This is a genomic window from Massilia haematophila (assembly GCF_042647645.1).
In the GTDB taxonomy this organism is placed as follows: domain Bacteria; phylum Pseudomonadota; class Gammaproteobacteria; order Burkholderiales; family Burkholderiaceae_D; genus Telluria; species Telluria haematophila.
In genome coordinates, this window is sequence record NZ_JBHRVV010000001.1 from 2,328,483 (window position 1) to 2,384,655 (window position 56,173).

Sequence of the window (56,173 nt, forward strand, 5' to 3'; positions counted from 1 at the left end):
GTCGAGGAACAGGACCTTGTCGCGCAGCAGCCAGCCGTGCTCCTCGTGCTGGACGTGGGCGGCGACGAAGCCGACCAGTTGTTCCAGGTCGGTGTCGAGGACCGGCTGGCCGCCCTGCTGCCAGAGCAGCTCGTAGCCGATGACGCGCTGCGCGGGATCGAGCAGCGGTTCGCGAACGATGTAGTTTTTGTGGTGCATGAAAAGCGGCGCGAATGGAACAGAAGGCCGGAACAGGCATCCGGACGGCGCGTCCAGCCCCCGGTCAGAACCCGAGGCTGTCGAGCAGGTCGTCGACCTGGCCCTGGTCGGCCACGACGTCGGTGTTGCCCTCGGGCTTGATCTGCGGCCCGTTCAGCAGGCCGCTGTCCAGCTCGCGCTTGATTTCGCTCGGCGCGAAGTCGATCAGCACCTGCACCAGCTGCTTTTCCAGGTCTTGCGCGATCGAGGTGATCTTGCCGATCACCTGGCCGGTCAGGTCCTGGAAGTCCTGGGCCATCATGATGTCCATCAGCTGGCCGCGGGTGGCGACGGCCGCCCGTTCGGATTCGGCGAGCGAGGCCATGGTGCGCTCGGCCAGGGCGCGCCAGCCGGCATCGCCCTCAGGCTGGCTGTCGAGCAGGGCCTGCCACTGGCCGCGCAGCTCGGCACTGCGGGTTTCGATGCCGTCCTGCAGGGGGCCGGCCGTATCGGTGGCGTCGAGCACGCGCTTGGCGGACTGCTCCGACAGGCGCGCCACGTAATCGAGGCGGTCGCGCGCGTCGGGAATGTCGCTGGCGGCCTTCTCGATCAGCTTGTCCAGGCCCAGGCCGCGCAGGCTGTCGTGCAGCGCGCGCGTCATGTGGCCGATGCGGCTTAGCATCTCTTCCTGGGAAGCCGCGTCCAGCGTCTGCTCCGACATGTCAGGCCTTTTCCATCTTCTCGAAGATCTTGTTCAGCTTCTCGTCGAGCGTGGCGGCCGTGAACGGCTTGACCACGTAGCCGCTGGCGCCCGCCTGGGCGGCGGCGATGATGTTTTCCTTCTTCGCTTCCGCGGTCACCATCAGCACCGGCAGCTTGGCCAGCGCGGGATCGGCGCGGATGTTCTGCAGCATGGTCAGCCCGTCCATGTTGGGCATGTTCCAGTCCGAGACCACGAAGTCGAACTGCTCGCTGCGCAGCTTGGCCAGGGCCATGACGCCGTCTTCCGCTTCGTCGACGTTGGCGTAACCCAGTTCTTTCAACAAGTTCCGGACGATGCGCCGCATCGTCGAGAAATCGTCAACAACTAGGAAACGCATCTTTGGATCAGCCATGAATTACTCCGTTGATTCTTTTACTATGGTTAGTGTGGCTTGAGGCGCTGCAACAAGCAGCCTCAAGGATAGCATTTTTGTTGCCGTACGGCGATAAAACCGGTGTAAAACGCAACGATCCGGATCAAACCCGCAACGCGCGTCCGCCCTGGGCCGCGAGGTGTCCCAGCACCAGTCCGGGCAAGGCTTGCAGGGGCGCCACTTCGTGGGCGGCGCCGATCGCGATCGCCTCGCGCGGCATGCCGAACACGACACAGGAGGCCTCGTCCTGGGCGAAGTTGTGCGCGCCGGCGTTTTTCATCTCCAGCATACCAGCAGCGCCGTCCTTACCCATGCCCGTCAGGATCACGCCGACCGCGTTCTTGCCCGCAGCCAAGGCCGCCGAACGGAACAGCACGTCGACCGACGGCCGGTGCCGGTTGACCGGATCGGTCTGTTCGATCCTGGTCATGTAGTTGGCGCCCGAGCGCGTGAGCAGCAGGTGCGAATGACCCGGCGCGATGTAGGCATGGCCCGGCAGGATACGCTCGTTGCCGGCCGCTTCGGTCACGCTGATCCGGCACAGCGAGTCGAGACGCCGCGCAAACGAACTGGTGAAGCCTTCCGGCATGTGCTGGGCGATCAGGATGCCCGGGCAGTCCGACGGCATCTGCATCAGGAATTCGCGGATCGCCTCGGTGCCGCCGGTGGAGGCGCCGATGATGATCAGCTTCTCCGACGAGATCAACGGACTGCGCAGCGCCTGCAGCGTACTCGGGGCCGGGGCCTGGTGCACGCTGCGCGCCCTGACACGGGCGCGCGCGGCGGCGCGGATCTTGTCGGTGATCAGTTCGGTGTACTCGCGCATGCCGGTCTGGATCGAGATCTTCGGCTTGGTCACGAAGTCGACCGCGCCCAGTTCCAGTGCGCGCATCGTGATCTCGGAACCGCGCTCGGTCAGCGAGGACACCATCAGCACCGGCATCGGGCGCAGGCGCATCAGCTTTTCCAGGAAGTCGAGGCCGTCCATCTTCGGCATCTCGACGTCGAGGGTGAGCACGTCGGGGTTGTGTTTCTTGATCAGTTCGCGCGCCACCAGGGGATCGGGCGCGGTCGCCACGACTTCCATGTCGGTTTGCGAATTGACGATCTCGCTCATCACGCTGCGGATCAGGGCCGAATCGTCGACGATCAGTACCTTGGTTTTCATCGTCTTTCCTTTCGGGGTCAGAACAGGTCGATTTCGCCGCCGACGGGCTCGACCTTGAGACGCTTGGCGTAGTCGAGCTCGCGCTTGGCCAGCGTATCGTTCTGGGTTTGCATCAATTTCTTTACTAACACCTTGCCCGTGCGCGGGAAGAAGTACACCTTGCGCGGGTAGATGTCGTTCAGGTCCTCGGCCAGCACCGGGATCCGCTCGGTCTTCAGGAACTGGGTCACGAAGGCGGCGTTGCGCTCGCCCACGTTCATGGCGGTGAAGCCGCGCAGCACGGCGCCGCCGCCGAACACCTTCGCTTCCAGGTTCTCGCGGCGCGCCCCCGCCTTGAGCAGGTCGTTGATCAGGACTTCCATCGCATAGCTGCCGTAGCGCATCGACGCCGACACCGGGCTGCCGGCGTCGCCGCCGCCGTCGGGCAGCATGAAGTGGTTCATGCCGCCCAGGCCGGTGATGCGGTCGCGGATGCAGGCCGACACGCAGGAGCCGAGCACGGTCACGATCAGCATGTTCTTGCCGGTGTAGTAGTACTCGCCCGGCAGGATCTTGGCCGCCTCGACGTCGAAAGTGCGGTCGTAATAGACGTTGGTGGCGAAGTGGCTGTTCGAATGCATGGTGGAGTACGCTTCAGGCGCCCTTGCCGTTGAGTTCATAGACCGTCTTGCCGCGCAGGCGCAGCGAGTCGGAAACGTAGAGGAAATTCTCGGAGTGGCCGGCGAACAGCAGCGCATGCGGCTTCATCAGCGGCACGAAGCGCGACAGGATCTTGCGCTGGGTGTTCTTGTCAAAATAAATCATGACGTTGCGGCAGAAAATCGCATCGAACTGGCCGCTCACCGGCCAGCTGTCGGCCAGCAGGTTCAGTTGCCGGAACGTGACCAGCTGGCGCAGTTCCGGGCGCACCCGCACCATGCCTTCATGGCGGCCCTTACCGCGCAGGAAGAAGCGCTTGAGCCGCTCCTGCGACATCTTCTCCACCCGCTCGACGCCGTACACGCCCTCGCTGGCCGTGGCCAGCACGTTGGTGTCGATGTCGGTGGCGACGATCTGCACGTTCGGCGTGAGCGTGTTGAAGGCTTCGCACACGGTCATGGCGATCGAGTACGGCTCCTCGCCGGTCGAGCTGGCCGAGCACCAGATCGTGAGCGGTTCGCCGGCACGGCCACGCAGGCGCAGCACGTGCTCGGCCAGCAGCGGGAAGTGGTGGGCTTCGCGGAAGAACGAGGTCAGGTTGGTGGTCAGCGCATTCGTGAAGGCTTCCCACTCCTGCTCCATGCGGCCGGCTTCCAGGCCGTCGAGGTAGGTCGCGAACGACTGGATGCCGGTGGCGCGCAGGCGCCGCGCCAGGCGGCTGTAGACCATTTCCTCCTTGCTGTCGGCCAGCGAGATGCCGGCCTGGCGGTAGATCAGGGCGCGCACCCGCTCGAAGTCGGCGCGCGTGAAGTCAAATTCCTTGACCGTGTCGGATTTATGTAGCGGCACTTTGCCTTACCTTCGTGTTCGTTGCGGGTGTCAGTACGAGCCCGCGATTGCCTTGCTCGGTGCCCTACCCTGCCCGCCGGTTAAGCGGCCAGCTTGTCGACCAGGCCCATCTCGGCCGACGACATCAGGCGGTCGATGTCGACCAGGATCAGCATGCGCTCGTCCACGGTGCCCAGGCCGATCAGGTAGTCGGTGCTGAAGGCGGTGCCCATGTCCGGCGCCGGCTTGATCTGGTCCGGGGTCAGGGTCGTGACGTCGGACACGCTGTCGACCACCATGCCCATCACGCGGCCGCCGATGTTCAGGATGATGACGACGGTGAACTGGTCGTAGGTCGGGGTGCCGAGATTGAACTTGATGCGCATGTCCACCACCGGGATGATGATGCCGCGCAGGTTGATCACGCCCTTGATGAATTCGGGGGCGTTGGCGATCCGGGTCACGGCTTCGTAGCCGCGGATTTCCTGCACTTTCAGGATGTCGATGCCGTACTCTTCCGAGCCGAGGGTGAAGGCCAGGTATTCGAGTCCGGCGTCGGCGCCCTGCGCCGGGTTATGTTGGGTAATGGACATGTTTTTCCTTTTGTTTTCAATTCATTGACGGGGCCAGCGCCTCGTCGGCCAGCTGGCGCGACGAGCGCACCAGGGCGGCCACGTCGAGGATCAGCGAGACGCCGCCATCGCCCAGGATGGTCGCGCCCGAGATGCCGGACACCTTGCGGTAATTCGCTTCCAGGTTCTTCACCACCACGTGCTGCTGGCCGACCAGGTCGTCGATCAGGAGCGCGGCGCGGCGGCCTTCGGACTCCAGGATCACGACGATGCCCTCGGCCGGGTCCATCGAACGCGGCGCGATGTCGAACACGCCGTACAGCGGGATCAGCGGCAGGTATTCGCCGCGCACCTTCAGCACCTGGCCGCGGCCGGCGATGTCGCGGATGTCCTCGCGGCGCGGCTGCAGCGACTCGACGACGAACCCAAGTGGAAGGATATAGATTTCCTCACCGCAACGGATTGTCATGCCATCCAAAATCGCCAAAGTCAGGGGCAAGGAGATGGAAATCGTGGTGCCAAAGCCACGCGCGGAGCGGATATCGACCGAACCGCCCATGGCCGTGATGTTACGTTTGACAACATCCATGCCGACGCCGCGCCCCGAGACATCGGTCACGATCTCGGCGGTCGAGAAGCCTGGCGCGAAGATCAGCTGCCACACGTCCGAGTCGCTCATGCTGTCGGACACGGCCAGGCCGCTCTGCGCGGCCTTGGCCAGGATCTTCTCGCGGTTCAGGCCGGCGCCGTCGTCGGCCACTTCGATCACGATGTTGCCGCCCTGGTGGCCGGCCGACAGGAACAGGCGTCCCGCCTCCGACTTGCCGGCCGCCGCGCGCGCATCGGGCATCTCGATGCCGTGGTCGATGCTGTTCCTCACCAGGTGGGTCAGCGGATCGACGATGCGCTCGATCAGGCCCTTGTCCAGTTCGGTCGCAGCGCCATGGGTGATGAAGTCGACCTTCTTGCCGAGCTTGCCGGCCAGGTCGCGCACCATGCGCGGGAAGCGCGAGAACACGAAGTCCATCGGCATCATGCGGATCGACATCACCGCTTCCTGCAGCTCGCGGGTATTGCGCGTCAGCTGGGACACCGAGGACAGCAGGCGCTCGTGCAGCATCGGGTCGAGCCCGCTGGAACGCTGCTCGATCATGGCCTGGGTGATGACCAGTTCGCCGATCAGGTTGATCAGCTGGTCGACCTTCTCCACCGAGACGCGGATCGAGGACGACTCGGCGCCCTTCTCGTCCTTCTTGACCGCTTTCTTCTCTTCGTGCTGCTCCACCACGGCTGCCGCCGCCACGACCGCCTTCGGCTGGGCCTCGGCGCCCGCCATCGCGCGGATCTGCTCGATCGGCTGGAAGAAGCCGTAGCCGCGCTCGTCGTCCGAGCGCTCGTCGGTGGCGGCCGGCGCCTCGTCGGCCGGGTCGAAGAAGCCGTAGCCCTGCTCGTCCTCGATGCGGGCCCGCTCGGCCGCTTCCAGCGCGCGCTGTTCCAGCGTGAGCGGCGGCGCCTCGAAGATCTTCAGGTCGTCCGGATCGAGGACAAACGAGCAGATGGCGACGATGTCGTCCAGGCTCTCGTGGGTGGTGATGATCAGCGCGCTACGGCCGCCCTCGAGCGGCGTGACCGAGACCCGGCCCATCAGGCCGAGTTCGTCCACCAGGGCGTTGATGTCGCGCTGGGCGACGCTGGGCAGCTCGATCTTGTAGCGGTGCGCGCCCTCGCCGGTCTGGGCTTTCGGCTCGGCGTGGAGAAACGAAGGCGCTACCAGCGAAGCGACCGGCACCAGGCCCTCGGACAGGTCGTGCAGCACCATGCGCACGTTGGCGACCGTGTCCTGGTCGACCGCGGCGCCGTTGCGGTGGCCGTCGAGCTGCATCTTGAGCGTGTCCTTGGCGGCCAGGAAGGCATCCACGTGCTGCGAGGTGAGCGCCATCTCGCCCTTGCGGATCCGGTCCAGCAAGGATTCCAGCACGTGGGTGACCTCGCTCATGTCGGTGATGCCGAAGGTCGAGGCGCCGCCCTTGACCGAGTGGGCGGTGCGGAAGATCGCGTTCAGGTCTTCGGCGTCGGGCGCGGCCAGGTCGACCGCCAGCAGCAGCCGCTCCATTTCGGCGAGCAGCTCTTCGGCTTCGTCGAAAAAGACCTGGTAAAACTGGCTGATGTCGATCGTCATGACAGATTCCGGTGCGGTGGGCGATGCATCCGCATCAGCCGATCACTTTTTTGACGACCTCGATCAGGCGCTGCGGGTCGAACGGCTTGACCAGCCAGCCGTTGGCGCCGGCCGCACGGCCCTTCGATTTCATTTCGTCCGAGGACTCGGTGGTCAGCATCAGGATCGGCACCTTCTGGTACTCGGGCAAGCCGCGCAGCTGCTTGATCAGCGCCAGGCCGTCCATGCGCGGCATGTTCTGGTCGGTCAGGACCAGGTCCACGGTCTGCTGGCGCGCCTTGTCCAGGCCGTCCTGGCCGTCGACCGCTTCCACCACCTGGTAACCGGCCGCCTTCAGGCTGAACGCCACCATCTGGCGCAGCGAGCTCGAATCGTCGACCGCGAGAATTGTTTTAGCCATGTTTTGCTCCTGCTGTTTTCTGTGCCCGGTACACTGCCGGGGATGGTTGTTGTGGTGGGCGAACCGTCAGAACAGTTCGATGTCCCCGCTTTCGAGGTGCCGCTGCTCGACCGACTTGCGCAGCACGCTGCGCAGTTCGAGCGACTGGATGGCCAGCGCCATGCTGACCTTGCCGAGGCGATCGACGATTTCCTCGCTGCCGGTCTCCGGCGCGATGTCCGAGCCATGCTCGTCCAGCGTGCCGAGGAATTCGCGCAGGCCGGTCACGCGCTTGAGGGTGCGGTCGATCAGCTGGCTGGTCATGTCCTGGAACTGCATGCTGGTGATCGCCGTGTTCACGTGGCCGCCGATCTCGCCGCTCATCGCCGCCAGCGCGGCGCTGTCCTCGGGAGTCGGCGTGCCGCCCGCCAGCAGGCGGTCGATCGCCTCCTGGCGCGCGCTGACCGCGCCATGGATGGCCATGAAGCTGCTGGTCAGCTTCTCGATCGCTTCTTCCAGCAGCAGCTCGGTCTGCAGCAGGTCGGTCTCGACCTCGCTGAGGTGGCGTCGCCCGTGCGCCGACACGCCGGAGAGCAGCCGCTTGACGTGCGAGCCCAAAATCTTTTTTCTTGTCATTATTGTCCTCCTGTCAGACGAGGCAGCTCATTGCGTGGCCGCGGTGACGGCCTTCGCCGCCGCCTCGCCGTCCTCGGCCGGCACGTCGAGCGTGGCGGCGTCGCGCATGACGGCGTCTTCGGTGCGCTTGTTCATCACGATGATGCTGATGCGGCGGTTGATCGGATTGAAGGGGTCGGCGCGGTCGAGCGGCGCGGCCGCGGCCAGCCCGACCACGCGCAGGATCTTCTCGTCGGCCAGGCCGCCCACCACCATCGCGCGGCGCGAGGCGTTGGCGCGGTCGGCGGACAGCTCCCAGTTGCTGTAGCCGGCGTCGCTGTAGTACGGCGTCGAATCGGTATGGCCCGACAGGCCGATCCGGTTCGGCACGTCGTTCAGCACCATGCCCAGCACTTCCAGGATGTCGCGGGTATAGGGCTGCAACTGGGCCTTGGCGAGCGCGAACATCGGGCGGTTCTGCTCGTCCACGATCTGGATGCGCAAGCCTTCGCTGGTGATGTCGAGCAGCAGCTGGTTCTTGTACTTCTTCAGCGTCGGATTGGCTTCGATGATCGATTCGATCTTGGTCTTGAGCGTGCGCAGGCGCTCGCCCTCGGCCCGTTCGAGCGCGGCCTTGGCAGCGTTCAGGTCATACGTCTTGTGCTCGGGCGGGGTCTCGCCGTGCTTGACCTGGCCATTGCGGCGCGTCAGGTCGGCGCCGCCGCCCTTGATCACCGAGGAGCTGTCGCCCGAGCCGGAACCGCCCGACATCGCCACCTTCAGCGGGTTCTTGAAGAAGTCGGAAATGCCCTCGAGGTCGCCCTTGGAGGTCGAGCCGAGCAGCCACATCAGCAGGAAGAAGGCCATCATCGCCGTCACGAAGTCGGCGTAGGCGATCTTCCAGGCGCCGCCATGGTGCCCGCCGGCGGTCTTCTTGATCCGCTTGACGATGATCGGGCGCATTCCTTCGTCGGCCATGGGTACTCGTGTAGGTCAGTGAATGGTGGGAACAGCGTGCGGCTTACTTGCCCTTGGACTTCTTGATGTGCTCTTCCAGCTCGGCGAAGCTCGGGCGCTCGGTCGAGTACAGCACCTTGCGGCCGAATTCGACCGCCAGCGCCGGCGCATAGCCGTTCAGGCTGGCCAGCAGCGTGACCTTCACGCACTGGAACATCTTCGAGGACTCGTCGAGCTTCTGCTCGAGCAGGTTGGCGAGCGGGCCGACGAAGCCGTAGGCCAGCAGGATGCCGAGGAAGGTGCCGACCAGCGCCTTGGCGATCAGGATGCCCAGCTCGGCCGGCGGCAGGCCCACCGATTCCATGGTGTGCACCACGCCCATCACCGCCGCCACGATACCGAAGGCCGGCAGGCCGTCGCCGAGCTTGGCGATCACGTGGGCCGGCACCGCGCCCTCGTGGTGGTGGGTCTCGATCTCGTTGTCCATCAGGTTCTCGATCTGGAAGGCGTCCATGTTGCCCGAGACCATGAGGCGCAGGTAGTCGGCCATGAATTCGACGATGTGGTGGTCGGCCAGCACCAGCGGGTACTTGGAGAACAGCGGGCTGGCCTCGGGCGCCTCGATGTCGCCTTCGATCGACATCAGGCCTTCCTTGCGCACCTTGGAGAGCACGTCGAACAGCAGCGCCATCAGCTCCATGTACATTTCCTTGGTGTACGCCGAGCCCTTGAACACCGAAGGCAGCGCCTTCATGGTGGCCTTGATGGCCTTGTTGTTATTACCGACAAAGAATGCGCCCACGGCCGCGCCGCCGATCATCAGCAGTTCGATCGGCTGGAACAGCACGGCCGCGTGACCGCCGGCCAGGATGAAGCCGCCGAACACCGAGGCACAGACAATGACGTAACCAATAATAACTAACAAGACACTGCTCCAGAGGAATAACCAGCGGGCGGACGCTTCGGATGTTCAGGGATTTCGCATCCCGAAAAAAACATTTACGCAGGGAACTACAATAGCTGGAACAATAGCGGGAGAATGGCCTGTGAGCAAGTAAAAGTGCCGGGAATGTCGCCTAAAAGTGCCATATATAGAGAGTTCGACCAGTCTCCGGCACGTCGACCGCGATGCTTGCTGTGCTTTCGGCAATGGCGAACTCGTAACTCATCAGCATGCTGCCGGGGCGCATCTCGCGCCGTGCCTTGTGCCACAGGGCCGTCATGGCGGCCGGCGACAGGTAGGCGAACACGGCGTCGTAGTCGGCGAAATCGAGCGACTCGTAGTCACCGCGCAGGAACACGGCGCGGCTGCCCGCGAAGCGCGCGCGCAGCCAGCTGGCCAGCCAGGGCAGCGGCGCCAGCTCGATGCCGGTCGCGCGCACGTCGGGCCGGCGCCGCGCCAGGTGCAGCACCAGGCCGCCCAGGCCGCTGCCGATATCGATCACCGCCAGCTCCCTCCCCTGCGGCAACTGCCGCGCCACCGCCTCCCAGGCTTCCCGCCCGGAGGGGTAGTAAGGCACCTGGGTGCGAAAGGTCGACCAGTACAGCACCAGCATGAACAGGAACACGGCCAGGAACAGCCAGGGCGGGACCTCGAACTGGCTGGCACCGAACACCGCCAGCGGAAACAGCAGCTGGATCGCCAGCCACCAGCGCGCCAGGCGCCGCCAACCGGCCAGCGCGGCAGCACACGCGCCCTGGACCAGGGCGGCGGTCAAATAGGAGGGGTGGGCGCCGGCGCGCGCCAGCAGGAACACGACCAGCAGGGTCAGCGGAAAGGCCGCCAGTTGGCACAGCAGGGCCTGGATGGCCGGCGCGCGCAGGATGCGCCGGAGACTCACGCCGCCCGTCCTGCCGCGAACTGCATCATATGAAATGGGTAACGTTCAGGCGTCGGGCTGCGCGTCCGCCTGCCGGGCGGCGGCGTCCCTCGCCTTGCGCGTCTTGCCGGCGCGCGAAGGCATGTGGCACAAACCACACAGGTAGTCGCTGTTGAGGTCGAGGCTATCGACCACGAACTTGCCCTTGCACTTGCCGCAGGGCGTCAATCTGAGCATGCCGCTCTGGAAAAAGCGGACCAGGGTCCAGGCGCGGGTCAGCGAGAGCAGCGGCTCTTCGCCGGGCTCGGCCGGCATCTGTTCGAGGTAGAGTTTATAGGCCTTCATCACGGCCTGGATGCCGGTGGCGCCGGCGTTCTCGGCCAGGAAGTTATGGATGTTGATGAACAGCGAGGAATGGATGTTCGGCTGCCAGGTCAGGAACCAGTCGGTGGAGAAAGGCAGCATGCCCTTCGGCGGCGAGACGCCGCGCAGTTCCTTGTACAGCTTGATGAGGCGCTCGCGTGACAGCGACACCTCGGTTTCGAGCAGCTGGAGGCGCGCGCCCAGCTGGATCAACTCGATGGCAAGCTGGATTTCTTGCGCTTCAGATACGACGCTTTTTTTGCTCATCCTGCAACTCCTGCTTCAGTCCGGCTATCCTACACTATCGAACCGAAGCGGAGGTGAGCTTTTAGGCTATTTCTTCGGCCGGCTGGCCAGCCATCAGGATCGCGGCGTGCGACTGGGCCAGGGCGCGGTCCTTGCTGTGGCTGGTGAGCATCGACAGGATGGCGGTGTCATCGAAGCGGAAACGGGCCAGCATCATGTTGCCGCCGGCAAGCTTCAGGATCTGGGCATTGCTCATGCCTTCGATCAAGTCGGCGATGTCGGCCGAGATGCCGAGGCGGAAAATCGCGGTGACCTTGTCGGCGCGGATCATCTGCTGCGCGAGCATCAGGTAGCTCAGGTTCGCATCGCGGATTTCAGCCATCATGTCGTTTGCAGTCATTTTCCACTCTCCGTTGTTTCGTTGTTCCTGGCGTGATTGTGTTGCCAGTGAGATAGATTCTGACTGTAGAGAAACATTTGCGGAATCGGACAGACACTGTATTTTGCGTCCGGCAAAGGCGAGATCATCCGTAGGAGTTTGTCTGACAAACCCTCTCGGATGGGGGAGGCGCTCCTATGAAAACGGAGGCGGATGCGGTGTTACGAGACTTGCCGTTTTGCAGCTTGAAGCAAACCCGGCAGAAGCATCATGTGTTGGTTTACGTCAACCAAATCGGAAACTTTAGGGTGGCTCTGAAATTTTTTTCAGTCCCGCCTTATACCCTTCTGCACCATTAACGGCAGCGTTCCGGACAACTTTAGGGTTTTTGAAAAATATTTTTGAAAATTTTTCGGCCGCCCTGTTGCTGCCTCTGTACCCTTTACGGCGGACTCGGCGGGAACTTTAGGGTTGATGGCAAAAATTGTTGAAAAAAGTCGAAAAAACTTCGCGCGCGCACCGAATCGGCCGAAAAAGATAGCAAAGCGACATTTTTCCACCGTCTCCGGATGCCCTTTTCTTGCTACACTGCCCGCCGAATGCCTGTCCGGCCTATACAACTGCTGACCGTCGGCCGGCCCGGCCATGTCGGCCATTACCCAACTAATCATCCATGAGCGAACTCACCACCACCCGCGCCGCCTGTCTCGCACGCGACGACCAGGACCCGCTGGCGCCGCTGCGCCAGCGCTTCGACCTGCCTGCCGGCGTTATCTACCTCGACGGCAACTCCCTCGGCGCCCGCCCGCGCGCCGCCCTGCAGCGCGCCCAGGAGGTGGTCGCGCGCGAATGGGGCCAGGACCTGATCAAGAGCTGGAACACGGCCGGCTGGTTCGACCTGCCCAAGCGCCTGGGCGCGCGCCTGGCGCCCCTGGTCGGCGCCGGCGCCGACGAAGTCGTCGTCACCGACAGCACCTCGCTCAACCTGTTCAAGGCCCTGGCCGCCGCCGTGCGCATCCAGGCCCAGGGAGAAACCGCGAACCGCCGCGTCATCGTCACCGAGCGCAGCAACTTCCCGACCGATATCTACATGGCCGAGGGTCTGACCAGCTGGCTCGAACGCGGCTACAGCGTGCGCCTGGTCGATTCAAGCGAGGAACTCCCGGCCGCGATCGACGCCGACTGCGCCGTCGTCATGCTGACCCATGTCAACTACCGCACCGGCCATCAGCACGACATGGCCGCCCTCACCCGCCACGCGCACCAGAACGGCGCGCTGGTCGTCTGGGACCTGGCCCACTCGGCCGGCGCGGTGCCGGTCGACCTGAACGGCGCCGAGGCCGACTTCGCCGTCGGCTGCACCTACAAGTACCTGAACGGCGGCCCCGGCGCCCCGGCCTTCATCTGGGTGCCGCGCCGCCACCAGGCCCGGTTCGCGCACCCGCTGTCGGGCTGGTGGGGCCACGCCCAGCCGTTCGCGATGGCGCACGGCTTCGCGCCCGCCGACGGCATCGGCCGCGCACTGTGCGGCACCCCGCCGGTGGTGTCGCTGGCGATGGTCGAGTGCGGCCTGGAAGTGTTCGAGGAAACGACGATGGACGCGATCCGCGCCAAGTCGCTGCAGCTGACCGACCTCTTCATCGAACTGGTCGAGTCGCGCTGCGCCGCCCATCCGCTGGGCCTGGTGACGCCGCGCGAGCACGCGCGCCGCGGCAGCCAGGTCAGCTTCACCCACCCGCACGGCTACGCGGTGATGCAGGCCCTGATCGCGCGCGGCGTGATCGGCGACTACCGCGAACCGGAGATCATGCGCTTCGGCTTCACCCCGCTGTACACCAGCTTCGCGGACGTGTGGGACGCCGTCGAGATCCTGAAGGACATCCTCGACCGCGAAGACTACGATGTGGGCGCCGAGCGCGGCGCCGTGACCTGAAGGCCAGCATGAGCGACCAAGCAAACAAGCCGGCCGAGTGGCACGGCGCGAAGATGGAGTTCAAGGAGTCGATGAGCTACGGCGACTACCTGGGCCTGGACCAGATCCTGTCGGCCCAGCACCCGCTCTCGCCCAACCACAACGAGATGCTGTTCATCATCCAGCACCAGACCAGCGAATTGTGGGTCAAGCTGATGCTGCACGAGCTGCAGGCCGTGCGCGGGCAACTGCGCGCGGGCGAACTGGATCCGGCCTTCAAGATGCTGGCGCGTGTCGCCCGCATCATGGACCAGCTGGTGCACGCCTGGGACGTGCTGGCGACCATGACGCCCTCGGAATACACGGCGATCCGGCCCTACCTCGGCGCCTCTTCCGGCTTCCAGTCGCACCAGTACCGCGCGCTCGAGTTCATCCTCGGTAACAAGAACCCGCAGCTGCTCGCCGTGCACGAGAAGAACCCGCCGGCGCATGCGATCCTGGAGCGCGAACTGCATACACCCTCGGTCTACGACGAATCGGTGATGCTGCTCGCGCGCAGCGGTTTCGCGATCGCGCCCGGACGCCTGGAGCGCGACTGGACCCTGCCGACCGAAGCCGACGAATCGGTCAAGGCGGCCTGGCTGGTGGTCTACCAGGAACCCGACAAGCACTGGGGCCTGTACGAACTGGCCGAAAAGCTGGTCGACCTCGAGACCGCCTTCCGCTTCTGGCGCTTCCGCCACGTGACGACGGTCGAGCGCATCATCGGCTTCAAGACCGGCACCGGCGGTACGGCCGGCGTGAGCTACCTGCGCAAGATGCTCGACGTGGTGCTGTTCCCCGAGTTGTTCGCGCTGCGCACGGCGCTCTAGCCAGGCTGCACGCCCCCGCTGCACGGCGCCGAGCCGTCAGGCGCGCGCGTAGAATGGCCGGAACGACAACGGAACGAACCGAGGAAGCGCCATGGATTGCGACGTCCTGACTCTCGCCGGCCTGTGGAACTCCGGGCCGCAGCACTGGCAGACCCTGTGGGAAGCGCGCTATCCGCGCCTGCGGCGCGTCGAGCACCGCGACTGGAACAATCCGCAGCGCGACGAATGGGTGGCCGAACTCGATGCTGCCGTCGCCGCCTGCCGGGGCGCGCCGGTGCTGCTCGCGCACAGCCTGGGCTGCATGCTGGCGGCGCACTGGGCCGCATCGGGTTCGCCCCTGCGCGCGGCCGGCGCCCTGCTGGTCGCCCCGGCCGACGTCGAGGCCCCGTCCTACCCGATCGACAGCAACCGCTTCGCCCCGGTGCCGATGGCACCGCTGCCCTTCCCCTGCCTGGTCGTGGCCAGCACCGACGACCCCTTCGTCAGCCGCGAACGGGCGCGCGCGTTCGCCGAGGCCTGGGGCGCGCGCTTCATCGAGATCGGCGCAGCCGGCCACGTGAACGCCGACAGCGGCTACGGCGACTGGCCGGACGGCGAGCGCATGCTGCTGGACTTCTGCGCGGGACTGCGCGGCGGCTGAAGCCCCACGGCGCCCAGGCGCGCGTTGTGTGCGCTGCAACATGGGGTATGATGCCCTCACTGGCGTACACAACCGTAAGCTTATGGCAGCTTCCTCTCCGCCCCTCGCCCGCCCGCTGTCCCTCTACCTCGACTGCTGCCGCCTGCTGGCGGCGCTGCTGGTGGTCGTCAGCCACTACGGGCCTTTCGGCGTGATCACGCGCGGCGCCGACGCCTGGGTGCCGGACCTCGGGCGCGAGGCGGTGATGGTCTTCTTCGTCCTTTCCGGCTTCGTGATCGCCTATACCACCGAGCAGAAGAACCAGTCGCTGCGCGCCTACTGCCTGGCGCGCTGCACGCGCATCTACTCGGTCGCCCTGCCGGTCCTGCTGCTGTCCTTCCTCGGCGCCGGCCTGCTGGTGGCGCTCGGGGAAGCGGATACCGAGCGCTTCTACCAGCTCGCCAAGCCCTGGCTGTACCTGCCGCTGCACCTGCTGTTCATGGGCGAACTGTGGACCATCAGCGAGACCCCGCCCCTGCTCGCGCCCTACTGGTCGCTCGGCTTCGAAGTCTGGTACTACGTGCTGTTCGGCGCCCTGTTCTACCTGCGCGGCAGGCGCCGGCTGGTGGTCGGCGGCTCGCTGTTTCTGCTGCTCGGCCCGAAGCTGTGGCTGTTGCTGCCTGTCTGGGCCAGCGGGGTGCTGCTCTACCGCTGGCAGAAAACCCACACCCTCGCACGCCGCCCGGCCCTGCTGGGCTGGCTGGCGACGCTGGTGCTGCTGGCCGCCTTCAAGCTGTCCGGCCTGGACACCGGACTGCGCGAACTGGCGCGCGCGACCTGGCCCTTCCCCGCGGTGCCCCTGAAGAGCGCCGACCGCTACCTGGCCGACTACCTGGTCTGCCTGCTGGTGCTCGCCAACTTCTGGTGCGCCAGGCACGCCGGATTCACGAGGCTGCTGCGCTTCGAACGGCCGATCCGGGCGCTGTCCGCGTACACCTTCACCCTCTACCTGGTGCACGCGCTGGTGATCGGCCTGTGGCTGGGGCTGTACGCGCACGACCCGGCCAGCGGCGCCGACGTTGCGCTGCTGAGCGTGCTGATCGTGCTGGCGACCTGGGGTCTCGGACAGTTGACCGAGCACCGCAGGCACTGGTTCCAGGCGGGGTTCGAGCGGCTGGCGGCGCGCGTGCGGCCGGCGCCGGCGCGGTGGTGAGATCTTGCAGCCTGTTCGACAGGCAGTATCCGGGAATTCGTAGGGTGGGCACGCATAAAAAAAGCCGGGCACGCGGCCCGGCTTGGTCAGGATGGTGCCTGCTTACTTGGTCGCCAGCAGCATCTCGTTGAGACGCTTCACGAACGCCGCCGGATCCGTCAGGCTGCCGCCTTCGGCCAGCATGGCCTGATCGAACAGGATGTGCGACCAGTCGGCAAAGCGCGTGCTTTCCGCGTCCTCGTACTTCAGGCGCGTGACCAGCGGGTGGTTCGGGTTGATCTCGAGGATGGGCTTGGATTCCGGCGCGTTCTGGCCGGCGGCCTTGAGCATGCGCACCAGGTTGGCCGACAGCTCGTGCTCGTCCGCCACCAGGCAGGCCGGCGAATCGGTCAGGCGGAAGGTGACGCGCACGTCCTTGGCCTTGTCCGCCAGGGCGCCCTTCATCTTCTCGACCAGTTCCTTGTACTGGGTCTCGGTCTCTTCGTGTTCCTTCTTCTCGGCTTCGTCTTCCAGCTTGCCCAGGTCCAGGCCGCCCTTGGCCACCGACACCAGTTCCTTGCCCTCGAATTCGGTCAGGAAGGACAGCATCCATTCGTCGACGCGGTCGGTCAGCAGCAGCACTTCGACGCCCTTCTTGCGGAAGATTTCCAGGTGCGGGCTGTTCTTCGCGGCGTTGTAGCTGTCGGCGGTGACGTAGTAGATCTTGTCCTGGCCTTCCTTCATGCGGCCCACGTAGTCTTCGAACGAGACGGTCTGCTCGGCGGAGTCGTTCTGGGTCGAGGCGAAGCGCAGCAGCTTGGCGATGCGGTCCTTGTTGGTCGCGTCCTCGCCGATGCCTTCCTTGAGCACCTGGCCGAATTCGGTCCAGAAGGTCGCATACTTGTCCTTGCCTTCCTGCTCCTCGCTGTTCGCCATTTCCTCCAGCATGCCCAGCACGCGCTTGGTCGAGCCTTCGCGGATCACCTTGACGTCGCGCGACTCCTGCAGGATCTCGCGCGAGACGTTCAGCGGCAGGTCGTTCGAGTCGATCACGCCCTTCACGAAGCGCAGGTAGACCGGCATCAGCTGCTCGGCGTCGTCCATGATGAAGACGCGTTTCACGTACAGCTTGATCCCGCCGCGCTTGTTGCGGTCCCACAGGTCGAACGGGGCGTGGCTCGGCACGTACAGCAGCTGGGTGTATTCGCTGCGTCCTTCCACCCGGTTGTGGGTATGGGTCAGCGGTTCCTGGAAGTCGTGCGAGACGTGCTTGTAGAACTCGTCGTACTGTTCCTTGGTGATGTCGGATTTGCTGCGGGCCCACAGGGCGCTGGCCTGGTTGACGGTCTCGACCTCGTCCTTCAGCACGGTGGCCTTCTGCTCCTCGTCCCATTCTTCCTTCTGCATCACGATCGGCAGCGAGATATGGTCCGAGTACTTGCGGATGATCGACTTCAGCTTCCAGCTCGACAGCAGCTCCTCTTCGCCGGCGCGCAGGTGCAGGATCACGTCGGTGCCGCGGCCGGTCTTCTCGATCTGCTCGACGCTGTAGTCGCCTTCGCCGGTCGACTCCCAGCGCACGCCTTCATCGGCGCCGGCGCCGGCGCGGCGGGTCTCGACGGTGATCTTCTCGGCGACGATGAAGCCCGAGTAGAAGCCGACGCCGAACTGGCCGATCAGGGCCGCGTCCTGCTTCTGGTCGCCCGAGAGCTTGCTGAAGAATTCCTTGGTGCCCGACTTGGCGATGGTGCCCAGGTGCGAGATCACTTCGTCGCGGCTCATGCCGATGCCGTTGTCCGAGATCGTGATCGTCTTCGCGTCCTTGTCGAAGCTGACGCGGATCTTCAGCTCGTGATCGTTGCCGTACAGGGCGTCATTGTTGATCGCCTCGAAGCGCAGCTTGTCGGCGGCGTCGGACGCGTTGGAGATGAGTTCGCGCAGGAAGATTTCCTTGTTCGAGTACAAGGAGTGGATCATCAGTTGCAGCAGTTGCTTTACTTCTGCCTGGAAGCCAAGGGTCTCTTTTTCGGCGACAGCCATCTTATTCCTCGTTGGTAATACAGGTTGGTTGAACGGATGGCAGCAGATATTGGGTTGCCAACATCGATTTCAAGAGGGTCTTTTATACAAGAAACTTTGTATGGCCCGCAACACGATAGCGATCACGGCGCCGAACCAGGCGCCGGCGCCATCGCGCTATACCCTGGACGCCGGCAGGCCCACCGGCACCGGCCCCGCCAGCATGCGCCGCGCCACCAGGTGCACGGCCAGGGCGCAGGCCAGCGCCAGCGCGAAGGCGGCGCCGACGCCGCCCGCGCGCAACTGCATCGCCAGCGTGACGCAGAACACGGAAAAGCCGAAATACCCCGCTACCATGCCGCGCAGCAGCGCGACGGCGCTTCCACGCCCGGTGCCGGCATGGGCGAAGCCCACCAGCACCGTGCTCATCACCGGGAACATCGCGAAGAAACCGGAGAGGCGCGCGCCCAGGTGGGCGGCGCCGGCCGTCACAAGCAGCACCAGTACGGCCGCGGCCCCCATGCGCCATCCCAGGTCCTTGCGCCGGCTGCCGCCGCCATCGGCCGGCAGCGCCGGAAACAGGCGCCCAGCCAGCAGCAGGGCGCACCAGACGAGGGCAAAGGCCACGCCCAGCGGCAGGCGCAGCGCCTGCAGCGCGGCCACCGCCAAGCCATAGGCAAGCAAGGCCAGCAGCATGGAGCCGCCTACCCCGTAACGGACGCAGGCCCAGGCGTAGGCCAGGCTGAAGACGAGGATGGCCACCACGGCCAGCAGCGTGCCCTCGGCCGCGCTGGCGGCAAACGAGGGGCCCTGCTCCAGGGTCAGCGTCAGCAGGATCGGCCCGGCCACGATGGGAAAGGCGGACAGCCAGCCGGCCACGGCCGGCCCCCAGCGCCGTCCGGCCAGGGTCACGAGCCAGATCAGCAGAGGAACCAGGAAGAGCTTGAGCGCAAGTACCGCAGTCATGGTGGGCCTTCCTCTTCTGTCGCGCCGCTCAGCGGCAATTCATTATGATAACACCAAGAAATATTGAATTCCGAATACGACTCGGAGGGCAACCGAAAGGTCATGCACGCCCAGTCAAGCGCCGGGAATGCGCCGCCGGGCGACGACGCGCGCAGCCTCGTACCACGTGACCGCAAGGACGGCCCATAGCCAGAGCAGCGACAGGACGAGGCCGAACCAGGAGCTCGCGCGCACGCCCCGGATCAGCACCGCCTCGCCCTGGCCGTCGTGGTAGGCGGTGACCTCGGCGCCGGGCGGGAAGCGTTCGACCAGCTTCGTCGCCTGGAGCGGGCTGTAGCCGGACGTCGCTTCGATCCGGTGCGCGACCCAGGTCCGGCCGCCTGCCCGGTAGCTGTAGCCGATCGCCGGCATCTTGCCTCCCTTGCCGTGCGCGCGCAGTTCCGCATAGACGATCCGGCCGGGCGCCGCCTGCCAGCCGAGACTGGCCCGGCCGCGCACGATTTCGCCGGCACATTCCATGATTTTCCACACCGGCAGCGCGCAGACGCACAGCCAGGCGACCAATGCCATCGCAAGGCCCAGCCAGACGCGCGGGCGCCGCCGGGGGTGGGTAGTCGACAAGGATGGCAAGCGGGCACTCCGATTCCGGATAAAGAAGCCTCCGATTATGTCATAAGAGCAACATCATTGACCGGCCTCGGCAGCGAGATTGTGTTTTTCACAGCTGGCAAGTCGTACAATACCGGTCTCATTCACCGCAACAGGAAACATCCATGTCCGTCTACGACAAGCTCAAGGAACTGAACATCACCCTGCAACCGGCCGCCGCGCCTGCCGCCGCCTACGTCATGTACGTCCAGACCGGCAACCTGGTCTTCATCTCGGGCCACATCGCCAAGAACGCCGACGGCTCGGTCAACGTCGGCCAGCTGGGCAAGGACAAGACCACCGCCGACGGCCAGGCTGCGGCGCGCGCGATCGCGATCGACCTGATGGGCACCCTGCAGGATGCCTGCGGCGGCGACCTGAACCGCGTCAAGCGCATCGTCAAGCTGATGAGCCTGGTGAACTCGACCCCGGACTTCACCGAGCAGCACCTGGTCACCAACGGCGCCTCGGAACTGTTCGGCGAAGTCTTCGGCGACGCCGGCAAGCACGCCCGTTCGGCCTTCGGCGTGGCCCAGATCCCGCGCGGCGCCTGCGTCGAGATCGAGGCGATCGTCGAAATCGCCTGATCGACCCAATCAAGAAGCACGTTTGATCACAGGCCCGGCCTACCCGGCCGGGTCTTTTACAGCCGCCTACCCGGCGTGCGTACATTAACGACTGCGCACCAGCGGCAGTCCTTCCAGTGAGACAAGCATGAAAATCGAGAATCCCAATCCCATCCAGTGGCAGTTTTCGGAGCGCGCGCAGCAGCTGCAAAGCTCGTTCATCCGCGAGATCCTGAAGATCACCCAGCGCCCGGAGATCATCTCCTTCGCCGGCGGTCTGCCCTCGCCCGCGACCTTCCCGGTCGAGCGCATGAAGGAAGCCTATGACCGCGTGCTGAGCAACGCCGGCAAGGTGGCGCTGCAGTACGGCCCGACCGACGGCTACGGCCCGCTGAAGGAATGGATTGCGAACTCGCTGTCGACGGAAGGCACGAAGATCCTGCCCGAGCAGATCCTGATGGTGTCGGGTTCGCAGCAGGCCCTCGATTTGATCGGCAAGGTCCTGATCGACGAAGGCAGCCGCGTACTGGTCGAAACCCCGAGCTACCTGGGCGCGCTGCAGGCCTTCTCGGTCTACCGTCCGGAGTTCGGCTCGGTGGCCACCGACGACCACGGCCTGGTGCCGGCCTCGATCGAGCCCGTCGCCGATGGCGCACGCCTGCTGTACTCGCTGCCGAACTTCCAGAATCCGACCGGCCGCACGCTGTCGATCGAGCGCCGCCGCGAACTGGTCGAGACCTGCGCGCGCCTCGGCCTGCCGCTGATCGAGGACGATCCCTACGGCGCGCTGTCGTACAAGGGCGAACCGATGCCGAAGATGGTGGCGATGAACCCGGACGGCGTGATCTACATGGGTTCGTTCTCGAAGGTGCTGACCCCTGGCATCCGCCTCGGCTACGTCTGCGCCCCGCTGCCGCTGGTGCGCCGCCTCGAGCTGGCCAAGCAGGCTGCCGACCTGCACACCGCCCAGCTGACCCAGATGGTGGTCCACGACGTGGTCAAGGACGGCTTCCTCGACCAGCACATCCCGAGCATCCGCACCCTGTACGGCAACCAGTGCCAGGCCATGCTGGACGCGATGGACGAGCACTTCCCGGCCGGCGTGACCTGGACCCGCCCGGAAGGCGGCATGTTCATCTGGGTCACCCTGCCGCAGCACATCGACGCCATGAAGCTGCTGGACCAGGCGATCGCCGCCCGCGTCGCCTTCGTGCCGGGCGCGCCCTTCTACGCCAACGATCCGGAGACCAACACCCTGCGCCTGTCCTTCGTGACGGTGCCGCCGGAACGCATCCGCGAAGGCATCGCCATCCTCGGCAAGCTGATCGCCGCCGCGATGTAAGCAACCGGCCGCCGGCAGCTCAGGCGGCGAGTTGCAGAAGCACCACGACATGGACGCCACCGGCGTCCATTTTTTTGGTTCATCGCACTTTGCCGGGGAACGCATCCTTGATTTTCAGGAAGAAGTAGGATGCGTCCCGAAAACCGTAGGCCATGCGCTTGATGACCTTGATGCGGTTGTTGACGCCTTCAAGGATCGATGAGCTCATCGGATAGATGGCTGATGCCAGGATGCCGCGGCGATATTTGGCCAGGCGTTTGGCAAACTGGATCAGCGGTGCGATCTGGCTTTGCAAGGCGAGCTTGAGCCAGGCTTTCCACCGCCGGGCACCGTCCCGGACTGATGGCGCATACCAGATTTCCTTCAGCTCGGTCTTGAGCAGGTAAACCGTTGCCAAGGGCTGGTTGGCAGCCAACAGCTCTTCGAGCTTGACGGCCTGCTCGGCCTTGAGGTTGTCACGATTGCGCAGTAACAGCCAGCGACTGCGCTTGATGACCTGGCGGGCTTTTGGTTCGGCACGCAAGGCATTGGCCTGGTCGACACGAACCCGGTCGACCACTTCGCGACCGAAGCGCGCCACCACATGAAACAGGTCGTAGACGACTTCTGCGTTTGGACATTGCTGGCGAACTTCGAGGTCCATGGCCGTGTTCATATCCATGGCAACGGCTTCGATCCGCTGGCAGCCTTCCTCTCCCAGCAACTCGAAGAACGGCCGAATCGCTTCCCGGCTATTGCCTTCTCCCACCCATAGCACCCGCATTCGTTCGGCATCCAGGGCGACAGTGGCGTACCGGTGCCCCTTGTGCAGGGCGAATTCGTCCATGACCAAGCGCCGTACGCCTTCTGCCGAGAAGCCACCATGCAGGTGCTGCAAGCGCCGATGATCGATGTCCTTGATGGTATGCCAGTGCAGGCCGGTCAACCGGGCCACATGGGCTATCGGAAGCAGCTGTGCCAGCGCCTCCACCCAGAGGCGCACGCGGTGCGTGATGCGCGCCCGGCGGTCGAGCCAAACAATGTGCTCGGCTACCCGTGCGTCGCAGTGATGGCAGTCCAGTCGCCGCACCGGCACATCGAGCCAGACACGCCTATCCAGAATGTCGCGGTCACGCACCTTACGCCTTCGGCACTCATGAACCAGAGCGCAAGGCTGGCGGCATGCCCCGCACAAAGCTTCGCTTGAAGGGCTGGTATCGAGAACGATTAACAGCGACCCGTCCTCTTGTTCGTGGACGGCATCGACAATATGGCCTTCCCAAAACGGGACAGACGGCATAGCATTGAGCATGGCGGTGGTTTGACAGACTGATTTGTTTGGCGACTATCAATCTACCAACATCAGACCTCCGCCACCACCTCCTGCTCAGTTCGTCAATCCCGTCTTCCCCCATTCCCCGCGAAGAACCATTTTTTTTGCCGAGCCGCGGTTACAAAGCATGGGCGATCCGCGGTTGGGAAGGCACAACAATAAAAGCTATCCTAATGGCAACAAAAGTTACCACTAGTAGCAACATCGCGGTATGATTTTGCACGATATCAAAACCGGCTCTACACCGCTCGCCCATGTCCACCTTCGCCTCCGTGTCCGCCGCGTCGCCGCGCCAGGCCGCCGTCCTCATCGTCGATGACGCGCCCGCGCACCTGGGCGCGCTGCGCTCCATGATGCTGCAGCAGGGCCACCAGACCTTCGTCGCCAACTCGGGCGAACGGGCCTTGAACATCGCCCAGCGCGCCCTGCCCGACCTGGTCCTGCTCGACATCAACCTGCCCGGCATGGACGGCATGGAGGTCTGCCGGCGCCTGAAGGCGCACCCGGTCACCAGCGCCATCCCGGTGATCTTCATGAGCGCGCGCAGCGAGACCGAGGACATCGTCGCCGCCTTCGACATCGGCGCTTCCGACTACATCACCAAGCCGCTGCGCCTGGCCGAAGTGTGCGCGCGGGTGCGCGCCCAGCTGCAGTTCCGCCGCACCAGCCTGTCGCAGCAGGAACAGGCCGACCGCCTGCGCCTGATCGTCAACAGCATCGATGAAGGCCTGATGATCATCGAGCCGAGCGGACGTATCCAGTACGCGAATCCGGCATGCGACCGCTACCTCGGCTATGCACCGGGCGAACTGGCCGGCTGCACGCTCGACGGCCTGCTCGCCCCGTCCGTGGTCCAGGAATACCTCGACCTCTTCACGCGCAGCGTCGCCGGCACCAACACTGGCACCGGCGCGCCCGACTGCCGCGGCGCGCGCGAGGTGCTGATCCGCCAGCGCGACGGCATCCTGCGCGCGATGGACCTGACGCTGACCCCGATGACGGCCGACCCGCCGCTGTTCGTCGCCCTGCTGCACGACATCACCCACCACAAGCAGTCCGAGACCGCGCTGCAGCGCGCGGCGCTGGTCGATCCGCTGACAAAAATAGCCAACCGCCGCCACTTCGACGCCTTCCTGGAAAAGGAATGGCAGCGCGCGGTGCGCAGCAGCCAGCCGCTGTCGCTGATCGTGCTCGACGTCGACCACTTCAAGGGCTACAACGACAGCCTCGGCCACGCCGCCGGCGACGCCTGCCTGCAGCAGGTGGCGATGGCGCTGCAGTCGCACGCGCTACGCGCCACCGACCTGGCCGCACGCTACGGCGGCGAGGAATTCGTGCTGCTGTTCGGCGAGACCGGCTTCGAGGCCGCCATCGCGCTGGGCGAGGCGATCCGCGCCCACATCGAATCGCTGCACATCCCGAACCCGCGCTCGACCACCTCCGAGTGGGTGACGGCGAGCCTGGGCGTGGCCACCATCGTGCCGACCCAGCTCGACGACCTGAAGGACTTTTTCGTCAGCGCCGACCGCGCCATGTATGCGGTCAAGGATGCGGGACGTAATGGGGTGCGTGCGGTGCGGACCGGGAGTGCGCAGATGGCGGAGCCGGCGCTGTCGTAGGCGCCGGATGCTCTCGGCGGCGCTGTGGCGCGAGAACGCATACGTTTTCTCTTGACTGCACGTCACCGTTGACGCGCATGTATAGTTGGCAAGGTTTGAATTGCGCTTGATACCAGGCTTACGGAAGAGTGTCGACACAACATCTTGCTTGCCTGATAAACATCGAGCCATTGCTATCCATTTTTGAAAGTTTACTCTCGACCAAGAGCGGCCACTCAAGAATTTAATGCATCAGCTTATCAAAGACAACAATACGGAAATTTGAGGACAATCCTATAAATACAGGCCGCCGATATTTGGAAAACCGGATGATAGCTAGCATTTGCCCTCACTGTGAAACATCAGTTAATACCGCGATCGGACAGGTATCCCACTGCCCCACATGCGGCAAGCCATTCATTTGCATCGATGTGTACTGCGCATCCAAGTCCCATTCGACGTGTAGGTGCTGGAACTATATTGGAAGGACTTCATATCTGGGCAATGAGCGTCAGTTATCCCCTCCCAACGCCCTACCTATATATTTGAACGCGAATAATGGCCTCAATTGCAATGAATGCGGGCTTAACTGGGGGCTAAAACAAGCTATCATATATCAAAAAGGCGAGCATGCACCTCGCCCTTTTGCAGGGCATTTTATTGTACCTCTAGAGGAACATAGTCCCCTGAACATATATCACGGCACAAAACCACACTACCTGAAATCCATTAGAGCAAATGGTCTAACGCCGCCTGCATCGATAAGGGATAAGAGTCATGGGTTCGCTACTGAGGGAAGCCTTCGATACACTGGAAGAGATCTAGCTCCCGCCCTAAATCATTCAGACGACAAGTGCATCGTAGAGCTCTCTTATTCAGGGCTAATTGCAATTACTTCCCTTACATGTGTTGCCGAGCAATTGAATCTCCTTCTTGACAAACTCCCTAAAAATATTGATGGGGTTCAGTACCATGAAGACGGCCGCTCTATTGTATTTCGCCCCGAGGCGGAACTTAAAATTACAAAGATGCCGCCAGGCGCCAAAAGGGAGGTAGGCTGGTTCTCAAAAATAAAGGAGATCGTGCTTCGATTCCTGCGAATTTCCACTAAAAACTGATACGAGGTTATCGCTGCCAGCACAAGTTCCGCTTTGGGTTGCAGCGGCTGATCGCGACGGATAGCTGCCAGCCGGAAGCGGCCATCAACCAGCTCGGAAGGGAAGTGCGTCATGGAGAACCTGAATACTTTGATGGCCTACAAGGCCATGTTTCGTTTCCTGGAAAAATACTATGCATTGACCAATGCAGAGGAAATCGGAGCACTTTTAGGAAGCATGAGTATGAAGATTTTTGTAGGAGATAAGCCGGCAGACCCTGCAATGTGGACGACTGGTTGGAAGCCATCCGAGAGGTAATGGCTGAGCCATCGCGCGAATCTAGCCAATAGACACAAATTCCTGTTTCGCGCACTTCCGCTTCGGGGTCGGAAGCGGACGGTCGAGCTAAATCAGTCATAGTCGCTGGCGCCCCCAAACCTTTGGCATAGCGCTTTTCAGCCCCTCACGCCACGCGCGGATACCCCGTAATGGCCGCAATGTCCCGATACAGCGGCTGCAACCTCCGATACATCCTGCGATAAACCTCCTTGTACAGCCGGTCGTAGACCGCCCGGTTGGCGGCGACCGGCTCGAACACCCGCCCGACACGGGTCATGCCCGCCACCGCGGCGGCAAAGTCCGGATACAGCCCCAGGCCGACGGCGGCGTTGATGGCCGCACCCAGGCCCGAGGTCTCGTACACGTGCGGGCGCGCGGTCGGCAGGCCGAAGATGTCGGCGGTCAGCTGCATCGCGACGTCGCTCTGCGAGCCGCCGCCGGAGACGCGCAGCTCGGTAATGCGCACGCCGCTCCTCTTCTCGATGCGCTCCTTCCCTTCGCGCAGCGCATATGCCAGCCCTTCCAGGATCGCGCGGTACACGTGGGCGCGGGTGTGGACGTCGCCGAAGCCGACGATCGCGCCCTTCGCCTCGCGTCCGGGCACGCGGATACCCGGCGTCCAGTAGGGCTGCAGCATCAGGCCCATGGAGCCGGGCGGCACCGACTGCGCCAGCTGGTCGAACAAGGCCTCGGGCGCCACGTCTTCCAGCAGCGCGCGCATCTGTTCGTGGTGGCCGAACTGATCCTTGAACCAGTTGACCATCCAGTAGCCGCGAAATACCTGCACCTCGGTGCTGTAGGCGCCGGGAATCGCGGCCGGGTAAGGCGGGACGAAAGGCGTGACCTCGACGTAGCGGCGGCTGGTGGTGTTGATGGTGGCCGTGGTGCCGTAGCTTAAGCACCCGACGTGGGGCTCGTTGCAGCCGGCGCCCAGCACTTCGCAGGCCTTGTCGGCGGCCGCCGCGAACAGGGGCGTACCGGGCGGGATGCCGGTGGCGTCGGCCGCCGCGCCCTCGACCGTGCCGAGCTGCGTACCGGGCGCGACCAGTTCCGGCAGCATGCGCGCTTCCACCGCAAGCGCCTGCCATTTCCAGTCGCGCCGGTTAGCCCAGCGGTGGCGCCGGTAGTCGAACGGTAGATAAGCCACCTGCGAACCGCTGGAATCGGCGAAGCGGCCGCACAGGCGCCAGTTCAGGTAGCCCGACAGCAGCAGGAACTTGTCGGTCGCCTCCCAGACCTCGGGCTGGTGGGCGCGGATCCAGTTAATCTCGGCCTCGCCGCGAAAATAATCGATGGTGCCGTCGACCCGCGCCAGCTTGAAGGCGGCGCGCCAGAACGGGCCGATCGGCGGCACCTGGTCGGTGCGGCGCTGGTCGAGCCAGGTGATGGCCGGGCGCAACGGCTTGCCGTCGCGTCCCAGGTTGACCACCGTGCCGCGCTGGGTCGTCACCGCAACCGCCTGCACCACCGCGCGATCGACGCCGGGCTGGCTCCACAGGCCCTGGCAGGCGCGACACACGGCCTGCCAGTAATCCTCCGGCTCGTGCTCGGCCCAGCCGGGCTGGGACGAGAAATAGGCTTCGAGCGGCACCTGGCACTTGGCGACGATGTTCCCGCGCAGGTCGAATAGCAGCGCGCGCACGCTCTGGGTGCCGTTGTCGATGGCGAGGATGGTCGGTTCAATCTTCATGGTCGCTCCTGTCCGGGCAAGCCATAGTGACGGGCGATGAGCGCGGCGTACGCCGCCTGCTCGTGGTCCCAGCGGGCGTCGTCCCAACCGAGTTCCCCCTGGCAGATGGCGCGGATGCGTTCGGCGTGCTCCAGGCCGCCGCCGCGCAGCAGCAGGCCGATGCGGGTGCGGCGCAGCAGCAGGTCGTCGAGTTGCTCCACGCCTTCCGCGCGGGCGGCCCAGCGCAGCTCGGCCCACAGGGTCTCGGTGCCGGGAATCGTCTCCAGCTCGCCGGCGCCAGCGGCGTCGACCAGGGCCTGCGCCTGGGCGCCATGGCGTCCGGCCAGGCGGCGCAGCAGCGGCGCCGGCATGCGCCGCGGCGCGCGCGGCAAGGCGACCTGCTCGTAAATCGGGACGGGTGCGAGCTCATCCTGCCAGCCCGGCAGCTGGCGCCGCGCCTGGCGCAGCACGTCGAGGGCGATGGCGCGAAAGGTGGTCAGCTTGCCGCCGGCGACGCCCACCAGGCCGGCGCCGCACCAGACCGCGTGCTCGCGCCCGGCCTTGGAAGGCGCGTCGCTTGGCCCGCTATCGACCACGGGACGCACGCCGGCATAGGTGGCGAGGACGTCCGCTTCGCCCAGGTCCAGTTGCGGGAACTGCGCGCGCAGCGCGGCCAGCAGGTAGTCGAGTTCGGCGCGCGTGATCGCGGCCTCGCTCGCCAGGCCTTCGCGGTGGTCGACGTCGGTGGTGCCGACCAGGGTCGCGCCCTCCCAGGGAAAAGCGAACACCGGACGGCCATCGACGGGATGCATCAGGCTGACCGCCTGCGCCAGCGGCAGGCGCCAGGCCGGCAGCACCAGGTGGCTGCCGCGCAGCGGGCGCAGGCGCGGCCCGTTCGCCGAGAGCTGCCCGGCCCAGGCGCCGCTGGCGTCGACCACCAAGCGCGCGTGGAGCTCGTGCACGGCCTGCGCGCCGGCGTCGTCGCGCAGCACGGCGCCCGCCACCCTGCCGCCGGTGTGGACCAGCGAGCGCACGCTCATGTAATTGACCGCGACGCCGCCATGGCGGCGCGCCTCGGCCAGGGTGCGCAGCACCAGGCGGGCGTCGTCGGTCTTGGCATCCGTGTAGACCATGCCGCCGGAAAGATCCGCGCGCGCGACGTTCGGCGCCAGCAGCGCGAAGTCGGTGGCATCGATCCAGTGCCGTTCGCGCCGGCCGGCGAACAGGTCGTACAGGGCCAGCCCGGCGAGCATGGTGCGGCGCTTGCGGCGGCTGGCGCCGTAGTCGGGAAAGGCGAAGCGCTGCGGCTCGACCAGGCCGGGCGCGGCGCGCAGCAAGGCCTCGCGTTCGCGCACCGCCTCGCGCGTGAGCCGGACGTGGCCCTGGGCCAGGTAGCGCAGGCCTCCGTGCACCAGCTTCGACGAGCGGCTGGAGGTGCCCCAGGCGAAGTCGCGCTGCTCGACCAGCAGGGCGCGCAGGCCGCGGCGCGATGCTTCGAGCAGGATGCCGGCGCCGGTGATGCCGCCGCCGATCACCAGCAGATCCCATTCGCGTTGCAGCATTTCGGGCAGCGCGGCGCGCCAGCCGCGGGGCCAGAGCGCGCTCACGGCAGCACCAGCTTGCCGGGGTTCATGCAGCCGCTGGGGTCGAACTGGCGGAACAGTGCACGCATCGCATTCAGCCCCAGTTCCCCCTTCTCCGCCGCCAGCCAGGGCGCGTGATCCAGGCCCACGCCGTGCTGGTGGCTGATGGTGCCCCCACCGGCGACGATCGCTTCCGACACCGCGCGCTTCAGATCGCGCCAGCGCGCCAGGTCCGTCTCGAAATCCCCGGCCAGTCGGTATACGAAGGTCGAGTACACGCTGGCGCCCTGCGGATAGAGATGGGACAGGTGGGTATAGACATGCACGCGCTCGCCGTGCGCCACGAAAGCGTCGCTTGCCGCCGCCTCGACTGCGCCCACCATGCGCGCCACGCCCGGCCAGTCGACCGCGGTTTCCACGGTGTCGATCGCATAGCCATGGCGCCAGGCCGTATTGCGCAGGTAGACGTTGCGAAAGCGTCCCTGGCGCCAGCGTTCGCCCAGGGCGCGGCCGACGTGCACGCCGTTCTCAGCACGCGCAATGCCCAGCGCCGCGCGCATGCTTGGCTTCGCCTGGCCGGGCGCGCCGCTGGCGCCGATCATCAGCATGCATTTGCTGGCGCCGCAGCCGCGTCAGGCCAGGTAACGCTCCAGCAGGCCGACCTGGCGCGCATGGCCGGCCAGCGCCAGCATGGTCGTGGTCTCCGGCGCGTTCGACAGGCGCAGCATCGACAGCGGCAGCTTCGCCTGGGCCAGCGCGCGCACCGCCCGTTCGGCGCGCTCCCAGTCGGGGAAGAACACGGCGTGGAAGGCCTCGTGTTCGGGCAGGCGCGTCACCCGCACCGTCGCTTCGGTCAGGATGCCCAGGCGCCCTTCCGAGCCGAGCACCATCTCGCGCAGGTCGACGCCGGCGCTCGATGCGGGAAAGGTCGGGATCTCGAGCGTGCCGGCTGGCGTCTCGACTCGCCCGCCCGCGAACAGCTGTTCGATGCGGCCGTAGCGCAGCGACTGCTGGCCCGAGGAGCGCGTCACGACCCAGCCGCCGAGGGTGGAGTATTCGAAGGACTGCGGGAAGTGGCCGAGCGTGTAGCCGTGGGCGCGCAGTTGCGCTTCCAGGTCGGGGCCGGTGACGCCGGCGCCGAAGGTGGCCAGTTGCGCTTCGCGGTCCAGGGCGAGGAGCGAGCGCATGCGCCGCATGTCGATGCACAGCGCCGGGCGCGCCGCGTCGGCCACGTTGACGTGGCCGGCGACGCTGGTGCCGCCGCCGTAGGGAATCACGGCCGCACCAACAGCCTGCGCGTATTCCAGCAGCGCGCGCACCTGCTCGGCGCTCTCGGGGAAGGCGACGCCGTCGGGCACGAGGCCGAGGCAGCCGTGGCGCAGGCGCAGCCAGTCGGGCAGGCTCTGGCCCAGCGCATGCAGGGCGCGGATAGCCGTCGAGGTATCGACCAGGGGATGTGCAGGCAGGCGGCTCGCGGGAAGCGAAGCGCAGGCCTGGTCGAAGCCGGCGTCGCGCGGCGGCGTGCCCTTGCCGATGCGCGCTTCCAGGAAGGCCAGCGCCTGCTCGTTCAGCGCCACCTCGACCGTCTCTTCCCCCCAGCCATTCCATCGCCTCATGCGGGATTCCCCTTATACTTGTTGTCGATATTTCTATCAGCGTAAGCGAGAACCCCGAGCGCGTATTGCTCCTTTATGACAAAGCCTTGTTCGATCGCGCCAGCACCGGCGCTAGAGCCGCTTCCAGACTCGCCGCGGCGCGTCACCGGCTCCTACCTGCAGCCCCTGCTCGACGCGGCAACCGCCCGTGGCGTGACGCCTGACGCCCTGGCGCGCGGCGCGGGCCTGCCGCTCGCCAGCGTCAGCCCGCTGCCCGATTCCCTGCCCGCCACCGACTACGTGACACTGCTGGAAGCCGGCGCGCTGCTCGCGAACGATCCGCACTTCGGCCTGCACGTCGGCGAATGCGTGAAGCTGGGCACCTACAGCGTCTACGGCCTGGTGCTGCTGGCCTGCCGCGACCTGCGCCAGGCACTGGAACAGACCATGCGCTACGAGGCGCTGGCGCACGAACTCGGGCGCTCGCAGATCGAGGTCGGGGTCAAGGGCGAACTGGCGCGCTATGCATGGATCAGCCACTACCCGCAGGCCAGCCGCCACCTGGTGGAGAGCGTCTTCGCCGGCATCCAGACTTTCGGGCGCTGGCTCGCCGGCGGCCAGTTGCCGCCGGCGCAGGTCGAATTCATGCACGCGAGCGACGCTCCCATGGACGAGTACCAGCGTGTGTTCGGCGGCCGGCCGCGCTTCGGGGCGCCGGCGAATACCGCGCAGTTCGACGCCGCCCTGCTCGCCCTGCCGGTGCCGAACGCCGACGTCGGGATGTATCCGGTGCTGCAGCAGCACGCCGAGCGCCTGCTCAGCCAGCGCACCGCGAGCCAAGCAGCCATCGTCGACCAGGTGCGCGCGGCCATCATCCGCAACCTGGCCCAGGACCGGGTGCGCCTGCCCGCCATCGCCGAGGAACTGGGGCTGTCGCCGCGCACCCTGCAGCGCAAGCTGAGCGAGGCCGGCGCCAGCTACCAGGCCGTGCTCGACGGCGCGCGTTTCGCGCTGGCGCAGGATTACCTGCGCCAGCCGGGCCTGTCGCTGGCCGACATCGCCTTCCTGCTCGGCTACCAGGAGCAGAGCGCCTTCACCCACGCGTTCAAGGAATGGTCGGGACTGAATCCTGGCGCCTGGCGCGAACGCGCCGCCTAGCCTTTCGTCCGTCCGCCGGCAAACGAGCGCGCCAGGTCGTCGAAGGCCGGCACGATCGCCAGCGCGCACAGCAGCGCGGCCAGCGGCAGCGTCGACAGGTAGCCGACGTAGTTGAAGCCGAGCGCGCCGGCCAGGCCGCCGGCCAGGAAGGCGCCCAGCAGCGCGCACAGCAGCGCCAGGCGGCGCCGGTTGGCGAGCACCGGCGCCTGGCCGCGGTCGCGGTTCGGGTACACGAGCTTTCCGAGTTCGATGCCGATGTCGGTGACGATGCCGGTCATGTGGGTGGTGCGGATCTCGGCGTGGGAGAGCTTGGTCACCAGGGCGTTCTGCAAGCCCATGATGTAGCACAGCAGACCGACCGTGAACGGCAGCGCCGGCGCCGCCACGCGCGCGCCGAGCACGCCGAAGGCCAGCAGCAGGACCGCCTCGACCAGCAGCGGCAGCGCATATTCGCTGTAGAGCCGGCGCCGGCGCGCGAAGTTGACCATCAGCGCGGTGCTGGCCGCGCCCAGCGCGAAGGCCGCGACCGCCGCCAGCACCGCCGGCACCAGGTCCTGCCGGCCCAGCACCAGGTTGTCGGCCACCGACGAGACCATGCCGGTCACGTGCGAGGTGTATTGGCCGACCGCGAGCAGGCCGCCTGCGTTGATCGCGCCGGCGACAAACGCCAGCACGAGGCCCAGCTGGCGATTCGCCGCCGCGCTGCGCTGGTGGCCGGTAAGGCGCCGCATGGTGTTGATCGGCACGGTCGTTTCGCTCCTTGATTCGGTAGTCAATCTTACTGCAAGTGAACATTCGGATGGTAGCAACGGCATCGGCGGGCCGGCGCTATAATCGAAAATCCATTTCTGCAAAAGCGCCCACGGACCCGTCGTGAATCCACATCTCGAAAAACTCCACCCCTACCCGTTCGAAAAGCTGCGCGAACTGTTCGCCGGCGTGACGCCGCACGCTGACTATGCGCCGATCAGCCTCGGCATCGGCGAGCCGAAGCACCCGACGCCGGCCTTCATCGAAAAGGCGCTCACCCATGCGATCGCCGGCCTGTCCAGCTACCCCAGCACGGTCGGCAGCGAGCCGCTGCGCGCGGCGATCGCCGGCTGGCTGGAGCGCCGCTACGCGATTCCCGCGCTGGACCCGGCCACCATGGTGTTGCCGGTGAACGGCTCGCGCGAGGCGCTGTTCGCGATCGCCCATGCGGCGATCGACGCCGGCCGCCCCGATGCGCTGGTGCTGTGCCCGAACCCGTTCTACCAGATCTACGAAGGCGCCGCCTACCTGGCCGGCGCCACGCCTTATTTCGTGAACTCCGACCCGGCGCGCAACTTCGCCTGCGATTACGGCAGCGTGCCGATCGATGTCTGGGCGCGCGTGCAGCTGCTCTACGTCTGCTCGCCGGGCAACCCGACCGGCGCCGTGCTGACGCTGGAAGACTGGCGCGAACTGTTCGAGCTGTCCGACCGCCACGGCTTCGTGATCGCCGCCGACGAATGCTATTCCGAAATCTACAGCGGCTCGACGCCGCCGCTGGGCGCGCTGGAGGCAGCGCACCAGCTCGGACGCAGCGCAGGCAACCGTCCGTACCAGAACCTGATCGTGTTCTCCAGCCTGTCGAAGCGCTCGAACGTGCCGGGCATGCGCTCGGGCTTCGTCGCGGGCGACCCGCAGGTGATGAAGAAATTCCTGCTCTACCGCACCTACTGCGGCGGCGCCATGTCGCCGCCGGTGCAGGCGGCCTCGATCGCGGCCTGGAACGACGAAGCCCACGTGCAGGACAACCGCACGCTGTACAAGGAAAAGTTCAAGCTGATCACGCCGATGCTGCGCGAGGTGCTCGACGTCGAGCTGCCCGACGCCGGCTTCTACCTGTGGGCCGACGTGCGGCGCACCGGCCTTTCCGACACCGAGTTCGCACGCCGTCTCTACGCCGAATATAATGTGACGGTTCTGCCCGGCAGTTATCTCGCGCGCGACGCGCACGGGACCAATCCGGGCCGCAACCGCATCCGCATGGCGCTGGTGGCGGGCGTCGACGAAGGGCTGGAAGCGGCCACGCGTATCGTCCAGTTCTGCCAGTCCCTGCGCGCAGCTTCCTGATAAAGAGATTACCCATCATGACCCAACAACTCCAGAACATCATCGACACCGCGTGGGAACAGCGCGCGGACTTCAGCCCATCGACCGCTCCGGCCGACGTGCGCAACGCCGTGGCCGACGTGCTGGCCGGCCTCGACGCGGGCACCCTGCGCGTGGCGCAGAAGGAAGGCGGCGAATGGATCGTCAACCAGTGGATCAAGAAGGCCGTGCTGCTGTCGTTCCGCCTCGAGAACAACACCCCGATCGAAGGCGGTTCGGGCATGCAGTTCTACGACAAGGTCCCGACCAAGTTCGCCGACTACACCGCCGACGACTTCGCCAAGGGCGGCTTTCGCGTGGTGCCGCCGGCCGTCGCGCGCCGCGGCTCCTTTATCGGCAAGAACGTGGTCCTGATGCCGTCCTACGTGAACATCGGCGCCTACGTCGACGAAGGCACCATGGTCGACACCTGGGCCACCGTCGGCTCCTGCGCCCAGATCGGCAAGAACGTCCACCTGTCGGGCGGCGTCGGCATCGGCGGCGTGCTGGAACCGATGCAGGCGAATCCGACCATCATCGAAGACAACTGCTTCATCGGCGCCCGTTCGGAAATCGTCGAAGGCGTGATCGTCGAAGAGAACTCGGTGATCTCGATGGGCGTGTACATCGGCCAGTCGACCAAGATCTACAACCGCGAAACCGGCGAAGTCACCTACGGCCGCGTGCCGGCCGGCTCGGTCGTGGTCTCGGGTTCGCTGCCCTCCGCCGACGGCAAGTACAGCCTGTACTGCGCTGTGATCGTCAAGCAGGTCGATGCCAAGACCCGCGCCAAGACCGGCATCAACGAGCTGCTGCGCGGCATCTGATTCCAGGCGGCGCACCACGCGCCGCATCCGGGCCACGCAAGCTGGCCCGCCCCCCGCCGGCCTGTTTCCTGCAGGCCGGCGCCTCCTTCCCTTCCGCTTCCCCATCTTGCCCCCGATGCGCACCGCGTGCCTCATGCTCGCCCCTGCGTCCGTCCAGCTTCATTGTCCAGGACAAAATTTCATAAAGACACTTTTTATTTCTATAAAGTAACGTATAATTCTGTTTGTCCTAGACAAACTAGCCAACCATCTTGGAGGAACAGCATGACCGCAAACATGACCGTGATCGCATTCGGAAAAGACGACATCGACAACAAGCTGTCGGCCATGTCGGCCAAGCAGATCGATGACCTGGCCTTCGGCGCGATCCAGCTCGACGCGCAGGGCAAGATCCTGCGCTACAACGAGGCCGAGGCGCAGATCACCGGACGCAATGCCGCCTCCGTCATCGGCAGCAATTTCTTCCGTGACGTCGCGCCCTGCACCAACACCTCGAAGTTCAAGGGCGTGTTCGACGCCGGCGTGCGCACCAATACCCTGAACACCATGTTCGAATACGTGTTCGACTACAAGATGAACCCGACCAAGGTGAAGATCCACATGAAGAAGGCGATCAGCGACGGCACCTTCTGGATCTTCGTCAAGCGCCTGTAAGACCATGCACGGCCCGGCTACGCTCCCTGCGCCGTGGTGGACGGCGCGGCCCGCCCTGGTCCGCTTCATCGGCGACCTGGTGGCCTCCGAACTGGCGGCATTGCGCCACGATCCCCTGCTCCAGGCACGCGCCTGGGACGAATCGCTGTCGCTGGAACACGACCTCGGTCTCGATTCGCTCGAGTTCATGCACGTCGCCGGCGCCCTGTCCGCGGCGCTGCAGATGCACCACAGCGGCATCGAAGACTACCTGCTGGCGCGCCGTACCTTGGGCGACTGGGCCGATATCGCCACGCTGGCGCTGCGGCACCGCGACGCCGACATGGTCTTCAGCACCTCCGGCAGCACCGGCCAGCCCAAGCGCTGCCTGCACGCGCTGGACAAGCTGGAGCAGGAGGCAACGGCGCTTGCCGCCCTGTTCCCGGACCGGCGCCGCGTGCTGGCCGCGGTCCCCAGCCACCATATCTTCGGCTTCCTGTTCACCCAGCTGCTGCCGCGCCACCTCGGCCTGGCGCCGGACGCGGTGCTCGGCATCCGCGCCCGCCTGCCGTCCCAGCTCGCGCACCTGGCGATGCCGGGCGACCTGGTGATCGCCCATCCCCAGTTCTGGCAGGCGGCCGTGGCCGCGGGCGAGCGCTTCCGGGACGATGTCGTCGGCGTCAGCTCGACCGCGCCTTGCCCGGACAGCGTCTGCGCCGCGGCGACCGGGCAGGGACTGGCCGCGCTGTTCCAGGTCTACGGTTCTTCCGAGACCGGCGGGCTGGGCTGGCGCCGCTCGCACCGCGACGACTACCGCCTGTTTCCCTACCTGGCACGCGGCGGCCAGGACGGCAGCACGCTGCTGCGCAGCCTTCCCGGTGGCGGCGCCGAAACGCTGGCCGCCCAGGACACCCTCTCCTGGCGCGGCGAACGCGAATTCGCCGTCGGCGCGCGCTGCGACGGCGCGGTCCAGGTCGGCGGCGTGAACGTCTTTCCGTCGCAGGTACGCGAGGTGCTGCTCGAACACCCCGAGGTGCTCGACGCCGCGGTGCGCCTGATGCGGCCCGACGAAGGCATCCGCCTGAAGGCCTTCATCGTGCCGCGCGCCGGGAACGTCGAGGACCGCGCGCTCGTCGAGCGCCTGCGCGCCTGGATCGACGCCCGGCTGCCGGCCGCAGAGCGCCCGCGGGCGCTGACGCTCGGCGCCCGGCTGCCCTGCAATGCCATGGGCAAGGCGACCGACTGGACCATCGCATGAGGCCCGCGGCGCGGCGAATGCGGCTTCCCGCGGCGGGAGCGCGGCGGTTAGAATGCCTGCCATCATGAACACCCCCTCTCCCCTCAGCATCGCCGCGGTCGAGCGCGAGACCCGGCTGTCGAAGGACGTCCTGCGCGTCTGGGAAAAGCGCTACGGCTTCCCGGCGCCGGAACGCGACGCCAACGGCGAGCGCTGCTACCCGCGCGAGCAGGTCGAGCGCCTGCGCCTGATGAAGCGCCTGATGGACCAGGGCTTGCGGCCGGGCCGCCTGGCGCAACTCCCGGCCGCGCAGCTGGCCGCGCTGCTGGCGCGCCCGCCGGCCCCGGACCGGCAGGACCGGCCCGACGGACAGGATCGCGCGCCGCTCGACGAGTTGCTGGCCACGCTCGAGCGCGATCCCGCGGCCTTGCAGGATGCGCTGCAACAGCACCTGGTGCGCCAGGGGCTGGACCGCTTTGTCGAGGCCATCGCGGCGCCCCTGACCGCGGCGGTCGGCACCGGCTGGGAAGGCGGCCGTTTCGACGTCGCCGACGAACATTTCTATACCGAGGTCATGACGCGCGTCCTGCGCCAGGCCATCGGCGCGCTGCCCGCCGCCGGACGCGCGCCGAAGATCCTCTTGACCACCCTGGCGGGCGAAACCCACGGGCTGGGGCTGATGATGGCCGAAGCCTTGCTCGCGCTGGACGACGCCAGCTGCATGTCGCTCGGCACCGACACGCCCCTGCCGAGCATCCTGCGCGCCGCCGCCATGCACGGGGCCGACATCGTCGCCCTGTCGTTTTCCGCCGCCTACCCGCGCCGGCAACTGGCCGCATCGCTGCAGGAGCTGCGTGCGCTGCTGCCGCCGCAGGTGGCGCTCTGGGCCGGCGGCGCCGGCATCGCCGGCCTGGCGCCGATCGCCGACCTGGTCCTGTTGCCGACCCTGGACAGCGGCCGCCAGGCGCTGGCGCGCTGGCGCGACGGCGCGTCCTGAGCGCCTGCGCCTGTTGGCCCAAGCGTGGTGCAGTGGGTTAGAATCCTTGCACCGTTTATTTACCGCGAAGCAAAGGATCGATAGCCATGATGGTGGAACGCCTGTTCCAGTTGATGAAGGAAAAGAACGCTTCGGACATGTTCTTCGCGGTGAATTCGCCCGTCCACATCAAGATCAACGGAAACCTCATCCCGATCAACCAGCACAAGCTTGATCCCGACAACATCCGCTCGCTGCTGTCGGAAGTGACGACGCCGAAACAGCTGGAAGAACTGGACCGCAACAACGAGCTGAACATGGGCATTTCGGTGCCCAACCTGGGGCGCTTCCGCCTCTCGGCCTTCCGCCAGCGCGGCAGCATCTCGGCCGTGTTCCGCTTCGTACCGGCAAGCATTCCGCCGCTGGGCGAACTGGGCCTGCCGCCCGTGCTGTCCGAACTGATCATGGAAAAGCGCGGCCTGCTGCTGGTGGTCGGCGCCACGGGATCGGGCAAGTCGACCACGATCGCCTCGATGCTCGACTACCGCAACGAGCACCGCACCGGCCACATCCTGACCCTGGAAGACCCGATCGAGTACCTATTCAAGAACAAGAAATCGATCGTCAACCAGCGCGAGATCGGCAGCGATGCCCTCGGCTTCGAGATCGCCCTGCGCAATTCGCTGCGCCAGGCGCCGGACGTGATCCTGATCGGCGAGATCCGCGACCGCGAGACCATGACCGCGGCGCTGGCCTACGCCCAGTCCGGCCACCTGGTGGTTGCCACCCTGCACGCGAACAACAGCTACAACGCCCTGAACCGCATCATCAGTTTTTATCCGATCGAGAACCGCCCCGCCCTGCTGCAGGATTTGGCCTCGGCCACCAGGGCCATCGTCTCGCAGCGCCTGGTGCGCGCAGCGGCCGGCGGCACGCGCCAGCCGGCGGTCGAAGTCATGCTGAATACCCGCTATATCGCCGACCTGATCGAAAAAGGCGAACTCTCGCAGATCAAGGAAGCGATGGACAAGAGCCTGTCGCCGGGTTCGCAGTCGTTCGAAGCGGCGCTGCTGGCGCTGGTGCAGGCCGGGCTGGTGACGCAGGAAGAGGCGCTGGCGAATGCCGATTCGGCGACCAACCTGCTGTGGCTGATGAACAATGGGCCGGCCAAGGGGGCTGAGGAGCAGAACAAGCCGGACGAGCCGGCGGCGCCGACGTTTACCGAGTTCACGCTCAACGGCTGAACTGTATTGCCTGATCGGCCTACAGGTGGGCACGGGGCGCCTACCCTACAGCTGCGGCGTATTCGTAGGTTGGGCGCCCCGTGCCCACCATTCACGCAGCCACGTCGCACAGAAATTTCCCAAGAATATCAACCAAACAGCCCTCCCCGGCCTGTGCTATTCTCGCCGCTTCCCGAACCACCGCTTTACCGCAAGCTAGTCTTGCCACGCACTAATTACGCCAATGAAAAAGACCCTCTACGGAATCCCCAACTGCGACACCGTCAAGAAAGCACGCACCTGGCTGGCCGAGCACGGCCACGACTTCGAGTTCCACGACTTCAAGAAGCAGGGGCTGAGCCGCGAACTCGCGGTTGGCTGGCTCGAGCAGCTGGACTGGGAGGTGCTGGTCAACCGCAAGGGGATGACCTGGCGTAACCTTCCGGACGAGCGCAAGGCAGCCATTACCGACAAGGCCGCGGCCCTGGAGCTGATGCTGGAGAATCCGTCCGTCATCAAGCGCCCGGTGCTCGAAGGCGCCGGTCCCCTGAATGTCGGCTTCTCCGCCGACCAGTACGCCCGCCTGTTCGCGGAGGCAGCATGATCGCCAAGCCCTCGCGCACCCTCGACCTGGCGCAGGAGCTGATCGCGCTGGATTCGATCACGCCGCACGACAAGGGCTGCCAGCAGCGCCTGGCCGAGCTGCTGGAGCCCCTGGGTTTCCGCTGCGAGACCATCGCCTCGAACGGCGTGACCAACCTGTGGGCGCGCAAGGGCACGGAATCCCCGGTGCTGGTGTTCGCCGGCCATACCGACGTGGTGCCGACCGGCCCGGTCGAGCAATGGGGCTCGAATCCGTTCACGCCGACCGTCCGCGACGGCAAGCTGTACGGGCGCGGCGCGGCCGACATGAAGACCTCGATCGCGGCCATGGTCGTCGCCTGCGAGGAGTTCGTGGCCAGCCATCCCGACCACAAGGGCTCGATCGCCTTCCTCATCACCAGCGACGAGGAAGGCCCGGCCGTGGACGGCACCGTGGTGGTCTGCGACATCCTCGAGGAACGCGGCGAGACGCTCGACTACTGCATCGTCGGCGAGCCGACCTCGAGCCACATCCTGGGCGACATGATCAAGAACGGCCGCCGCGGCTCGCTCTCGGGCCACCTCGTCATCAAGGGCGTGCAGGGCCACATCGCCTACCCGCACCTGGCGCGCAACCCGATCCACCAGGCCGCGCCGGCGCTGGCGGAACTGGCGGCCGAGGTCTGGGACGAAGGCAATGAATACTACGCGCCGACCAGCTGGCAGATCTCGAACATCCACTCCGGCACCGGCGCCACCAACGTCATTCCGGGCCACATGACGATCGACTTCAACTTCCGCTTCTCGACGGCGTCGACCGCCGAGGGCCTGGAAGCGCGGGTGCACGCGATCCTCGACCGCCATTGCCTCGAGTATGACCTGGCGTGGACGCTGTCCGGCCTGCCCTTCCTGACGCCGAAGGGCACGCTGTCGGACGCGGTCTGCAAGGCGATCCACGACGAGACCGGCGTGACGACCGAGCTGTCGACCACCGGCGGCACCTCCGACGGGCGCTTCATCGCCCGCATCTGCCCCCAGGTGATAGAATTCGGCCCACCCAACGCCAGCATCCACAAGATCGACGAGCACGTCGAACTGCGCTTCGTCGATCCCTTGAAGAACGTCTACCGCCGCACGCTGGAGACCTTGCTTGCCCCTGGACTGCTGGCCGCCTAAAGAAAGAACAAGCCATGACCACCACGACCTTCAGCACCCCGCGCGACCTGCTGCGCTACGCCGTCTCCCGCTTCAACGCCGCCAAGCTGTTCTTCGGCCACGGCAGCGCCGAGGCCTTCGACGAAGCCGCCTACCTGGTGCTGCACACCCTCAAGCTGCCGCTCGACCGGCTCGATCCCTTCCTCGACGCCAAGCTGCTGCCCGAGGAAGTGCTGCAGGTACTGTCCGTCATCGAGCGCCGCGCGACCGAGCGCGTGCCGGCCGCCTACATCACGAATCAGGCCTGGCTCGGCAGCTACGAGTTCTACGTCGACGAGCGCGTGCTGGTGCCGCGTTCCTTCATCGCCGAGCTGATCCCTGACCGCTTCAGCCCCTGGGTCAGCGACAGCGAGGCTGTCGAGAACGTGCTCGAGCTGTGCACCGGTTCCGGCTGCCTGGCGATCATGATGGCCGACGCCTTCCCGAACGCGGTGGTCGATGCGGTCGACATCTCGAAGGACGCGCTGGCCGTGGCCGAGCGCAACATCCGCGAGTACAAACTGGAAGGCCGCGTGAACCCGATCGAGTCCGACCTGTACCAGAACGTACCGTTCAAGAAGTACGACCTGATCGTCACCAATCCTCCGTACGTGAACGCGTCGTCGATGGCCAAGCTGCCGCCGGAATACCTGCGCGAGCCGCAGATCGCCCTGCACGGCGGCGAGGACGGCATGGACCTGGTGCGCAAGATCGTCGCCGGCGCCGCCGAACGCCTGACGCCGGAAGGCGTGCTGGTGGTCGAGATCGGCAACGAGGTCGAATTCGCCGAAGCCGCCTTCGGCCACCTGGGCCTGACCTGGCTGACCACGAGCGCGGGCGACGACGCCGTGTTCCTGCTGACCGCCGAACAGCTGCAAGCACAATGATGGCATGGCGGACGCTGCGCACCGCGGGCGTCCACCGTGCGTCACCTCTCGCGTTCAAGGCGTATGCGCAACGCTGGCATGATTTGAACGCGTGGGCAGAGGACCTGCCCACCCTACGTACCCCAAGGCTTTAACGACAATGATCCGTTTCCAGAACGTCAGCCTGATGCGCGGCACCAAGCCGCTGCTCGAGAGCGCCGACCTCACCCTGAACCCCGGCGACAAGATCGGCCTGATCGGCGCCAACGGCGCCGGCAAATCCAGCCTGTTCGCCATGCTGCGCGGCGAACTGCACGCCGACCAGGGCGAGATCGATTTCCCCGCCAAGTGGCGCATGGCCTACGTGGCGCAGGAAACGCCGGCGCTCGACCGGCCGGCGCTGGACTATGCGATCGACGGCGACATCAACCTGCGCCGCCTGCAGGCCGAACTCGAACGGCTGGAAGCCCATCCGGACCAGGCCGCGCACGGCATGGCGCTGGGCGAGGTGCACAGCGCGCTGGCGGATGCCGACGCCTACACCGTGCAGTCGCGCGGCGAACAGCTGCTGCTGGGCCTGGGTTTCTCGCTCGACCAGATGCAGCAGCCGGTGAAGAGCTTCTCGGGCGGCTGGCGCATGCGCCTGAACCTGGCCCAGGCGCTGATGTGCCCGTCCGACCTGCTGCTGCTGGACGAACCGACGAACCACCTGGACCTGGACGCCATCATCTGGCTCGAGGACTGGCTCAAGCGCTACACAGGTACCCTGATCATCATCTCGCACGACCGCGACTTCCTCGACGAGATCGTCAACGTCGTGGTCCACATCGACGAGCAGAAGCTGAAACGCTACTCGGGCAACTACTCCGCCTTCGAGCGCCAGCGGGCCGCCCACCTGGTGCTGGCCGCGGCCGCCTACGAGAAGCAGCAGCGCACCCGCGCCCACCTGCAATCGTTCGTGGACCGCTTCAAGGCGAAAGCCACCAAGGCGCGCCAGGCCCAGAGCCGCATGAAGGCGCTGGCGAAGATGGAGGAGCTGGCGCCGCTGCGCGCGGCCGCCGAGTTCTCCTTCGAATTCCGCGAGCCCTTGTCGGCCCCGAACCCGCTGCTGGTGATGGAAGACGTCGATGCCGGCTACCCGATCCTCGACCAGCATGGCGACCAGGTCGACGGCAAGGTGATCGTGCACCGCGTGAACTTCTCGCTGCAGACCGGCCAGCGCATTGGCCTCCTGGGCGTGAACGGCGCCGGCAAATCGACGCTGATCAAGACGATCGCCAACGAACTGGCGCCCCTTAGTGGCACGGCGACGCTCGGCAAGGGCCTGGTAATCGGCTACTTCGCCCAGCACCAGGTCGAGATGCTGCGCCACGACGAATCGCCGCTGTGGCACCTGCAAAAGATCGCGCCGACCACGCGCGAGCAGGAACTGCGCAACTTCCTGGGCGGCTTCAACTTCCCGGGCGACATGGTGACCAGCCCGATCCGGCCCTTCTCGGGCGGCGAAAAGGCGCGCCTGGCGCTGGCCCTGATCGTCTGGCAGCGTCCGAACCTGCTGCTGCTGGACGAACCGACGAACCACTTAGATTTAGAAACGCGCGAGGCATTGACGCTGGCCCTGGCCCAGTTCGAGGGCACGCTGGTCGTGGTCTCGCACGACCGCCACCTGCTGCGTGCCACCACCGACCAGTTCATCATCGTCGCCGACGGCAAGCTGCAACCCTTCGACGGCGACCTGGACGACTACAAGGACTGGCTGTTCCAGACCAAGCTGGGCAAGGGGACGGAAGTACTGCCGTCGGTGTCCAAAGATGCGAAGGCGCCGGCGCAAGCCGGGGCCGCAGCATCGGCTCTTTCTTCAGTCGACCGCAAGGAGCAGAAGCGTCTGGAAGCCGAGGAGCGCCAGCGCATGGCGGCCCTGAAGAAGCCGATCGAGAACCGCATCAAGCGCCTGGAAGAGCAGATGGCGAAGCTGAATGCGAAGAAGGCCGAGATCGACGCGCGCCTGCTGGAGCCGGCGATCTACGAGGCGGACAAGAAGGACGAGCTGAAGAACCTGGTCGCGGACCAGGCCTTCTGCGTGCGCGACCTGGGGGCGCTGGAGAACGAGTGGCTGGAGTTGCAGGAGCAGCTGGAGGGGTTGGCGGCGTAAGCGGTCGATTATTCGGGCGCTCAACGGTGGGTTCAAGAACCCACCCTACAAAACTGCCGGTCGCGACTCGGCGATTCACATGTTCTACCGCGTGGGTTCAAGAACCCACCCTACAAGCCGCTCATCGTAGGGTGGGTTCTCGAACCCACCGGTGTCCACCGTTCGAACAGAGGCAAAGCCACCATCAGGCCACCTGCCTCGCCCCACCCTTCACCCCGCGATCGATCGACATCAACCGGTCGATATCCACCAGGATCAGCCGCCTTCCATTGGCGACACCGAGCCCGATCAGGTAATCGATGGCGCCGCCGTCAGCGCCGGGAATCGGCGAAATCTGGTCGGCCTGGAGCGTCACCACGTCGGTGATGCCGTCCACCACCATCCCCATCACGCAGGTCGACAGCTTCAGGATGATCACGTCGGTCATCGGCGTGGTGACGACCGGGTGGCCGCAAAAGGCCGCGCGCATGTCGACGATCGGCATGATGACGCCGCGCGATACCGCCACGCCGCTGATGATCTCGCCGCCGTCGGCGAAGCGCTCAAGCGACTTGAGCACCCGCAGTTCCTGCACCTTGCCGAAATCCAGGCCGTACTCGAGGCCGCCGAGCGTGAAGCTGAGAAATTCATTGCCCGCCGGGCGAGAGATTGCAGTGTCCTTGTGCATGATGGTTCCTTTCACGAACAGACCCCATGCTAAGCCGCGCCGCCATCTCCTCTCTTGAGTGCAGTCAACATTTCCCTACGACATCACTGTGCTTTGGTACCGCCTTCATTCTCCCAGCGATAGGCGCCGCTCGCGCCGGTGTACAGGCGCGCGCCCTCGGCGCCGCGCAGGCGCGTGTGGATCTCGCGCGGCGCCATGTGGTGCAGGGGCGGCGCGTCGGGATCGAAGGCCAGCGTGCGCACCTGGGTTTCGCCGGCCAGCTGGCCGATATCGACCCGGGTCAGGCCGGCACGCTCGGCGCGCTGGGCCTCGAAGCGCGCCAGCAGCGCCTGCCCTTCGGCCAGCTCGGCGTCGAGCGACTTGCGCGCCGCGCCGACCTCGCCGATCTTCGCCAGCGCCGGACCGGCCGCCTGGCCCATCCGCTGGAACTGCTGGGCCTGTGACGGATTCAGGCGCATCTCGCCGCTGCGTACCTTCCCTGCGATGCCGAGGTACTTGCGCACCTCGGGCTCGGCGCACAGGCGCGCCAGCTCGGCCTTGTTGCGCTCGATGCCGTCCTCGATCTGGGCCAGGCGCGTGCGCACCTGCTTGACCACCTCGTCGATGCGGCCGCACTCGGCGAGCAGCGCATGGACCAGCATCTCGCTGTCGCGCCATGGCGCCGCACTGTCGATGCGCACCCGGCACGCGGCGAGCGCGCAGCCCTCGGCGCTCCCGATCGCGACCTCGTCGGCGACGATGTCGCAGTTGACGGCCTGCTCGATGCAGACGCGGGTCGCCGCGACCACGCAGTTCTCGGCGCGCTGCAGGGTCACGGTGCCGGCCAGCGCCTGGATGGTCGCCGACGACGCCACGCCGTCGACCACGATGTCGCCCTGCCGGTTATAAGCGCGCCCGCCGACCAGGTTGGCGCGCAGGCGCACGGCGCCGCCGCGCGAGACGATCTCGCCATAGACGTCGGCATGCACGGTGATGCTGGTGCCTTCGATGACGCGCTTTTCCTGCACCTCGCCGAATTCCTCGAAGTCGCCGCTCAGCTGCAGGTTGCCGGTGGTGCGCACGCTGACGCCGTCGCGACTGACGATCCTGTCGTCGACCGAGATCCGGCGCGTCTTGCCGTCCACGTTCAGGAAGCCGGTGCGCAGGGCGACCAGGTAATCGTCCCCGGCGTGCTTCTCGACGCTGGTGCCGGCCCCGGCACAGGCCGCGAAATCGAGGTCGCGCGGCGCGGCCGGCGCAATGCGGATGCCCGATATCTCGAAGCCCGGCGTGCCGGCCTGGGGCGGCAGCTTCTGCAGCAGGCGGGCGCCAGCCTTTACCTGCGGGAAGCGGTTCTGGAAACTCATCAGGTCGAGCTTGCCGTTGGCCAGCTGGCGCGGCGCGTTGCTGCGGTGGATGTCCTCGGACACCTCGACCACGCTGGCGTCGATCCCCGCCACCGGCTCCAGGCGCCGCGCGACGACGATGCGGCCGGCGTTGCCGAGCGCGATCGCGGCGCGCACCGCGGCGATGTCGATGCCGAAACGGATCCCCTTGAGCCACATGTCGGCCACGAATTCGTCGATGTCCAGGCGCGCCGCCACCTCGGGCTCGCCGTCGGCGCCGGCCAGGTGCACCGGCTCGAAGCAGTACTCGGCCGCGCCGCCCATGATGCGCACCGAACGGTAGAGGGCGCGGCGCTGGGGATTGAACGGCACGATGTCGTCGGCCAGGCGCACCCGCGCCACGCCGTCCGGCCCGACAGGCAGGGCCGGGCCGCTGTCGAACAGGGCCTTGATCAGGACCGGATAGTCGAGGCCGGTGAAGTAGCGGCCGGCGCGCAGGATGCCGTCGACCGCCGCCAGCAACGTGGTGCCGAGCACGGCGGGATCGGCGTACACGCCGTCCGGGCGCTGGTCGATGCAATGCGCCGGACCGGTGGCAGCAAACCGCGTCGCCGGCGTACCGGGAGGATTGGCAGGAGTAAGCACAGCGGCGGGATCGGACACGTTTGCGCTCCAGGTGAGTGTGACTCGCCCTTGGGCTGACCGATGCGGCAAGGGGTGAAGCGGGCTAGCCTATCATGTTGTCGCCAATAAATAAATATTGATCAACAATATTTCGCTCGAAACAATACTTCTTGCATCAAGAGCAATGCGTTGACAGGGGACGAGCGGGACGTTTTCCTGGACGAGCGGGCAAAGAAAAAGCCGGGCGAACCCGGCTTTCTTGTTTTGCAGGTCACCATCATCGGCGCTGCGCGTTCGGATAGATATCCATTCCCGCCTCGTTGATCTGGCGGCGCAGGTCGCGCCGCTCGTCCGGGGTCAGGCGTCCGCCGCGGCGGCCATCGCGCGCGCTCTGCTCGTACTGCAGCTGGGCGGCCTGGCGGCGCTGCTGTTCTTCCATCGCGCGCTGCTGCTGTTCGAACATGCGCTGCTCGCGCGGCTGCTCGATCTGCGGCGGCGGGGCCTGGAAACGTTCGCCGCGCATCGAGGGCGGCGGGGACAGCTGGACGTCGTCGCGACGTCCGTGGTTCTGTGCATGCGCGGCGCCGAGGCCGACGCAGGCGAGCATGCAGACAGCGAGACCACGGCGCGCCAGGCGGGCAAGCCGGGGCCCCGGGGCCTGGGCTGCTGCATAGGTTTTGGTGAGCGCGTCTTTCATGGTGTTCCTCTTCCGCGATGCCGGATAAACAGATAAGCTGTACTGGATAAATCGCACCCGATAACGGTACGAAGTAAGCTGTATTTCATGGGTCCCAGTGTATGTGGAATGCAGCCGGGGTATAAGACCAATTGAGTAAAGTTTGTAACACAATGTAATGCCCTACGCGAATGGCCCTTATTTAAAGCGCAGAGAAGTTACCATAGCGACATGAATCTGACAAATTGACAGCATATGAATACATCTTCCAATACGAATTCGGCCGGCGCAACGGGCAACACGGGCGGCCATAACGCGAAGATCATGGTCGTCGACGACGACGTCCGCCTGCGCGACCTGCTGCGCCGCTACCTCACCGAACAGGGCTTCCAGGTGGTCACCGCCGAAAGCGCGCCGGCCATGAACAAACTGTGGCTGCGCGAGCGCTACGACCTGCTGGTGCTGGACCTGATGCTGCCGGGCGAAGACGGCCTGTCGATCTGCCGCCGCCTGCGCGGCGCCGGCGACCAGACCCCGATCATCATGCTGACCGCCAAGGGCGAGGACGTGGACCGCATCGTCGGCCTGGAAATGGGCGCCGACGACTACCTGCCGAAGCCCTTCAACCCGCGCGAACTGGTGGCCCGCATCGGCGCCGTCCTGCGCCGCAAGGGCCCGGACGAAATCCCCGGCGCGCCCTCGGAAACCCCGCAGACCTTCGAGTTCGGCCAGTTCGTGCTGGATCTCGGCACCCGTACGCTGAAGAAGAACGGCGAGACCGTGCCCCTGACCACCGGCGAATTCTCGGTGCTGAAGGTGTTCGCGCGCCACGCGCGCCAGCCGCTCTCGCGCGAGAAGCTGATGGAACTGGCGCGCGGCCGCGAATACGAAGTGTTCGACCGTTCGCTCGACGTCCAGATCTCGCGCCTGCGCAAGCTGATCGAACCGGACCCGTCCAGCCCGCTCTACATCCAGACCGTCTGGGGCCTGGGCTACGTCTTCATCCCTGAAGGACAGCCGCGCTAGTGCCTGCATCGTTCCTGACGTCCCGCCCCGGCCGCAAGCTCTGGCTGCGCAGCGGCCTGTTCTGGCGCACCTTCTTCCTGATGTCCCTGCTCACGACGCTGTCGATGGGCTCGTGGATCGGGATGCTGAACGTGTTCCAGCGCGGGCCGCAGGTACAGCAGACGGCCGAGCTGGTGGTGTCGGTGGTGACCCTCACCAAGGCCGCCCTCACCCACTCGGCGCCGGAGGCGCGGCTCGAACTCCTGATCGAACTGGTGTCGAACGAAGGCATCCGCGTGTTCGCGCTCGAGCCCACCGACGAGGTCGCGCCGCCGCCGGACAACGCCCTGATGCCCGACATCGCCGCCGCCGTGCGCGAAAAGCTCGGCCAGCAGACCCGCTTTTCCAGCCGCGTGAACGGCATGGCCGGCTTCTGGATCAGCTTTAACATCGAGGACGACGAATACTGGCTGATGCTCGAACGCGAGCGCCTGGCCGGCCTGACGCGCGTCCAGTGGCTCGGTTGGGCCAGCGTGGTGGGCGTGCTGTCGCTACTCGGCGCGGCGTTCATCTCGAGCCTGATCAACCTGCCGCTGGCGCGCCTGACCGCGGCCACGCGCGCCTTTGCCAAGGGCGAACGCCCGGCGCCGCTGCCCGAAAAGGGGCCGCAGGAGATCATCGAGGCCAACCGCAGCTTCAACCAGATGGTCGAGGACCTGGCCCAGGTCGAAAAGGACCGCGCCGTGATCCTGGCCGGCATCTCGCACGATTTGCGCACGCCGCTGGCGCGCATGCAGCTCGAAGTCGAGATGGCCAACCTGCCGGTCGAGGCGCGCGAAGGCATGCAGTCGGACATCGCGCAGATGGACGCGATCATCGGCCAGTTCCTCGACTACGCCAAGCCGACCGAGGCCGCGACCTTCGTGCCGGTCGACCTGTCCGGCCTGCTCGCCGACAGCGCCATGCACGCCGCGCGCATGCCCGACGTGCGCACCAGCACCGAGATCACGGAAGGCATCCGCGTCATGGGCAACGAGACCGACCTGCGGCGCGTGATCAACAACGTCGTCGAGAACGCGCGCCGCTACGCCAGGACGCCCGGCAAGGACGTCACCGAGATCGAGTTCTCCTGCCAGGTGCGCACCACGCCCCACGGCCGGCGCGCCGTCGTCGAGATCGGCGACCATGGCCCCGGCGTGCCGCCCGACCAGATCAACCAGTTGCTGAAACCCTTTACGCGCCTGGACACGGCGCGCGGCCAGGCCAACGGCGCCGGCCTGGGGCTGGCGATCGTCGAGCGCGTGGTGACCCGCCACAACGCCGAGCTCACGGTGCGCAACCGCGAAGGCGGCGGCCTGCTGGTGCAGCTGGCGCTGCCGCTGGCTTCCTGATTCCTCTCTTCGTAAGACCATCATGACCACACCCCTGCACTACAGCGACGTCGAACAGGCGGCCGCCCGCATCGAAGGCGCCGCCCACCGCACGCCGGTGCTCACCTCCTCCACCTTCGACGCCCGCGCCGGCGCCCGGGTCTTCTTCAAGTGCGAGAACTACCAGCGCATGGGTGCCTTCAAGTTCCGCGGCGCCTACAACGCGATCGCGCGCTTCACCGATGCGCAGCGCGCCGCCGGCGTGCTGACCTTCTCCTCGGGTAACCACGCCCAGGCGATCGCGCTGTCGGCGCGCCTGGCCGGCATCCGCGCCACCATCATCATGCCGAAGGACGCGCCGGCGCTGAAGGTCCAGGCGACGAAAGAGTACGGCGGCGAAGTGATCTTCTACGACCGCTACACCGAGAATCGGGAGGAAATCGGCCGCCGCCTGGCCGAGGAACGTGGCATGACCCTGATTCCGCCCTACGACCATCCGGACGTGATCTGCGGCCAGGGCACGGCCGCCAAGGAACTGTTCGAGGAAGCCGGCGAACTCGACGTGCTACTGGTGCCGCTCGGCGGCGGCGGCCTGCTGGCCGGCAGCACGCTGGCGGCGATGGGCCTGTCGCCCGCGTGCAAGGTGATCGGCGTCGAGCCGGAAGCCGGCAACGACGGCCAGCAGTCGCTGCGCCGCGGGGAGATCGTCCACATCGGCGTGCCCGACACCATCGCCGACGGCGCCATGGTGACCCACGTCGGCGAACATAACTTCGAGGTGATCCGGCGCCGCGTCGACGACATCGTCACCGTCAGCGATGCCCAGCTGGTCGAGACCATGAAGTTCTTCGCCGAGCGCATGAAGATGGTGGTCGAGCCGACCGGCTGCCTCGGCGCGGCGGCGGCCCTGCACGGCGTCTACCCGGTCGCCGGCAAGCGCGTCGGCGTCCTGATCAGCGGCGGCAACGTCGACCTGTCGCGCTTCGCCCAGCTGGTGGGCGCCTGATGGAGTTCATCCAGTCGCCCGCGCTGCCGCCGCCCGCCGGCCACTATTCGCAGGCGGTCGCAGCCGGCGGCCTGGTCTTCCTGTCGGGCATCCTGCCGGCGCGCGGCGAGATCCCGCCGGACAGCGATTTCGACGCCCAGTGCGCCTCGGTCTTCGACCAGTGCGAGAAAGTCTTGCGCGCGGCCGGCTGCAGCTTCGGGGACGTGGTCCAGTGCACGGCCTACCTCGCCGGCGTCGAGCACTGGCCGGCTTTTAACACCGCCTATGCCGGTGTGTTCGGCGACCACAAACCCGCGCGCGCGGTGGTGCCGGTGCCGGCCCTGCACCACGGTTTTTTGGTGGAGGTGCAGCTGGTCGCCCAGCGGCCGGGCTAACCCAACAATAGTTTTTTTGACAATACATTGCACAGGGTGAGGCAACGAACAGAGGCTGGCGGCCTCGGCCCGGAGAATGGCTCCATCGAACAAGGAGCCAAGCATGAAACAACTGGCCTCTCACCTCTGCCTGATGCTGGCCGCCGTCGCGGCCGCCCCCGCCGCGCTGGCGGGCACCGAAGTACTGAAATGCGTGGACCGCGCCGGCCACGTGACCCTGACCGACCAGCCCTGCGAAGGCGCGGCGCGCGTGACGCGCATGTCGTTCGGATCGACGTCCGAATCCGCGTCCCAGGGCGGGTCGGGCAGCACGTCGGCAACCGCCAGCGGATCGGGCGTGGAGCCGCAGGGCGTGCCCCTGCAGCGCTACGCCGCCACCCCGCGAATGCAACAGCAGCACGACTGGCGCCCGCGCATGCCCACGCGCGACCGTCCGCTGGCGCGCGACGTGGCGACCCTGAAGGCCGCACGCGCGCAAATGATGCTGCTCGACGCCGACCGCCAGCCACAGCCGCAACTGGCCACCCTCCAGTAGGGTGGGCGGCTGCGCAGGACGGTTGGCGTCGACGTGACGTGGGCGCCGCCCACGCGGTGATCGCTGCTGGCGAAGCCGCCGCGCCCGCCGATCTTGCCGCCGCCGACGCTGCCTGCCTGCCCGCCTAGCAATAATAGACGCCGGCCGCGCACCGTCTTGCCGTGCGCCGCGCCACGCCACGCCCGCATAGCTGACCGGCGTCAGCGGTCGTCCGACGACCGCCCCGGCCGGCGCCACCACGCTGGGCAGATTCGGCACGCCGGCGTGCTCGGCCGCCTCGAGGGCCAGCCCCAGCGCCAACAGCGCCAGCACGCCGGGCCCATACCGTTTCATGATCTTCATGGATTTCCTTTCGCCGCATCGGTGGCCTTGAAGATGGCGGGGATGTCGCTCAATTCCTGGACCTTGTCGGGTGTCAGCTTCTGGGCGCCGGCCGGAATGGCCAGCCTGAACGCATCGGTGGGCACCTTGGCGCCGGTCTTCCAGTCGCGGATGTCGATGCGGTACTCCGGCGCGCCGGTGACCTTCTTACTGGTGATGACATAGCGGCAGGGATACGGCGTCGCACCCTGGGCGATCCAGATCTGCCAGTCGACCTCGCGCGCGCGGAAAGCGAGATGGTCGCACTCCACCCCGCGGATGACGCCGCTGCCGAGGTCCTTGACCTCAGTCACCTCCGGCATCAATTCCTTGTAGGGATCGGACATCAGCAAATCGGCTCCCGGCACCGGCCGGTGGTATTTGTCGCGCAACACGTCGACCAATTGGTCGATGCTGCCGGCCGCCTCGACCTGGGCGTACATATTCGAATTCTTGCCGAGCAGGGTCACGGTCTTGCCGTCGAAGCTCATCTCCATGTGGGCAAAGCCGCCGCGGCGGCTGACGTGCAGCTTGTCCGGCCGGTTCATGACCACGCTGCCCGAAGCGGCCAGCGTCAGCTTCTGCTGCTGGGCGCTGACGAGGTCGAGGCTGGAGTCGAATTCGAAGGAAATCGCCTTCTGCGCCGCCAGGTAATCGGACATCGCCTTCAGCAGGCGCCTGGCGTCCGCTTCGGCGGCGCCCGCCAGGGTCGGCGCGAGCGCCGCGCACAGCAGCGCCAACCGCGACAGGACGTGGCTGCGCGTCGTTCGATGCTGGCAAGTTTGATGCTGACGAGTTTGATACTGGCGAGTTTGATACTGGCACCTCATGCTGGCCTCCCATCGCCGCCAGGCTGCGCACGCATCGGACCGGCGCCACCTGGCGGTGCGTCCGGTCGTGCAATCCTTGCAGTGTAGTGCGGATGGGCGGCGGACCAAGGCAGCCGGGCAACACCGGGGACACCCGCTGATACCTCTCAAACGGTCCACCGATTGGCGGAACCGTTCTGCCGCCCCTTCCTGCTAGTTCTTCCTGCTAGTAGGAGCGCATGAAGCCGCGCAGGTCGAGCGCGGCGGCGTTGCCCAGCGAGGGCAGCATCTCGAGCAGGACCGCGTCGTCGATGAAGCTGGCCGACGAGGCCGCGTTCAGGATTTTCTCAGGTGCCTGCGAGCGCGCCACGGCCCAACCCTGCACATAGTCGACGCCGATCTCGGCCAGGGTCTGTACGGTGGCCGCGTCCTCGGCCCATTCGGCGATCGTCTTCATGCCCAGGTTCACGGCCAGATTGACGATGGCTTCGACGATGGCGACGTTGGCCGGGTGCGCGTTGATGTTGACGATGAAGTTGCCGTCGATCTTCAGCACGTCGGCCGGCAGCTCCTTCAGGTAGGAGAAGGAGGTATAGCCGGCGCCGAAGTCGTCCAGCGCCACCTTGACGCCGAAGTTGCGCACCTGGTCGATGAAGCGGCGCGTGTTGTCGAGGTCGTGCAGGGCCACGCTCTCGGTGATTTCCATGCACAGGCGGCTGGCGACATGTACGTGGCGCGCCAGGATCTCGAGCGTGTCCTGGACGAAGCGCTCGTCGTTGAGCGAGGCGCCCGACAGGTTCATGCAGACGAAACGCGTGTTCGGCAGGCGCCCGGCATTCTCGGCGATCCAGCCGAGCGTGGTGGCCAGCACCCAGCGGTCGATCACGCCGGCGCGGCCGCTCTTCTCCGCCGCGCCGATCAGCGGACCGGCCGGCATCACTTTCCCGTCGGCGCCGCGCATGCGCAGCAGCACCTCGAAGTTGAGCGACTCGTGCGGCGACTTGAGCGACATGATCGGCTGCATCTCGATGAACAGGCCCTCGGTCGCGTGCGGTCCCTGCAGCTTCGCCACCAGGTTCAGCTCGGCCTCGCGCTCGTGGAAGGCGCGGGCGTTGCGTTCGTACACCACCAGGCCGTCGCTTGCTTCCTTCGCTTCCCGGCAGGCGCGGTCGGCGGTCGAGATCGCGTCCTTCATCGGCATGCCGTCCGAGACCTCGATCAGGCCGACCGAGCCGCGCACGTGGAAGGCCTTGTCGCCGACCCGGTAAGGCGTGCCGCCGATGCGCTCGACGATGCCGCGGCAGATCAGCGAGGCCAGCGGGATCGCGGTGTCGGGCATCACGATCACGAACTCGTCGCCGCCGACGCGGCCGATCTGCTGGCCGCCGGCCAGCATCATCGCCATCCGTTCGCAGACCTGCTTGAGCACCTCGTCGCCGGCGGCGTGGCCGAACAGGTCGTTGATCAGCTTGAAGCGGTCGAGGTCGATATAGGCGACGGCCAGCGGCTTGCCCGCCGCCAGCGAGACGGCGGCGTGCTCGAAGGCCTTCTCGATGCCGCGGCGGTTGAAGACGCGGGTCAGCGGATCGTTGTTGGCCATGAACTTGAGCTGTTCGGTGGCCTTGGTCTTTTCGGTGATGTCTTCCAGCACGCCTTCGATGCGGCCATGGGCCAGCGTCGCGCGCACCAGGAAGCGGCGCTCGCCTTCGCGGCTGGCGATCTCCATCTCGACATGGGTCTGCTGGTGCACCTGCTCGCGCAGGCTGAACCAGGTGGCCTCGTCGAAGAACTGCTGCCACAGGGTACGGCTGGAGACGGGCGTCTCGCAGGCCAGCATGCGGCACAGGGCCGGGTTGGCCGACAGGAACAGGCCATGCAGGTCGAGCGTGAACAGGCCGACCGGCATCGCCTCGTAGGCATGCTCGAGCTCGGCCTGGGCCGCAATGCGCTTTTGCGTCTCCAGGCGCATCTGCTCGGCGACGGCCAGCGCGGCCAGCAGGCTGGAGGCCAGCGCGGCGGTGACGCTGTTGATGACCCCGACCACTTCGCGCACGCCGAGCGCGGCCGCGACGATCTCCGCCAGCGAGGCCAGGAAGGTCAGCGCGAACGAGGCGGCGAACCACGAGGCGACGCGGTTGCGCGATTCGACCATGATCTTGAACAGGCCGACCGTCATCAGCGACAGGCAGCAGGTGCAGATCACCCACAACATCGGCAGGAAGATCCGGAACGGCACCACGATCGCCGCCACCAGCATCGGCATGCACAACCATTGCATGATGCGCATCGGCGCCGAGTAGCGCAGGTCGTCGAGGCTTTCGCGCAACAGGTACTGGTACAGCGTCAGGGTGGCGATGCCGTACAGCGTGATGGTGACCGTGCGGCTCAGCAGCAACCAGTCGGCCGGAAGGGTCTGGCCCAGCCACTGGATGTCCCAGCCGGCGGACAGCGCGCCCACGCGCAGGTTCAGGATCAGCCAGCCGGCAAACAGGACGTACAGCCGCTGGCGGTTGATGAAGGCCGTCAGCAGCACGAACAGCGCCAGCACGATCATTCCGCCATCGAGCAGCCCCGACTTGCGGTGATACTGCTCGATCGACAATTCGAACTCGTCGGCGGCCCATTGTTCCACGCTCAGCCGTGCCGGGCCGGCGAAATCGGCGACGCAGACGACCTGGGCCGGCAGGCGCGCCATGCGCAGGGCGAAGCCCGCCTTGACGGCATCGAGCGCACCGGTCGCGTGGTCGCGCGTGGCCTCGCCGAGCAGCGCCTGGCTTGTCGCATCCCAGCAACGGATGGACTGCGCGTGGCGCGATGGGAACTCGATCACGTCGCGCTCGATCGAGGCGGCCATCGGCGCAAAAGCGAACCAGACCGGGCGCTCCGACAGATGGGTATCGTAGCTGGAAGCGGCCGGACGGGCCTGCAGGCCCGCGAGCACGGCGCCGAGGGGCGGCGCCATCGCCTCCGCCTCCTGCTGGACCAGCACCCGCAGCGGCAGCGTGGCAGGCGCGCTCACACTGTACTGGTTGTGCCAGAACGCCAGGGCGACGAGCGAAAACAGCCCGATCCCGATGGGGATCAGATAGTACGCGAAGACGGCGAGCACCTTTTCCATCAGGCCGTGGGCTGAGAAGGAAGCGGTGCTGGGTTTCGGTGACGAGATGTTTGGCATAAGCGGTATCACATGCGGGCGGCAGCGGCGGCGAAACATCCGCTGCCGGTCAGACGCAAGGATACAGCTTTAGGTTGATGCCGTCATGCAATATCTAGTCAGGCGAAAGCCAGTTCGCGCGCCGCGAAGCCGGCTTCCGGCGCCGGCTGCGGGACGCGCGCGCGGGCGATGCGCGGCACGGCGCGCGGGCCGACGTCGATATCCGGATGGCGGGTGCCGAGGAAGAAGTTGAACATCGGATGGCGCGCAGCGGCCCAGCGCGCCTCGAAACTGGCCAGCTCGAACGCCATCACACGGTGCTCGATGTTGCCGGCATGACGCAGCGGAATCAGGCCCTGGCCCGGGAACACATCGACGAACATCAGTTGCTCGTACTGGCGCGCAACCGTCGCGCGGCCGCTGGCGACCGACCATTCGATATCGTTCTGCTGGCAATACATGAAGCAGGCCTTGATCAGGGCCATCTTGACCAGGCGCCCGGCACGGCCGTCGTCCAC

At 66.2% G+C, this 56,173-nt stretch carries 54 protein-coding genes and 1 pseudogene (2 of these 55 only partly in view); 24 read left to right on the plus strand and 31 right to left on the minus strand.

Annotation, left to right across the window (positions count from 1 at the left end; all coding sequences use genetic code 11):
* The 16 genes from ACFOPH_RS10325 to ACFOPH_RS10400 all read right to left on the minus strand — a co-directional run.
* On the minus strand, window positions 1–198 hold the 5' end (the start) of the coding sequence (locus ACFOPH_RS10325; protein WP_312550559.1) for an EAL and HDOD domain-containing protein. Its footprint begins 1,008 nt before the window's first position; only the first 198 of its 1,206 coding nucleotides appear in the window; its start codon is at window positions 196–198; the stop codon falls past the left edge of the window.
* Window positions 199–262: 64 nt separating this feature from the next.
* On the minus strand, window positions 263–898 hold the full coding sequence (gene cheZ / locus ACFOPH_RS10330; protein ID WP_312550558.1) for a protein phosphatase CheZ: 636 nt from the start codon (window positions 896–898) through the stop codon (window positions 263–265).
* Between the two features lies 1 nt (window position 899).
* Window positions 900–1,292, minus strand: a complete 393-nt coding sequence (gene cheY, locus ACFOPH_RS10335; protein ID WP_192052371.1) for a chemotaxis response regulator CheY — start codon at window positions 1,290–1,292, stop codon at window positions 900–902.
* A gap of 124 nt (window positions 1,293–1,416) precedes the next feature.
* Window positions 1,417–2,481, minus strand: coding sequence for a protein-glutamate methylesterase/protein-glutamine glutaminase (locus ACFOPH_RS10340; RefSeq protein WP_312550557.1), 1,065 nt, complete (start codon window positions 2,479–2,481; stop codon window positions 1,417–1,419).
* Window positions 2,482–2,498: 17 nt separating this feature from the next.
* Complete coding sequence (gene cheD, locus ACFOPH_RS10345; protein WP_312550556.1) at window positions 2,499–3,101, minus strand: chemoreceptor glutamine deamidase CheD; 603 nt, start codon at window positions 3,099–3,101, stop codon at window positions 2,499–2,501.
* Window positions 3,102–3,114: 13 nt separating this feature from the next.
* The gene (locus ACFOPH_RS10350; RefSeq protein ID WP_379735096.1) at window positions 3,115–3,969 is read right to left on the minus strand and encodes a CheR family methyltransferase; all 855 of its coding nucleotides are present in this window, start codon (window positions 3,967–3,969) and stop codon (window positions 3,115–3,117) included.
* 80 nt (window positions 3,970–4,049) lie between these two features.
* Window positions 4,050–4,541, minus strand: coding sequence for a chemotaxis protein CheW (locus tag ACFOPH_RS10355; protein ID WP_312550554.1), 492 nt, complete (start codon window positions 4,539–4,541; stop codon window positions 4,050–4,052).
* Between the two features lie 16 nt (window positions 4,542–4,557).
* Window positions 4,558–6,699: a chemotaxis protein CheA gene (gene cheA / locus ACFOPH_RS10360; protein ID WP_379735098.1), complete on the minus strand. Its 2,142-nt coding sequence runs from the start codon at window positions 6,697–6,699 to the stop codon at window positions 4,558–4,560.
* A 34-nt stretch (window positions 6,700–6,733) separates the two neighbouring features.
* On the minus strand, window positions 6,734–7,099 hold the full coding sequence (locus tag ACFOPH_RS10365; protein WP_312550552.1) for a response regulator: 366 nt from the start codon (window positions 7,097–7,099) through the stop codon (window positions 6,734–6,736).
* A 66-nt stretch (window positions 7,100–7,165) separates the two neighbouring features.
* Window positions 7,166–7,714 carry a chemotaxis protein gene (locus ACFOPH_RS10370; protein WP_379735100.1) on the minus strand — a complete coding sequence of 183 codons (549 nt, stop codon included), beginning with the start codon at window positions 7,712–7,714 and terminating at the stop codon, window positions 7,166–7,168.
* 27 nt (window positions 7,715–7,741) lie between these two features.
* On the minus strand, window positions 7,742–8,671 hold the full coding sequence (motB, locus tag ACFOPH_RS10375; protein WP_313703855.1) for a flagellar motor protein MotB: 930 nt from the start codon (window positions 8,669–8,671) through the stop codon (window positions 7,742–7,744).
* A gap of 43 nt (window positions 8,672–8,714) precedes the next feature.
* Entirely contained in the window at window positions 8,715–9,575 is an 861-nt protein-coding gene (gene motA, locus ACFOPH_RS10380; RefSeq protein ID WP_312550549.1) for a flagellar motor stator protein MotA, read from the minus strand.
* Window positions 9,576–9,726: 151 nt separating this feature from the next.
* Window positions 9,727–10,491 (minus strand): class I SAM-dependent methyltransferase, encoded by a 765-nt coding sequence (locus tag ACFOPH_RS10385; protein ID WP_379735102.1) that lies wholly within the window; start codon window positions 10,489–10,491, stop codon window positions 9,727–9,729.
* Window positions 10,492–10,536: 45 nt separating this feature from the next.
* On the minus strand, window positions 10,537–11,100 hold the full coding sequence (flhC, locus tag ACFOPH_RS10390; protein WP_379735104.1) for a flagellar transcriptional regulator FlhC: 564 nt from the start codon (window positions 11,098–11,100) through the stop codon (window positions 10,537–10,539).
* Between the two features lie 61 nt (window positions 11,101–11,161).
* Window positions 11,162–11,479, minus strand: coding sequence for a flagellar transcriptional regulator FlhD (gene flhD / locus ACFOPH_RS10395; protein ID WP_047826184.1), 318 nt, complete (start codon window positions 11,477–11,479; stop codon window positions 11,162–11,164).
* Window positions 11,480–11,784: 305 nt separating this feature from the next.
* On the minus strand, window positions 11,785–12,114 hold the full coding sequence (locus ACFOPH_RS10400) for a hypothetical protein (RefSeq protein WP_379735106.1): 330 nt from the start codon (window positions 12,112–12,114) through the stop codon (window positions 11,785–11,787).
* A 17-nt stretch (window positions 12,115–12,131) separates the two neighbouring features.
* Here ACFOPH_RS10400 and kynU point away from each other — a divergent pair, with 17 nt between their 5' ends.
* From kynU to ACFOPH_RS10420, 4 genes are all read left to right on the plus strand, one after another.
* Window positions 12,132–13,391 (plus strand): kynureninase, encoded by a 1,260-nt coding sequence (gene kynU, locus ACFOPH_RS10405; protein WP_312553775.1) that lies wholly within the window; start codon window positions 12,132–12,134, stop codon window positions 13,389–13,391.
* Between the two features lie 8 nt (window positions 13,392–13,399).
* Window positions 13,400–14,242 (plus strand): tryptophan 2,3-dioxygenase, encoded by an 843-nt coding sequence (gene kynA / locus ACFOPH_RS10410; RefSeq protein ID WP_379735108.1) that lies wholly within the window; start codon window positions 13,400–13,402, stop codon window positions 14,240–14,242.
* 91 nt (window positions 14,243–14,333) lie between these two features.
* The gene (locus tag ACFOPH_RS10415) at window positions 14,334–14,882 is read left to right on the plus strand and encodes an RBBP9/YdeN family alpha/beta hydrolase (RefSeq protein WP_379735110.1); all 549 of its coding nucleotides are present in this window, start codon (window positions 14,334–14,336) and stop codon (window positions 14,880–14,882) included.
* A gap of 82 nt (window positions 14,883–14,964) precedes the next feature.
* Window positions 14,965–16,074 (plus strand): acyltransferase family protein, encoded by a 1,110-nt coding sequence (locus ACFOPH_RS10420; RefSeq protein ID WP_379735112.1) that lies wholly within the window; start codon window positions 14,965–14,967, stop codon window positions 16,072–16,074.
* 102 nt (window positions 16,075–16,176) lie between these two features.
* On the opposite strand, the gene htpG is transcribed toward ACFOPH_RS10420, so the two are convergent.
* From htpG to ACFOPH_RS10435, 3 genes are all read right to left on the minus strand, one after another.
* Entirely contained in the window at window positions 16,177–18,093 is a 1,917-nt protein-coding gene (gene htpG / locus ACFOPH_RS10425; RefSeq protein ID WP_312553990.1) for a molecular chaperone HtpG, read from the minus strand.
* A gap of 156 nt (window positions 18,094–18,249) precedes the next feature.
* The gene (locus ACFOPH_RS10430) at window positions 18,250–19,038 is read right to left on the minus strand and encodes a hypothetical protein (RefSeq protein ID WP_379735114.1); all 789 of its coding nucleotides are present in this window, start codon (window positions 19,036–19,038) and stop codon (window positions 18,250–18,252) included.
* Window positions 19,039–19,152: 114 nt separating this feature from the next.
* On the minus strand, window positions 19,153–19,608 hold the full coding sequence (locus tag ACFOPH_RS10435) for a DUF3592 domain-containing protein (protein WP_379735116.1): 456 nt from the start codon (window positions 19,606–19,608) through the stop codon (window positions 19,153–19,155).
* Window positions 19,609–19,811: 203 nt separating this feature from the next.
* Between ACFOPH_RS10435 and ACFOPH_RS10440 the strand changes: the two genes are divergently transcribed.
* Together ACFOPH_RS10440 and ACFOPH_RS10445 are read left to right on the plus strand one after the other, a co-directional pair.
* Window positions 19,812–20,273 (plus strand): RidA family protein, encoded by a 462-nt coding sequence (locus ACFOPH_RS10440; RefSeq protein ID WP_312552036.1) that lies wholly within the window; start codon window positions 19,812–19,814, stop codon window positions 20,271–20,273.
* A gap of 127 nt (window positions 20,274–20,400) precedes the next feature.
* Window positions 20,401–21,594: an aminotransferase-like domain-containing protein gene (locus ACFOPH_RS10445; RefSeq protein ID WP_379735118.1), complete on the plus strand. Its 1,194-nt coding sequence runs from the start codon at window positions 20,401–20,403 to the stop codon at window positions 21,592–21,594.
* Between the two features lie 79 nt (window positions 21,595–21,673).
* Here the strand turns inward: ACFOPH_RS10445 and ACFOPH_RS10450 are convergent, their stop codons facing one another.
* Window positions 21,674–22,885 carry an ISL3 family transposase gene (locus tag ACFOPH_RS10450; RefSeq protein ID WP_379733102.1) on the minus strand — a complete coding sequence of 404 codons (1,212 nt, stop codon included), beginning with the start codon at window positions 22,883–22,885 and terminating at the stop codon, window positions 21,674–21,676.
* A gap of 275 nt (window positions 22,886–23,160) precedes the next feature.
* Here ACFOPH_RS10450 and ACFOPH_RS10455 point away from each other — a divergent pair, with 275 nt between their 5' ends.
* On the plus strand, window positions 23,161–24,525 hold the full coding sequence (locus ACFOPH_RS10455; RefSeq protein WP_379735120.1) for a diguanylate cyclase: 1,365 nt from the start codon (window positions 23,161–23,163) through the stop codon (window positions 24,523–24,525).
* A 943-nt stretch (window positions 24,526–25,468) separates the two neighbouring features.
* Here the strand turns inward: ACFOPH_RS10455 and ACFOPH_RS10460 are convergent.
* On the minus strand, window positions 25,469–25,735 hold the full coding sequence (locus ACFOPH_RS10460) for a hypothetical protein (RefSeq protein WP_379735122.1): 267 nt from the start codon (window positions 25,733–25,735) through the stop codon (window positions 25,469–25,471).
* Here ACFOPH_RS10460 and ACFOPH_RS10465 point away from each other — a divergent pair.
* Window positions 25,734–25,919, plus strand: a complete 186-nt coding sequence (locus tag ACFOPH_RS10465; RefSeq protein WP_379735124.1) for a hypothetical protein — start codon at window positions 25,734–25,736, stop codon at window positions 25,917–25,919. The genes ACFOPH_RS10460 and ACFOPH_RS10465 overlap by 2 nt on opposite strands.
* Window positions 25,920–26,064: 145 nt before the next feature.
* On the opposite strand, the gene ACFOPH_RS10470 is transcribed toward ACFOPH_RS10465, so the two are convergent.
* From ACFOPH_RS10470 to ACFOPH_RS10480, 3 genes and pseudogenes are all read right to left on the minus strand, one after another.
* Window positions 26,065–27,630: an FGGY-family carbohydrate kinase gene (locus ACFOPH_RS10470; RefSeq protein ID WP_379735126.1), complete on the minus strand. Its 1,566-nt coding sequence runs from the start codon at window positions 27,628–27,630 to the stop codon at window positions 26,065–26,067.
* Window positions 27,627–29,171, minus strand: coding sequence for a glycerol-3-phosphate dehydrogenase/oxidase (locus tag ACFOPH_RS10475; RefSeq protein ID WP_379737899.1), 1,545 nt, complete (start codon window positions 29,169–29,171; stop codon window positions 27,627–27,629). The genes ACFOPH_RS10470 and ACFOPH_RS10475 overlap by 4 nt, the downstream gene beginning before the upstream one ends.
* A 41-nt stretch (window positions 29,172–29,212) precedes the next feature.
* Window positions 29,213–30,808, minus strand: a pseudogene (locus ACFOPH_RS10480) (FAD-binding oxidoreductase).
* 75 nt (window positions 30,809–30,883) lie between these two features.
* Here ACFOPH_RS10480 and ACFOPH_RS10485 point away from each other — a divergent pair.
* Window positions 30,884–31,945 carry an AraC family transcriptional regulator gene (locus ACFOPH_RS10485; protein WP_379735128.1) on the plus strand — a complete coding sequence of 354 codons (1,062 nt, stop codon included), beginning with the start codon at window positions 30,884–30,886 and terminating at the stop codon, window positions 31,943–31,945.
* On the opposite strand, the gene ACFOPH_RS10490 is transcribed toward ACFOPH_RS10485, so the two are convergent.
* On the minus strand, window positions 31,942–32,691 hold the full coding sequence (locus ACFOPH_RS10490) for a YoaK family protein (protein ID WP_379737901.1): 750 nt from the start codon (window positions 32,689–32,691) through the stop codon (window positions 31,942–31,944). The two genes, ACFOPH_RS10485 and ACFOPH_RS10490, sit on opposite strands and share 4 nt — an antisense overlap.
* Window positions 32,692–32,818: 127 nt before the next feature.
* Between ACFOPH_RS10490 and dapC the strand changes: the two genes are divergently transcribed.
* The 10 genes from dapC (at window position 32,819) to ACFOPH_RS10540 (ending at window position 43,750) form a co-directional block, all read left to right on the plus strand.
* Entirely contained in the window at window positions 32,819–34,042 is a 1,224-nt protein-coding gene (dapC, locus tag ACFOPH_RS10495; protein WP_379735130.1) for a succinyldiaminopimelate transaminase, read from the plus strand.
* Between the two features lie 17 nt (window positions 34,043–34,059).
* Window positions 34,060–34,887 carry a 2,3,4,5-tetrahydropyridine-2,6-dicarboxylate N-succinyltransferase gene (dapD, locus tag ACFOPH_RS10500; RefSeq protein ID WP_379735132.1) on the plus strand — a complete coding sequence of 276 codons (828 nt, stop codon included), beginning with the start codon at window positions 34,060–34,062 and terminating at the stop codon, window positions 34,885–34,887.
* 264 nt (window positions 34,888–35,151) lie between these two features.
* Complete coding sequence (gene pyp, locus ACFOPH_RS10505; protein ID WP_312552023.1) at window positions 35,152–35,541, plus strand: photoactive yellow protein; 390 nt, start codon at window positions 35,152–35,154, stop codon at window positions 35,539–35,541.
* A gap of 4 nt (window positions 35,542–35,545) precedes the next feature.
* A complete protein-coding gene (locus tag ACFOPH_RS10510; RefSeq protein WP_379735134.1) occupies window positions 35,546–36,778 on the plus strand; it encodes an AMP-binding protein in 1,233 nt (410 codons plus the stop codon).
* 64 nt (window positions 36,779–36,842) lie between these two features.
* Window positions 36,843–37,754 (plus strand): MerR family transcriptional regulator, encoded by a 912-nt coding sequence (locus tag ACFOPH_RS10515; RefSeq protein WP_379735136.1) that lies wholly within the window; start codon window positions 36,843–36,845, stop codon window positions 37,752–37,754.
* An 80-nt stretch (window positions 37,755–37,834) separates the two neighbouring features.
* Window positions 37,835–38,977 carry a PilT/PilU family type 4a pilus ATPase gene (locus tag ACFOPH_RS10520; RefSeq protein WP_449288636.1) on the plus strand — a complete coding sequence of 381 codons (1,143 nt, stop codon included), beginning with the start codon at window positions 37,835–37,837 and terminating at the stop codon, window positions 38,975–38,977.
* Between the two features lie 223 nt (window positions 38,978–39,200).
* Window positions 39,201–39,560, plus strand: a complete 360-nt coding sequence (locus tag ACFOPH_RS10525) for an ArsC family reductase (RefSeq protein ID WP_379735140.1) — start codon at window positions 39,201–39,203, stop codon at window positions 39,558–39,560.
* Complete coding sequence (gene dapE / locus ACFOPH_RS10530) at window positions 39,557–40,714, plus strand: succinyl-diaminopimelate desuccinylase (RefSeq protein WP_379735142.1); 1,158 nt, start codon at window positions 39,557–39,559, stop codon at window positions 40,712–40,714. Before ACFOPH_RS10525 ends, dapE begins: the two co-directional genes overlap by 4 nt.
* Window positions 40,715–40,728: 14 nt before the next feature.
* Entirely contained in the window at window positions 40,729–41,619 is an 891-nt protein-coding gene (gene prmB, locus ACFOPH_RS10535; RefSeq protein ID WP_312550628.1) for a 50S ribosomal protein L3 N(5)-glutamine methyltransferase, read from the plus strand.
* Between the two features lie 139 nt (window positions 41,620–41,758).
* Window positions 41,759–43,750, plus strand: a complete 1,992-nt coding sequence (locus tag ACFOPH_RS10540) for an ATP-binding cassette domain-containing protein (RefSeq protein WP_312550627.1) — start codon at window positions 41,759–41,761, stop codon at window positions 43,748–43,750.
* A 184-nt stretch (window positions 43,751–43,934) separates the two neighbouring features.
* On the opposite strand, the gene ACFOPH_RS10545 is transcribed toward ACFOPH_RS10540, so the two are convergent.
* The 3 genes from ACFOPH_RS10545 to ACFOPH_RS10555 all read right to left on the minus strand — a co-directional run bounded on the left by ACFOPH_RS10545 (window position 43,935) and on the right by ACFOPH_RS10555 (window position 47,063).
* Window positions 43,935–44,417 carry a chemotaxis protein CheW gene (locus tag ACFOPH_RS10545; protein ID WP_312550626.1) on the minus strand — a complete coding sequence of 161 codons (483 nt, stop codon included), beginning with the start codon at window positions 44,415–44,417 and terminating at the stop codon, window positions 43,935–43,937.
* Window positions 44,418–44,500: 83 nt separating this feature from the next.
* Window positions 44,501–46,405 carry a flagellar assembly protein A gene (locus ACFOPH_RS10550; protein WP_379735145.1) on the minus strand — a complete coding sequence of 635 codons (1,905 nt, stop codon included), beginning with the start codon at window positions 46,403–46,405 and terminating at the stop codon, window positions 44,501–44,503.
* A gap of 238 nt (window positions 46,406–46,643) precedes the next feature.
* A complete protein-coding gene (locus ACFOPH_RS10555; RefSeq protein WP_379735147.1) occupies window positions 46,644–47,063 on the minus strand; it encodes a hypothetical protein in 420 nt (139 codons plus the stop codon).
* A gap of 303 nt (window positions 47,064–47,366) precedes the next feature.
* Between ACFOPH_RS10555 and ompR the strand changes: the two genes are divergently transcribed.
* The 5 genes from ompR (at window position 47,367) to ACFOPH_RS10580 (ending at window position 51,332) form a co-directional block, all read left to right on the plus strand.
* The gene (gene ompR / locus ACFOPH_RS10560) at window positions 47,367–48,068 is read left to right on the plus strand and encodes an osmolarity response regulator transcription factor OmpR (protein WP_229425647.1); all 702 of its coding nucleotides are present in this window, start codon (window positions 47,367–47,369) and stop codon (window positions 48,066–48,068) included.
* Window positions 48,068–49,438: an ATP-binding protein gene (locus tag ACFOPH_RS10565; protein WP_449288633.1), complete on the plus strand. Its 1,371-nt coding sequence runs from the start codon at window positions 48,068–48,070 to the stop codon at window positions 49,436–49,438. Before ompR ends, ACFOPH_RS10565 begins: the two co-directional genes overlap by 1 nt.
* A 22-nt stretch (window positions 49,439–49,460) precedes the next feature.
* On the plus strand, window positions 49,461–50,423 hold the full coding sequence (locus ACFOPH_RS10570; RefSeq protein ID WP_379735149.1) for a threo-3-hydroxy-L-aspartate ammonia-lyase: 963 nt from the start codon (window positions 49,461–49,463) through the stop codon (window positions 50,421–50,423).
* Entirely contained in the window at window positions 50,423–50,797 is a 375-nt protein-coding gene (locus tag ACFOPH_RS10575; RefSeq protein WP_312550622.1) for a RidA family protein, read from the plus strand. The genes ACFOPH_RS10570 and ACFOPH_RS10575 overlap by 1 nt, the downstream gene beginning before the upstream one ends.
* A gap of 103 nt (window positions 50,798–50,900) precedes the next feature.
* Window positions 50,901–51,332, plus strand: a complete 432-nt coding sequence (locus ACFOPH_RS10580) for a DUF4124 domain-containing protein (protein WP_379735151.1) — start codon at window positions 50,901–50,903, stop codon at window positions 51,330–51,332.
* A gap of 338 nt (window positions 51,333–51,670) precedes the next feature.
* Here the strand turns inward: ACFOPH_RS10580 and ACFOPH_RS10585 are convergent, their stop codons facing one another.
* From ACFOPH_RS10585 to ACFOPH_RS10595, 3 genes are all read right to left on the minus strand, one after another.
* Window positions 51,671–52,432: a DUF2092 domain-containing protein gene (locus tag ACFOPH_RS10585; protein ID WP_312550619.1), complete on the minus strand. Its 762-nt coding sequence runs from the start codon at window positions 52,430–52,432 to the stop codon at window positions 51,671–51,673.
* Between the two features lie 295 nt (window positions 52,433–52,727).
* On the minus strand, window positions 52,728–55,676 hold the full coding sequence (locus ACFOPH_RS10590; RefSeq protein WP_312550618.1) for a putative bifunctional diguanylate cyclase/phosphodiesterase: 2,949 nt from the start codon (window positions 55,674–55,676) through the stop codon (window positions 52,728–52,730).
* 98 nt (window positions 55,677–55,774) lie between these two features.
* A protein-coding gene (locus ACFOPH_RS10595) for an N-acyl amino acid synthase FeeM domain-containing protein (protein ID WP_312550617.1) crosses the window boundary here: on the minus strand, window positions 55,775–56,173 show its 3' portion. It continues 393 nt past the right edge of the window; only the last 399 of its 792 coding nucleotides appear in the window; its start codon lies off the right edge, out of view — the gene reads right to left on this strand; its stop codon occupies window positions 55,775–55,777.

Bases quoted from the DNA above. Each gene is read 5' to 3' on its own strand.
- dapE (WP_379735142.1), top strand. From the start codon at position 39,557: ATGATCGCCAAGCCCTCGCGCACCCTCGACCTGGCGCAGGAGCTGATC.
- ACFOPH_RS10440 (WP_312552036.1), top strand. From the start codon at position 19,812: ATGTCCGTCTACGACAAGCTCAAGGAACTGAACATCACCCTGCAACCG.
- ACFOPH_RS10510 (WP_379735134.1), top strand. From the start codon at position 35,546: ATGCACGGCCCGGCTACGCTCCCTGCGCCGTGGTGGACGGCGCGGCCC.
- ACFOPH_RS10525 (WP_379735140.1), top strand. From the start codon at position 39,201: ATGAAAAAGACCCTCTACGGAATCCCCAACTGCGACACCGTCAAGAAA.
- pyp (WP_312552023.1), top strand. From the start codon at position 35,152: ATGACCGCAAACATGACCGTGATCGCATTCGGAAAAGACGACATCGAC.
- ACFOPH_RS10540 (WP_312550627.1), top strand. From the start codon at position 41,759: ATGATCCGTTTCCAGAACGTCAGCCTGATGCGCGGCACCAAGCCGCTG.
- ACFOPH_RS10415 (WP_379735110.1), top strand. From the start codon at position 14,334: ATGGATTGCGACGTCCTGACTCTCGCCGGCCTGTGGAACTCCGGGCCG.
- ACFOPH_RS10400 (WP_379735106.1), bottom strand. From the start codon at position 12,114: ATGGCCGACATGGCCGGGCCGGCCGACGGTCAGCAGTTGTATAGGCCG.
- ACFOPH_RS10340 (WP_312550557.1), bottom strand. From the start codon at position 2,481: ATGAAAACCAAGGTACTGATCGTCGACGATTCGGCCCTGATCCGCAGC.
- cheY (WP_192052371.1), bottom strand. From the start codon at position 1,292: ATGGCTGATCCAAAGATGCGTTTCCTAGTTGTTGACGATTTCTCGACG.
- cheA (WP_379735098.1), bottom strand. From the start codon at position 6,699: ATGACGATCGACATCAGCCAGTTTTACCAGGTCTTTTTCGACGAAGCC.
- ACFOPH_RS10575 (WP_312550622.1), top strand. From the start codon at position 50,423: ATGGAGTTCATCCAGTCGCCCGCGCTGCCGCCGCCCGCCGGCCACTAT.
- ACFOPH_RS10420 (WP_379735112.1), top strand. From the start codon at position 14,965: ATGGCAGCTTCCTCTCCGCCCCTCGCCCGCCCGCTGTCCCTCTACCTC.
- flhC (WP_379735104.1), bottom strand. From the start codon at position 11,100: ATGAGCAAAAAAAGCGTCGTATCTGAAGCGCAAGAAATCCAGCTTGCC.
- ACFOPH_RS10370 (WP_379735100.1), bottom strand. From the start codon at position 7,714: ATGACAAGAAAAAAGATTTTGGGCTCGCACGTCAAGCGGCTGCTCTCC.
- motB (WP_313703855.1), bottom strand. From the start codon at position 8,671: ATGGCCGACGAAGGAATGCGCCCGATCATCGTCAAGCGGATCAAGAAG.
- ACFOPH_RS10435 (WP_379735116.1), bottom strand. From the start codon at position 19,608: ATGGCATTGGTCGCCTGGCTGTGCGTCTGCGCGCTGCCGGTGTGGAAA.
- cheZ (WP_312550558.1), bottom strand. From the start codon at position 898: ATGTCGGAGCAGACGCTGGACGCGGCTTCCCAGGAAGAGATGCTAAGC.
- ACFOPH_RS10365 (WP_312550552.1), bottom strand. From the start codon at position 7,099: ATGGCTAAAACAATTCTCGCGGTCGACGATTCGAGCTCGCTGCGCCAG.
- ACFOPH_RS10485 (WP_379735128.1), top strand. From the start codon at position 30,884: ATGACAAAGCCTTGTTCGATCGCGCCAGCACCGGCGCTAGAGCCGCTT.
- ACFOPH_RS10430 (WP_379735114.1), bottom strand. From the start codon at position 19,038: ATGACTGCGGTACTTGCGCTCAAGCTCTTCCTGGTTCCTCTGCTGATC.
- ompR (WP_229425647.1), top strand. From the start codon at position 47,367: ATGGTCGTCGACGACGACGTCCGCCTGCGCGACCTGCTGCGCCGCTAC.
- ACFOPH_RS10545 (WP_312550626.1), bottom strand. From the start codon at position 44,417: ATGCACAAGGACACTGCAATCTCTCGCCCGGCGGGCAATGAATTTCTC.
- htpG (WP_312553990.1), bottom strand. From the start codon at position 18,093: ATGGCTGTCGCCGAAAAAGAGACCCTTGGCTTCCAGGCAGAAGTAAAG.
- ACFOPH_RS10355 (WP_312550554.1), bottom strand. From the start codon at position 4,541: ATGTCCATTACCCAACATAACCCGGCGCAGGGCGCCGACGCCGGACTC.
- ACFOPH_RS10570 (WP_379735149.1), top strand. From the start codon at position 49,461: ATGACCACACCCCTGCACTACAGCGACGTCGAACAGGCGGCCGCCCGC.
- ACFOPH_RS10470 (WP_379735126.1), bottom strand. From the start codon at position 27,630: ATGAAGATTGAACCGACCATCCTCGCCATCGACAACGGCACCCAGAGC.
- cheD (WP_312550556.1), bottom strand. From the start codon at position 3,101: ATGCATTCGAACAGCCACTTCGCCACCAACGTCTATTACGACCGCACT.
- dapD (WP_379735132.1), top strand. From the start codon at position 34,060: ATGACCCAACAACTCCAGAACATCATCGACACCGCGTGGGAACAGCGC.
- kynU (WP_312553775.1), top strand. From the start codon at position 12,132: ATGAGCGAACTCACCACCACCCGCGCCGCCTGTCTCGCACGCGACGAC.
- ACFOPH_RS10460 (WP_379735122.1), bottom strand. From the start codon at position 25,735: ATGACGCACTTCCCTTCCGAGCTGGTTGATGGCCGCTTCCGGCTGGCA.
- ACFOPH_RS10465 (WP_379735124.1), top strand. From the start codon at position 25,734: ATGGAGAACCTGAATACTTTGATGGCCTACAAGGCCATGTTTCGTTTC.
- ACFOPH_RS10590 (WP_312550618.1), bottom strand. From the start codon at position 55,676: ATGCCAAACATCTCGTCACCGAAACCCAGCACCGCTTCCTTCTCAGCC.
- ACFOPH_RS10450 (WP_379733102.1), bottom strand. From the start codon at position 22,885: ATGCTCAATGCTATGCCGTCTGTCCCGTTTTGGGAAGGCCATATTGTC.
- ACFOPH_RS10455 (WP_379735120.1), top strand. From the start codon at position 23,161: ATGTCCACCTTCGCCTCCGTGTCCGCCGCGTCGCCGCGCCAGGCCGCC.
- ACFOPH_RS10515 (WP_379735136.1), top strand. From the start codon at position 36,843: ATGAACACCCCCTCTCCCCTCAGCATCGCCGCGGTCGAGCGCGAGACC.
- prmB (WP_312550628.1), top strand. From the start codon at position 40,729: ATGACCACCACGACCTTCAGCACCCCGCGCGACCTGCTGCGCTACGCC.
- ACFOPH_RS10445 (WP_379735118.1), top strand. From the start codon at position 20,401: ATGAAAATCGAGAATCCCAATCCCATCCAGTGGCAGTTTTCGGAGCGC.
- ACFOPH_RS10475 (WP_379737899.1), bottom strand. From the start codon at position 29,171: ATGCTGCAACGCGAATGGGATCTGCTGGTGATCGGCGGCGGCATCACC.
- ACFOPH_RS10580 (WP_379735151.1), top strand. From the start codon at position 50,901: ATGAAACAACTGGCCTCTCACCTCTGCCTGATGCTGGCCGCCGTCGCG.
- ACFOPH_RS10555 (WP_379735147.1), bottom strand. From the start codon at position 47,063: ATGAAAGACGCGCTCACCAAAACCTATGCAGCAGCCCAGGCCCCGGGG.
- flhD (WP_047826184.1), bottom strand. From the start codon at position 11,479: ATGACTGCAAACGACATGATGGCTGAAATCCGCGATGCGAACCTGAGC.
- kynA (WP_379735108.1), top strand. From the start codon at position 13,400: ATGAGCGACCAAGCAAACAAGCCGGCCGAGTGGCACGGCGCGAAGATG.